The organism is Mycolicibacter sinensis, assembly GCF_001667945.1.
Taxonomy (GTDB): domain Bacteria; phylum Actinomycetota; class Actinomycetes; order Mycobacteriales; family Mycobacteriaceae; genus Mycobacterium; species Mycobacterium sinense_B.
Map to the genome: position 1 here is coordinate 1 of NZ_LZJK01000034.1, position 56,599 is coordinate 56,599.

Annotated in this window: 56 protein-coding genes and 1 riboswitch; of the genes, 29 read left to right on the top strand and 27 right to left on the bottom strand. The window is 67.7% G+C overall.

Annotated elements, in window-relative coordinates:
* The first annotated feature begins 71 nt into the window (after positions 1–71).
* The gene (locus A5694_RS03515; RefSeq protein ID WP_064920466.1) at positions 72–698 is read left to right on the top strand and encodes a cellulase family glycosylhydrolase; all 627 of its coding nucleotides are present in this window, start codon (positions 72–74) and stop codon (positions 696–698) included.
* 36 nt (positions 699–734) lie between these two features.
* Here A5694_RS03515 and A5694_RS03520 read toward each other — a convergent pair whose 3' ends face one another.
* On the bottom strand, positions 735–2,369 hold the full coding sequence (locus A5694_RS03520) for an FAD-binding protein (protein WP_064920467.1): 1,635 nt from the start codon (positions 2,367–2,369) through the stop codon (positions 735–737).
* Between the two features lie 246 nt (positions 2,370–2,615).
* Complete coding sequence (locus A5694_RS03525) at positions 2,616–3,416, bottom strand: DUF1906 domain-containing protein (RefSeq protein ID WP_064920468.1); 801 nt, start codon at positions 3,414–3,416, stop codon at positions 2,616–2,618.
* Positions 3,417–3,491: 75 nt separating this feature from the next.
* Between A5694_RS03525 and A5694_RS03530 the strand changes: the two genes are divergently transcribed.
* A complete protein-coding gene (locus tag A5694_RS03530; RefSeq protein WP_165605183.1) occupies positions 3,492–4,373 on the top strand; it encodes a carotenoid biosynthesis protein in 882 nt (293 codons plus the stop codon).
* Here the strand turns inward: A5694_RS03530 and A5694_RS23585 are convergent.
* The gene (locus A5694_RS23585; RefSeq protein WP_428844253.1) at positions 4,351–4,563 is read right to left on the bottom strand and encodes a hypothetical protein; all 213 of its coding nucleotides are present in this window, start codon (positions 4,561–4,563) and stop codon (positions 4,351–4,353) included. The two genes, A5694_RS03530 and A5694_RS23585, sit on opposite strands and share 23 nt — an antisense overlap.
* Positions 4,564–4,613: 50 nt before the next feature.
* Positions 4,614–5,267 (bottom strand): TetR/AcrR family transcriptional regulator, encoded by a 654-nt coding sequence (locus A5694_RS03535; RefSeq protein ID WP_064920469.1) that lies wholly within the window; start codon positions 5,265–5,267, stop codon positions 4,614–4,616.
* Between the two features lie 101 nt (positions 5,268–5,368).
* Between A5694_RS03535 and A5694_RS03540 the strand changes: the two genes are divergently transcribed.
* The 7 genes from A5694_RS03540 (at position 5,369) to A5694_RS03570 (ending at position 11,560) form a co-directional block, all read left to right on the top strand.
* Entirely contained in the window at positions 5,369–6,331 is a 963-nt protein-coding gene (locus A5694_RS03540) for an acyl-CoA thioesterase (protein ID WP_064920470.1), read from the top strand.
* Positions 6,328–6,936, top strand: a complete 609-nt coding sequence (locus A5694_RS03545; protein WP_064920471.1) for a VOC family protein — start codon at positions 6,328–6,330, stop codon at positions 6,934–6,936. The genes A5694_RS03540 and A5694_RS03545 overlap by 4 nt, the downstream gene beginning before the upstream one ends.
* A complete protein-coding gene (locus A5694_RS03550) occupies positions 6,933–8,342 on the top strand; it encodes an aldehyde dehydrogenase family protein (protein WP_064920472.1) in 1,410 nt (469 codons plus the stop codon). Before A5694_RS03545 ends, A5694_RS03550 begins: the two co-directional genes overlap by 4 nt.
* A 34-nt stretch (positions 8,343–8,376) precedes the next feature.
* On the top strand, positions 8,377–9,201 hold the full coding sequence (locus A5694_RS03555; RefSeq protein ID WP_064920473.1) for an SDR family NAD(P)-dependent oxidoreductase: 825 nt from the start codon (positions 8,377–8,379) through the stop codon (positions 9,199–9,201).
* Positions 9,202–9,212: 11 nt separating this feature from the next.
* Complete coding sequence (locus A5694_RS03560; protein ID WP_064920474.1) at positions 9,213–10,136, top strand: LLM class F420-dependent oxidoreductase; 924 nt, start codon at positions 9,213–9,215, stop codon at positions 10,134–10,136.
* Positions 10,137–10,166: 30 nt separating this feature from the next.
* Positions 10,167–10,757 (top strand): HD domain-containing protein, encoded by a 591-nt coding sequence (locus tag A5694_RS03565; protein WP_064920475.1) that lies wholly within the window; start codon positions 10,167–10,169, stop codon positions 10,755–10,757.
* Between the two features lie 107 nt (positions 10,758–10,864).
* Positions 10,865–11,560 carry a DUF1906 domain-containing protein gene (locus A5694_RS03570; protein ID WP_234787896.1) on the top strand — a complete coding sequence of 232 codons (696 nt, stop codon included), beginning with the start codon at positions 10,865–10,867 and terminating at the stop codon, positions 11,558–11,560.
* A 31-nt stretch (positions 11,561–11,591) separates the two neighbouring features.
* Here the strand turns inward: A5694_RS03570 and A5694_RS03575 are convergent, their stop codons facing one another.
* The 4 genes from A5694_RS03575 to A5694_RS03590 form a co-directional block, all read right to left on the bottom strand.
* Positions 11,592–12,803: a PPE family protein gene (locus A5694_RS03575; protein WP_064920477.1), complete on the bottom strand. Its 1,212-nt coding sequence runs from the start codon at positions 12,801–12,803 to the stop codon at positions 11,592–11,594.
* A gap of 14 nt (positions 12,804–12,817) precedes the next feature.
* The gene (locus A5694_RS03580) at positions 12,818–13,117 is read right to left on the bottom strand and encodes a PE family protein (protein ID WP_064920478.1); all 300 of its coding nucleotides are present in this window, start codon (positions 13,115–13,117) and stop codon (positions 12,818–12,820) included.
* A gap of 282 nt (positions 13,118–13,399) precedes the next feature.
* Positions 13,400–13,572, bottom strand: a riboswitch (M-box (ykoK) riboswitch).
* 278 nt (positions 13,573–13,850) lie between these two features.
* A complete protein-coding gene (locus A5694_RS03585; RefSeq protein ID WP_064920479.1) occupies positions 13,851–14,465 on the bottom strand; it encodes a TetR family transcriptional regulator in 615 nt (204 codons plus the stop codon).
* On the bottom strand, positions 14,446–15,288 hold the full coding sequence (locus tag A5694_RS03590; protein ID WP_064920542.1) for an SDR family NAD(P)-dependent oxidoreductase: 843 nt from the start codon (positions 15,286–15,288) through the stop codon (positions 14,446–14,448). The genes A5694_RS03585 and A5694_RS03590 overlap by 20 nt, the downstream gene beginning before the upstream one ends.
* Before the next feature lie 112 nt (positions 15,289–15,400).
* On the opposite strand from A5694_RS03590, the gene A5694_RS03595 reads away from it, so the two are divergent.
* Positions 15,401–16,267 (top strand): LLM class F420-dependent oxidoreductase, encoded by an 867-nt coding sequence (locus tag A5694_RS03595; RefSeq protein ID WP_064920480.1) that lies wholly within the window; start codon positions 15,401–15,403, stop codon positions 16,265–16,267.
* A complete protein-coding gene (locus tag A5694_RS03600) occupies positions 16,264–16,776 on the top strand; it encodes a nuclear transport factor 2 family protein (RefSeq protein ID WP_064920481.1) in 513 nt (170 codons plus the stop codon). The genes A5694_RS03595 and A5694_RS03600 overlap by 4 nt, the downstream gene beginning before the upstream one ends.
* Here the strand turns inward: A5694_RS03600 and A5694_RS03605 are convergent.
* Both A5694_RS03605 and A5694_RS03610 read right to left on the bottom strand, forming a co-directional pair.
* Positions 16,736–17,608: an alpha/beta fold hydrolase gene (locus A5694_RS03605; RefSeq protein WP_064920482.1), complete on the bottom strand. Its 873-nt coding sequence runs from the start codon at positions 17,606–17,608 to the stop codon at positions 16,736–16,738. The genes A5694_RS03600 and A5694_RS03605 overlap by 41 nt on opposite strands.
* The gene (locus A5694_RS03610; RefSeq protein ID WP_064920483.1) at positions 17,605–18,099 is read right to left on the bottom strand and encodes a hypothetical protein; all 495 of its coding nucleotides are present in this window, start codon (positions 18,097–18,099) and stop codon (positions 17,605–17,607) included. Before A5694_RS03610 ends, A5694_RS03605 begins: the two co-directional genes overlap by 4 nt.
* Before the next feature lie 56 nt (positions 18,100–18,155).
* On the opposite strand from A5694_RS03610, the gene A5694_RS03615 reads away from it, so the two are divergent.
* Positions 18,156–18,797 carry a TetR/AcrR family transcriptional regulator gene (locus A5694_RS03615; RefSeq protein WP_064920484.1) on the top strand — a complete coding sequence of 214 codons (642 nt, stop codon included), beginning with the start codon at positions 18,156–18,158 and terminating at the stop codon, positions 18,795–18,797.
* On the opposite strand, the gene A5694_RS03620 is transcribed toward A5694_RS03615, so the two are convergent.
* The 5 genes from A5694_RS03620 to A5694_RS03640 are packed head-to-tail and all read right to left on the bottom strand — an operon-like array spanning position 18,724 to position 25,665.
* Complete coding sequence (locus A5694_RS03620) at positions 18,724–19,752, bottom strand: fused (3R)-hydroxyacyl-ACP dehydratase subunits HadA/HadB (RefSeq protein ID WP_064920485.1); 1,029 nt, start codon at positions 19,750–19,752, stop codon at positions 18,724–18,726. The two genes, A5694_RS03615 and A5694_RS03620, sit on opposite strands and share 74 nt — an antisense overlap.
* A 52-nt stretch (positions 19,753–19,804) precedes the next feature.
* A complete protein-coding gene (cydC, locus tag A5694_RS03625; RefSeq protein ID WP_064920486.1) occupies positions 19,805–21,451 on the bottom strand; it encodes a thiol reductant ABC exporter subunit CydC in 1,647 nt (548 codons plus the stop codon).
* Positions 21,438–23,051 (bottom strand): thiol reductant ABC exporter subunit CydD, encoded by a 1,614-nt coding sequence (gene cydD / locus A5694_RS03630; protein WP_064920487.1) that lies wholly within the window; start codon positions 23,049–23,051, stop codon positions 21,438–21,440. Before cydD ends, cydC begins: the two co-directional genes overlap by 14 nt.
* Before the next feature lie 56 nt (positions 23,052–23,107).
* Positions 23,108–24,160 (bottom strand): cytochrome d ubiquinol oxidase subunit II, encoded by a 1,053-nt coding sequence (gene cydB / locus A5694_RS03635; protein WP_064920488.1) that lies wholly within the window; start codon positions 24,158–24,160, stop codon positions 23,108–23,110.
* A 20-nt stretch (positions 24,161–24,180) separates the two neighbouring features.
* Positions 24,181–25,665, bottom strand: coding sequence for a cytochrome ubiquinol oxidase subunit I (locus A5694_RS03640; protein WP_064920489.1), 1,485 nt, complete (start codon positions 25,663–25,665; stop codon positions 24,181–24,183).
* 138 nt (positions 25,666–25,803) lie between these two features.
* Between A5694_RS03640 and A5694_RS03645 the strand changes: the two genes are divergently transcribed.
* Positions 25,804–26,556, top strand: coding sequence for an SCO6745 family protein (locus A5694_RS03645; protein WP_064920490.1), 753 nt, complete (start codon positions 25,804–25,806; stop codon positions 26,554–26,556).
* 1 nt (position 26,557) lies between these two features.
* Here A5694_RS03645 and A5694_RS03650 read toward each other — a convergent pair whose 3' ends face one another.
* Complete coding sequence (locus A5694_RS03650; protein WP_064920491.1) at positions 26,558–27,448, bottom strand: IclR family transcriptional regulator; 891 nt, start codon at positions 27,446–27,448, stop codon at positions 26,558–26,560.
* A 75-nt stretch (positions 27,449–27,523) separates the two neighbouring features.
* Between A5694_RS03650 and A5694_RS03655 the strand changes: the two genes are divergently transcribed.
* From A5694_RS03655 to A5694_RS03675, 5 genes are read left to right on the top strand one after another with little or no spacing between them, the layout of a single operon-like run.
* Entirely contained in the window at positions 27,524–28,459 is a 936-nt protein-coding gene (locus A5694_RS03655) for an SDR family NAD(P)-dependent oxidoreductase (RefSeq protein WP_207515912.1), read from the top strand.
* Positions 28,456–29,259, top strand: a complete 804-nt coding sequence (locus A5694_RS03660) for an acetoacetate decarboxylase family protein (protein WP_064920493.1) — start codon at positions 28,456–28,458, stop codon at positions 29,257–29,259. The genes A5694_RS03655 and A5694_RS03660 overlap by 4 nt, the downstream gene beginning before the upstream one ends.
* A 4-nt stretch (positions 29,260–29,263) precedes the next feature.
* The gene (locus A5694_RS03665; RefSeq protein ID WP_064920494.1) at positions 29,264–30,478 is read left to right on the top strand and encodes an amidohydrolase family protein; all 1,215 of its coding nucleotides are present in this window, start codon (positions 29,264–29,266) and stop codon (positions 30,476–30,478) included.
* Positions 30,432–31,760 carry an amidohydrolase family protein gene (locus tag A5694_RS03670; RefSeq protein WP_428844252.1) on the top strand — a complete coding sequence of 443 codons (1,329 nt, stop codon included), beginning with the start codon at positions 30,432–30,434 and terminating at the stop codon, positions 31,758–31,760. Before A5694_RS03665 ends, A5694_RS03670 begins: the two co-directional genes overlap by 47 nt.
* A gap of 8 nt (positions 31,761–31,768) precedes the next feature.
* Complete coding sequence (locus A5694_RS03675; protein ID WP_064920496.1) at positions 31,769–33,037, top strand: amidohydrolase family protein; 1,269 nt, start codon at positions 31,769–31,771, stop codon at positions 33,035–33,037.
* Positions 33,038–33,047: 10 nt separating this feature from the next.
* Here the strand turns inward: A5694_RS03675 and A5694_RS03680 are convergent, their stop codons facing one another.
* Together A5694_RS03680 and A5694_RS03685 are read right to left on the bottom strand one after the other, a co-directional pair.
* A complete protein-coding gene (locus tag A5694_RS03680; protein WP_064920497.1) occupies positions 33,048–34,229 on the bottom strand; it encodes an acyl-CoA dehydrogenase family protein in 1,182 nt (393 codons plus the stop codon).
* Between the two features lie 96 nt (positions 34,230–34,325).
* Positions 34,326–34,895, bottom strand: coding sequence for a TetR/AcrR family transcriptional regulator (locus A5694_RS03685; RefSeq protein ID WP_082952488.1), 570 nt, complete (start codon positions 34,893–34,895; stop codon positions 34,326–34,328).
* A gap of 125 nt (positions 34,896–35,020) precedes the next feature.
* Here A5694_RS03685 and A5694_RS03690 point away from each other — a divergent pair, with 125 nt between their 5' ends.
* From A5694_RS03690 to A5694_RS03700, 3 genes are read left to right on the top strand one after another with little or no spacing between them, the layout of a single operon-like run.
* Positions 35,021–35,491, top strand: a complete 471-nt coding sequence (locus A5694_RS03690; protein WP_064920498.1) for a hypothetical protein — start codon at positions 35,021–35,023, stop codon at positions 35,489–35,491.
* Positions 35,488–35,931 carry an MmpS family transport accessory protein gene (locus A5694_RS03695; RefSeq protein ID WP_064920499.1) on the top strand — a complete coding sequence of 148 codons (444 nt, stop codon included), beginning with the start codon at positions 35,488–35,490 and terminating at the stop codon, positions 35,929–35,931. Before A5694_RS03690 ends, A5694_RS03695 begins: the two co-directional genes overlap by 4 nt.
* Before the next feature lie 26 nt (positions 35,932–35,957).
* On the top strand, positions 35,958–38,753 hold the full coding sequence (locus tag A5694_RS03700; protein WP_064920500.1) for an RND family transporter: 2,796 nt from the start codon (positions 35,958–35,960) through the stop codon (positions 38,751–38,753).
* A gap of 155 nt (positions 38,754–38,908) precedes the next feature.
* Here the strand turns inward: A5694_RS03700 and arsB are convergent, their stop codons facing one another.
* Both arsB and A5694_RS03710 read right to left on the bottom strand, forming a co-directional pair.
* The gene (gene arsB, locus A5694_RS03705) at positions 38,909–39,991 is read right to left on the bottom strand and encodes an ACR3 family arsenite efflux transporter (RefSeq protein WP_064920501.1); all 1,083 of its coding nucleotides are present in this window, start codon (positions 39,989–39,991) and stop codon (positions 38,909–38,911) included.
* A 30-nt stretch (positions 39,992–40,021) separates the two neighbouring features.
* Entirely contained in the window at positions 40,022–40,492 is a 471-nt protein-coding gene (locus tag A5694_RS03710; protein ID WP_064920502.1) for an ArsI/CadI family heavy metal resistance metalloenzyme, read from the bottom strand.
* 100 nt (positions 40,493–40,592) lie between these two features.
* Between A5694_RS03710 and A5694_RS03715 the strand changes: the two genes are divergently transcribed.
* Positions 40,593–40,952, top strand: coding sequence for an Rv2640c family ArsR-like transcriptional regulator (locus A5694_RS03715; protein ID WP_064920503.1), 360 nt, complete (start codon positions 40,593–40,595; stop codon positions 40,950–40,952).
* Between the two features lie 152 nt (positions 40,953–41,104).
* On the opposite strand, the gene A5694_RS03720 is transcribed toward A5694_RS03715, so the two are convergent.
* Positions 41,105–41,698: a TetR/AcrR family transcriptional regulator gene (locus A5694_RS03720; RefSeq protein WP_064920504.1), complete on the bottom strand. Its 594-nt coding sequence runs from the start codon at positions 41,696–41,698 to the stop codon at positions 41,105–41,107.
* Between the two features lie 84 nt (positions 41,699–41,782).
* Between A5694_RS03720 and A5694_RS03725 the strand changes: the two genes are divergently transcribed.
* Entirely contained in the window at positions 41,783–43,546 is a 1,764-nt protein-coding gene (locus tag A5694_RS03725) for an N-acyl-D-amino-acid deacylase family protein (protein WP_064920505.1), read from the top strand.
* Between the two features lie 27 nt (positions 43,547–43,573).
* Positions 43,574–44,077: an SRPBCC family protein gene (locus A5694_RS03730; protein ID WP_064920506.1), complete on the top strand. Its 504-nt coding sequence runs from the start codon at positions 43,574–43,576 to the stop codon at positions 44,075–44,077.
* A gap of 81 nt (positions 44,078–44,158) precedes the next feature.
* Here the strand turns inward: A5694_RS03730 and A5694_RS03735 are convergent, their stop codons facing one another.
* Positions 44,159–45,385, bottom strand: a complete 1,227-nt coding sequence (locus A5694_RS03735) for a cytochrome P450 (protein WP_064920507.1) — start codon at positions 45,383–45,385, stop codon at positions 44,159–44,161.
* A 50-nt stretch (positions 45,386–45,435) separates the two neighbouring features.
* On the opposite strand from A5694_RS03735, the gene A5694_RS03740 reads away from it, so the two are divergent.
* Positions 45,436–46,380, top strand: a complete 945-nt coding sequence (locus A5694_RS03740) for an oxidoreductase (RefSeq protein WP_064920508.1) — start codon at positions 45,436–45,438, stop codon at positions 46,378–46,380.
* Here A5694_RS03740 and A5694_RS03745 read toward each other — a convergent pair.
* Positions 46,340–46,969, bottom strand: a complete 630-nt coding sequence (locus A5694_RS03745) for a TetR/AcrR family transcriptional regulator (protein ID WP_064920509.1) — start codon at positions 46,967–46,969, stop codon at positions 46,340–46,342. The two genes, A5694_RS03740 and A5694_RS03745, sit on opposite strands and share 41 nt — an antisense overlap.
* 246 nt (positions 46,970–47,215) lie before the next feature.
* Between A5694_RS03745 and A5694_RS03750 the strand changes: the two genes are divergently transcribed.
* From A5694_RS03750 to A5694_RS03760, 3 genes are read left to right on the top strand one after another with little or no spacing between them, the layout of a single operon-like run.
* Positions 47,216–48,673, top strand: a complete 1,458-nt coding sequence (locus tag A5694_RS03750) for an aldehyde dehydrogenase family protein (protein WP_064920510.1) — start codon at positions 47,216–47,218, stop codon at positions 48,671–48,673.
* 18 nt (positions 48,674–48,691) lie between these two features.
* Positions 48,692–49,534, top strand: coding sequence for an LLM class flavin-dependent oxidoreductase (locus A5694_RS03755; protein ID WP_064920511.1), 843 nt, complete (start codon positions 48,692–48,694; stop codon positions 49,532–49,534).
* A gap of 28 nt (positions 49,535–49,562) precedes the next feature.
* A complete protein-coding gene (locus A5694_RS03760; RefSeq protein WP_064920512.1) occupies positions 49,563–50,183 on the top strand; it encodes a hypothetical protein in 621 nt (206 codons plus the stop codon).
* A gap of 2 nt (positions 50,184–50,185) precedes the next feature.
* Here the strand turns inward: A5694_RS03760 and A5694_RS03765 are convergent, their stop codons facing one another.
* From A5694_RS03765 to A5694_RS03780, 4 genes are all read right to left on the bottom strand, one after another.
* The gene (locus A5694_RS03765) at positions 50,186–50,857 is read right to left on the bottom strand and encodes a maleylpyruvate isomerase family mycothiol-dependent enzyme (RefSeq protein ID WP_064920513.1); all 672 of its coding nucleotides are present in this window, start codon (positions 50,855–50,857) and stop codon (positions 50,186–50,188) included.
* Complete coding sequence (locus tag A5694_RS03770; RefSeq protein ID WP_082952489.1) at positions 50,850–52,262, bottom strand: FAD-dependent oxidoreductase; 1,413 nt, start codon at positions 52,260–52,262, stop codon at positions 50,850–50,852. The genes A5694_RS03765 and A5694_RS03770 overlap by 8 nt, the downstream gene beginning before the upstream one ends.
* A gap of 84 nt (positions 52,263–52,346) precedes the next feature.
* Complete coding sequence (locus A5694_RS03775) at positions 52,347–55,292, bottom strand: RND family transporter (protein WP_082952490.1); 2,946 nt, start codon at positions 55,290–55,292, stop codon at positions 52,347–52,349.
* Positions 55,289–55,726, bottom strand: coding sequence for an MmpS family transport accessory protein (locus A5694_RS03780; protein ID WP_082952491.1), 438 nt, complete (start codon positions 55,724–55,726; stop codon positions 55,289–55,291). Before A5694_RS03780 ends, A5694_RS03775 begins: the two co-directional genes overlap by 4 nt.
* A gap of 123 nt (positions 55,727–55,849) precedes the next feature.
* Between A5694_RS03780 and A5694_RS03785 the strand changes: the two genes are divergently transcribed.
* Entirely contained in the window at positions 55,850–56,578 is a 729-nt protein-coding gene (locus A5694_RS03785; protein WP_234786531.1) for a TetR/AcrR family transcriptional regulator, read from the top strand.
* Positions 56,579–56,599 lie beyond the last annotated feature (21 nt).

Sequence of the window (56,599 nt, forward strand, 5' to 3'; positions counted from 1 at the left end):
GGAGCCGATGACATGCCCGCCCTAACTGCCTAACCCATCGGATCACGCAGCACTACACCACTTCCCGGGACTTGACCAACGGCGTCTTGTCGTTCCACGACTACTGCTACGCGAACCTCGGTCCCCTGGGTTGCCTGCCAGACGTCACCGGAGTCATGAACAATGCTATTTCGTACGCGAAAGCGCATGATATCCCGGCGTTTATGAGCGAGTTCGGCTCCACCAGCAACCAGTCAACGCTTGCGGCTGCGTTGCCTCCCGCCAACCAGAACATGATCGGCTGGACGGCATGGGTCTATGGCGGCCCACAATCGGGTGTTGGCCTCGACGGCACCTCGCCCGACTTGGTCTATGACCCCACCCAGCCGCCGATCGGTGACAATGTCAATACCGCCAACCTGGAGACACTCGCCCAGCCCTATCCTCAGGTAGTTGCCGGGACACCGAACTCCTGGTCGTTCGACAACGGCGTCTTCCAGCTCAGCTACTCCACCGAGCACGCCGACGGCACAGGCGCGTTCGCCGCCGGCTCGCAGACCACTATCTCGGTGCCAACCGTCGAATTCCCGAGCGGGTATCAGGTGACCGTGACGGGCGGGGAGGTCATTTCGGCGCCGAACGCCCCGGCACTGATCATCGCCTCGAATGCCGGCGCCACCGATGTCAGCGTCACGGTGAGCCCGGCGGCCACGGGGTAAACCAAGGGATTCGGCCAATCGCGTTGGCGGACCTGGCTAATCGGTGAGCTGGTCGTGGGCAGTCTGCTGGTGCGCCGACCGCTCGAGGGCGATACCCGCGGCATGCGCTCCGGCTCGCCTTCCGCTGAAGATGCAGTCGGCAAGGGATAGCCCGCTGACGTAGCTGCTCGAGCAGATGCCGACCGCATTGCGGCCCGCCGAGTACAGCCCGGGAATCGTTCCGCCGTCACGATGTAGCAGTTCGCCGGTGCTCTCGTTGACGACGAGTCCGCCGAGGGTCAGCCCCGGGATCGGGTAGAACATCGACGCGTCGGCGGAAATGTTGATCGAGTAGAAGGGCCCGACTGTCAAAGGGCGGCACAGTTCCGCCGCCTTATGCGCAGGATCACCGTCGCCACGGCGGAGGCTGTCGTTGTAATCGTCTACCGTGCGGCGGAGGCCGGCGGCGTCGATGCCGTTGCGACGGGCCAGGTCTTCGATGGTGTCGGCCTTCTTGTGTCCAGTGGTGAAGAGATAGATCAGCTGGAGTCGCTGGAACAGCTGGGTCTGTTCGCGGACTTGCGCTTTGATCTTCCGCCAGGTGGGTGCGTCGTAGACGGCCCAGCCGGCTCCGTTGAATCGCCGCATCAGGACGTCGCCGTGGGTGGCGCCATAGAGGTCCTCGTTGGCGATCCGGCTTCCATCGGTCCCGACGGTTAGGCCTTCGAGGAAGGCGCTGGGCGGCGCCAAAAAGCGCCAGGCCGTGACGTTTTCCATTTTGTCGAGCATTCCGCCGGCGTCGAGGCCAAGAGCGATACCCGTGCCGTCGTCGCCTGGTGTGCCGAGCGGAGAGACCTTCATGAATCCGGGCGCATACTGCTTGACCCATTCCCGGTTGTAGATGAATCCGCCGGCGGCCAGAATGACGGTGCGGCCATACGCGGTGCGTTCGACTGCGGCATCTGACCAGAGGCGTTCTGCCCGGGACACGGCGCCCTCGACGAGGCCGGGCAGCCAGTTGCCGAGCTTTCCGGTGGCTCTGGTGAGTACAGAATGGCGGAGTACATGCGGATGCGACAGATCCATTGAACGGTAACGGACGCCGACGACGCGACCGTCTTCCATGAGGAGGCGATCTACTCGGGCCAGGGGGATGAAATCCACCCCTTTTGCTTTCGCTGATGCGCCTAGGCGTTCGTAGAGCACCTTGCCCGAACTCATGCGGGGGGCGAAAACGCGGTGGCCGCGCGGGGCGGGTGTCGCGTGCTGGACATACGGGTGGGCTTTCTCGTTTCCCGAATAGTAAAGATAGTGGCGGTCGGTCGGGTACGACGTCTTGTAGGCGGAGACTTCGCCGCCCCGAAACTCCACACCCTGGTGTCTGAGCCAAGCGATCATCGCCGGGCTTTGGTCGCAGAATCGGTCGAGCGTCTCCGCGGTGACGGCATCGCCGACTTCTTGCCGTAGGTATGCGCGCAGGTTCTCGACGGTGTCCCGGTAGCCGCCGGCGCGCTGTTCGGGTGTTCCGCCGCCCGCGTAGATGATTCCGCCGGAAAGAGCGGTTGCCCCTCCGCCGTACCCGCGGTCTAATGCGAGCACGCGCGCCCCGGCATCGGCGGCCTCGATAGCGGCGGAAACCCCCGCCGCTCCGTAGCCCACGACGATGACATCGTACTGATCCGCCGATTTCATGATGGTTCCTCGTCTTCGGACTGCTGCAGCGGCAGATCGCGCAGTGTGCGAATGGTCTGCCCGCCAAACCGGCGCGGGGCCATCAGTGGTTGTGGTCCGCGGCGGCAAGGCGCTGGCGCGGCGTCGGCGTCAGGCGTCGGTTGTCGCGCCGCATGCACGTGACACTAAGGACCATTCGCGACGCTACGCGGCCAGGCTCCCGACCACCGGGACGCTTCGTCTACCAGCGCCGCCTGGTTCGCGGCGTCACGGGTGCAGGTTCCACTGCCCGCAGTCCTGGGCCAGCACGTCGTTGACGTCGACCTCGATCCCGCCGACGATCGGGCCGGGCGTCGACGCGGTGCTCACGATGCGCTGGAACAGCACCGCCCCAGGAAATCGTTGCCCGCGCGACCAAGATCGGGTCTGCCAGGCCCAGCGGTGACCGGGGGTGCGGGAATTCCCGATGACCCCGTCGGCGGCGGCCCACTGACACACGTTGACCCCCCCGTAGACACCGGTCCGCTGGACTCCGATCACGGAGTTGATTCCCCGGAACCACTGCAGCGCAACATTATTCCACGTGTCACGGTTGATGTCGTCATCGACGCTGAAGAAGATCGGCGCGCTGCGGCCGCCACCGGCGGCGGTGTGCAGATTCCAGGCGGTCTGCGCATCGGAGACGCCGCCGGCGTAGCCGCGGGTGAAGTCCGACGGTGCCGTCCCGCCCGGCTTGCCGTACTGGTAGTTGCTGACGATCACCAGTCCGGCGGCGGTCAGTGACTCGGCATAGGGGCGGGTGATCGGTTTGGCGCCGAAGTTCGAGCCGGGACGTGACGTCGATACGTAGTTGATCACCCCGGCATGGCCGGCTGCCCGGATGTCCTGCGCCGGGATCTGGCGCATGGCGTAGTCGATCAGCGTGGGTGCGGCGGCGGAAGCCGGGGGTGTGTTGGCGACCGCGGATACAGCGCCGGCCCCGGTGAGCGCCGCGGCGGATGCGTACCGCAGCACATCACGTCGGGAAACCAGACGCGACGCGCGACTGGGCAGCGGATTGTCGGGCATCGCCCGATGTTAACAATGTGGCTACTGTTACCGATGGTGCCCACGCCGGGCGAGGTCCACAGATACGATGCGCCCGTGTCGACACGTACTCGATGGCAGGTCGTGGCCGGCTGGTGTCTCGTCGCGCTTTGGTTGGCGGCGACGATGATCGCGGCTTTAAGTGGCGGATCGGCGCTACAGGCTGGGGCCGAAGCCGGTTACGGTGCCTGCCTGGCAGTGTTCGTGGTGCTGCATACCCACACGCTGTACAAGCCCGCGGGCGTCATCGGCTACCTCACGATCGCCGTGGTCGTGGCGTTCGGCTTCGAGGCATGCAGTGTGGCGACCGGCTTCCCGTTCGGCTCCTACGTTCACCACCTGGAGGGGCCCCGGTTGCTCGGGGTGCCGTTCACGGTGGTGTTCGGTTGGGTGGTGCTGGCCTGGCTGGCGTGGGTGCTGGCCCGGGTGATCGTGGGGGAGTATCGCGACCGGCGCGTGTCCGTGGTCGTGACGCCCGTCGTGGCCACGCTCATCCTCGGCGGGTATGACCTGGTGATCGATCCGATCGCCGCGTACGCGCGGGGGCTGTACTCCTATGGGTCGCCAAGTGGCGCTCTCGGTGTCCCGTTGAGTAACTATTTCGGCTGGGTGTTCACCGGATGGGTGCTGTTCCAGCTGTTTTCGTTGCTGGAACGGCGGTGGCGGCGGGAGCCCGTTGCCTCGCCCCGATCGACACTGCTGATGCCGGTCGTCATCTGGTTCGGACTCGCCCTGCAGGTCAACCTGGAGATGCTGCGCGCAGGTGATGCCACCGCGACGCTGCAAGGCGGCCGGGTCGTTCCGGTATCCGATATCTATGCGACCTGTTCTGCCGCTGCATGGTTCACGATGGGCCTGGTGGTGGCGATCAGCGTGGCGCGGCTGTATGCCGCCACCCCGGCACCGCAGACCCGCCTTACGTTGCCGGTGACGCCGTAACGGTGACATTGACGGTAGTGGCTCCCGCGTCGGAGGCGATGACCAGTTCCGGTGCATTGGCATCGGAGACGACGTGGCCGCCCACGACGCTCACCTGATACCCGTCGGGGAATTGGAGCTTCGGGAGCGCGATCTCGGTGCGAGAGCCGGCGGCATCCGGACGGACTACCAACGCAAGACTGAAAGGCAGATTCCGGTTTCGTAATCACTCCGGTCAGCCCTGCTGCGTAGAGTTACGCGTCATCGATCGGTGACCGGGGCCTGCCACAGGCCGACGAGGGCGTCGACGAGGCCGCCGGCAGCGCCGGGCCAGTCCGACCGTGGGCCTTCGCTCCCCTCGGCGAAGCCGCGCTCGATCTCCGCGCAGGTGTACATGAGCATGGTGCGCATCATGATGTTGCGTTCGGCGCGAACATGTTTGGCGAGATCGGGAACGCCCCGGCCGATGCGGTCGACGACGTGGCGCAGCGACTCTGATTCCAGGGCGTTCTGGGTGACCACCCGCCGATAGGTGGGGTCGGTCATCACCTGGGCGGCGAAACGGGCGTACCAGGTCGGCCGCGGCAGCGACGCCAGGTGATCGGTCAGTGGCTGCACCAGGCAGCCCACCCAGTCGCGCAGCTCCGCGGACTCGCCGGTGGCGGCCACCCGGGCGGTGCGCAGCGCTTCGATGTGCCCGGCATGGCTGTCGTCGATGGCGCGTACCAGGTCCTTCTTGGTGCCGAAGTGATAGGCCACGGCGGCATTGTTGCCCTGACCGGCAGCCTCGACGATCTGCCGGTGCGTCACCGCCTCCACCCCGTGCTCGGCGATCAACCGCTCGGCCGCGGCCAACAGCGCCCCCCGCGTGCCGACGGCGCGGGTGGAACGCGGGCTGCGGATGGACGTCGGCATGGCGTAAGTCAACAGCCCGCCCTTGACCTAAGTCAAACGTTTGACTTAAATGAGCGAGACCGCCGGTTCGCCGAGTCGGCAGACCGTCGAGGAGGGCCACAATGCCCGAGGCCACCATCCAGCCTGACTTCACCGGCCCGCTGCGCGCTACCGGCAGTCGGCTGGAAACCGCCACGCTCGGTGCACTCGACGAGCTGCAACAAGTCTTGACGCTGCAGCCGGCCGGCGCCGACCGGTTCCGCGCGGGCAGCGAGGTCTCCCGATTCGGCCGCATCTTCGGCGGCCAGCTCGTCGCCCAGGCGATGTCGGCGGCCTCGGCCACGGTCAGCGAGCTGTGCCCGCATTCCATCCACGTGTCGTTCGTGCGTCCGGGCGACTCGGCCGCGCCGCTGGACATCGTCGTCGACCACACCCGCGACGGCCGTTCGATGTCGGTGCGCCAGGTCGTCGTCGAACAAGACGGCAACGCGCTCGTGACGGCGACGGTGTCCTTCGACACGCATTCCGAGCGTGCCGATGCCGTCACCGCAGCGGAGGGCGCGACGGCGCCGGAATCGCTGCCGCTGCTGCAGCACTGGGCGCAGCTCGCCCCGGCTGGCCTGGCCGCCCCGGGAAGTACCTGGATTGACACCCCACCTCCGCTGGAGATGCGCATCGGCGAACCACCCATCTTCCTCGGTGGCAAACAAGCCCCCGGACCGCGAGTCCACTGGATGCGGCTGCCGCGCAGGATCGACGGTGGCCCGCCGACACATGCGGCGTTGCTTGCCTACGCCAGCGACTATCTGCTGGTGGATATGGCTTTGCGCTCCCACCCGCGACCTGTCAGTTATGCCAGCCACCGGGGACTGACCCTCGACCACACCGTCTGGTTGCACCGCCCGGTGCGCTTCGACCGCTGGCATAGCTACACCCAGCAGACCGTTGCTGTCGGCGGCCACCGCGCCCTGGTGCAGGGAACCATCGTCGACATCGACGGTCGGCACGTGGCCAGCACCGCTCAGGAGGTGCTCGTTCGGCCGATGAGCGGACCGCGTGGCACGGGTCCGGAGCAACCCGCATGAAGGCTCCGTTGTTTGAACACCATTGGCCCAAAGGGGAGTTCCAGCTATTCCAACTCGGCTTTGTGGTGCCAGAGCTCCTCAGCGCTGCCGGCCGCTGGGCGCAGGTCTTCGGCGTCGGCCCGTTTCACATCATGCCGCGGGTGCAGAGCACCTGCCGCTACCGCGGCACCGACGCCGCTATCGACGTCCAGATCGGTGTGGCACAGGCCGGACCCGTACAGGTCGAGCTGATCCAGGACCACACTTACGGCGGCTCGGTGTTCGCCGAGATGGCGACCCGGCACGGCAGTCGCCCGTTCGGCTTCCACCAGGTCTCCACGCTCACCCGCGACTACGACGCCAAAGTCGCCGGCTACCTCGCCCAGAACTACGAACTGGCCTGCGAGCTGACCAACGTCGGGCAACGCGTGGCATTCATCGACACCTTCGCCGAATTCGGATTCTTCACCGAGATCGTCGAAGACAATCCCAGTTTCCGCAACCACGTCACCACGATCGCGCACACCTGCCAAACCTGGGACGGCACCGACCCGATCCGGATCCTGAGCCGCAACGGTTACCACCTACCCGACGAACCGATCCTACGAAAGGACGAAAACCAATGACCAGCACTATGATCCCGGTCTTCAACCCCTCAACCGAGGAGCAGATCGCCGAGGTCCCCGACTCCGATCAGGCAGCCGTCGACGCGGCGGTCGCCCGGGCTCGGGAGAGCTTCGAATCCGGCGTGTGGCGCAAGCTGCCCGCTGCGCGTCGCGCCGAGATCATGTTCCGCGCCGCGGAGATCATCAAAGAACGCACCGCCGAACTCGCCGAAATCGAGTCCCGCGACAACGGAATGACCGCGATGGGGGCGAGCCAGATCATCAAGGTCTCCCAGGAGATGCTGACCTACTACGCCGGCTGGGTCGGCAAGATCCACGGCGAGTCCAGCAACCTGGTCTCCGACGGCCTGCTCGGCAATTTCGAGACCTACCACGCCTTCACCCAGCTCGAGCCGGTCGGCGTCGTCGGGTTGATCATCCCGTGGAACGGGCCGTTCTTCGTCGCAATGCTCAAGGTGGCCCCGGCGCTAGCGGCCGGCTGCAGCTGCGTGCTCAAGCCCGCCGAGGAAACCCCGTTGACCGCACTCAAACTCGAGGAGATCTTCCGCGAGGCGGGTCTTCCCGACGGTGTGCTCAATGTGGTGACCGGTTACGGCGAAACCACCGGTGCCGCACTGACCGCCCACCCGGACGTCGACAAGATCTCGTTCACCGGGTCCACTGAGGTGGGACGGCTGATCGTCAAGGCGGCCGCCGGTAACCTCAAGCGCCTCACCCTGGAACTCGGCGGCAAGTCGCCGCTGATCATGTTCGACGACGCCAATCTCGACAAGGCCATCATGATGGCCGGGATGGGGCTGCTGGCCGGCTCGGGCCAGAACTGTTCCTGCACTTCGCGGATCTACGTTCAGCGCGGCATCTATGACCAGGTCGTCGAAGGCCTGGCGAACTTCGCCAAGATGCTGCCGATGGGCGGCAGCGACGACCCCAATTCGGTGCTCGGGCCGCTGATCAGCGAGAAACAGCGTCAACGCGTAGCAGGCATCGTCACCGACGGGGTGGCCGCCGGAGCGCAGGTGATCACCGGCGGCAAGCCGATGGATCGGCGCGGCTACTTCTACGAGGCCACGATCATCACCAACACCACGCCCGATATGCGGCTGATCCGCGAGGAGATCTTCGGGCCGGTCGGATCGGTGATTCCCTTCGACGAGGAAGAGGAGGCGATCGCCGCCGCCAACGACACCGAATACGGGCTGGCCGGCGCCATCTGGACCGAGAACCTCAGCCGCGCCCACCGCGTCGCGAACGAGCTTCGCGGCGGCCAGATCTGGGTGAACTGCGCACTGGCCGCCGACCCGTCCATGCCGATCTGCGGGCACAAGCAATCCGGTTGGGGCGGTGAGCGGGGCCGCAAGGGCCTGGAGGCCTACTTCAACACCAAGTCGGTCTACATCAGCCTGTGACCCCCTTGATGGCGAACCCGCCCGGAGGTGGCTTGTGGTCCTGCAGAAAGACGCCGCGACCCTCGATGGCCGAGTAGCCGTCGTCACCGGCGGCGGCTCCGGCATCGGCCGGGGCATCGCCGAGACGTTCGCCGAATTCGGTGCCCAAGTGGTGATCTGGGAAAAGGATCCCGCGACCGCGCACAGCGCGGCCGCCGCCGTCGGCGGTCTGGCCTGCGTGGTCGATGTCCGCGATCCCGATCAGGTGGATGCGGCCTTGACCGGGACCGTCGCGCAGGTGGGCCTGCCGACGGTTCTGGTCAACAACGCCGGCGGGGTGTTCGCGTCCGCGTTGCTGGAGACCGCGCCGAAGGGCTGGGACACCTTGATCCGCTCCAACCTCACCCACGTCCTGCTTTGCACGCAGCGCGTCGCGCAGGCACTGGTGCAGCGGGGTGTGCCGGGCAGCATCATCAACATCGCCAGCATCGAGGGCACCCGCGCCGCTCCTGGCTACGCGGCCTACGCAGCGGCGAAGGCAGGTGTCATCAACCTCACCAAGACGGCGGCGCTGGAGTTAGCCCCGCACGGTATCCGGGTCAACTGTCTGGCCCCCGACCTCACGCTCACCGAAGGTATCGAGCGCGTCGGCTCGCCCGAGATGCTGGCCAACGCGCGCTACATGATGCCGATGGGCCGTCCCGGCCACGTTGACGAGATGGCCGGAGCCGCGCTGTTTCTGGCCGGCGATCTGAGCTCCTACGTGACCGGCCAGACGCTGCACGTCGACGGCGGTACGCACGCGGCCGGTGGGTGGTATCACCATCCGGGCAGCGGTGACTACATTCTCGGGCCGCCCCGGCCGAACCTGGAGAGCTGAAAGGGACACGCATGCGCTTCGCGTTCACCTATCCGATCATCACGCATCCCTGCGACCCGCAACTGGTATCCCCGCAAGGAGTCACCGCCGTGGCGCAGGCCGCCGAAGGCGCTGGATTCGACGCGATGGGCTTTACCGACCACCCGGCGCCGACACAACGATGGCTCGACGCCGGCGGCCACGACAGCCTTGACCCCTTCGTGGCCATGGGATTCGCCGCAGCGCACACCCGGACGCTGCGGTTCGTCCCCAACGTCGTCGTCCTTCCGTACCGCAACCCGTTCGTGGTGGCGAAGTCCGGGGCGACGCTGGACCTGCTCTCCGGTGGACGGTTCACGCTGGCTGTCGGTGTCGGCTACCTCAAGGGTGAATTCGCCGCTCTCGGAGTTGATTTCGATGAGCGCGCCGAGCTGGTCGAGGAGAGCCTGGACGTCATTCGAGCCATCTGGACCGGAGATGACGTGTCGTTCGAGGGCAGGCACTTCCGGGCCAGGGGAATCACCGCGCATCCGCGCCCGATCAGCAGGCCGCATCCGCCGATCTGGATCGGCGGAAACACCGGCAACGCCCGGCAACGCGTCGCCACCCGGGGGGACGGCTGGGTCCCGTTCGCCGCGCCGCCGGGCCTGGCCAGCACGGCCCGCACCGCCGCCATGGATTCCCTCGACGCATTGACCGCAGGTATCGAGGATTTGCGGCGGCGCTGTGATGAGGCGGGCCGGGACTGGTCGGCCATCGACATCTGCTTCTCCAACCTGGCCGGCGGCCGCCTCGGCTACCACGACTTCGACGCGAGCGCCTACCTGGACGGTCTGGGTCATCTCGCTGAGGTGGGCGTCACCTGGGTACAGGTCGCCGTCCCCGGCGACAGCTTCACGCACGCGATCGAGGCGATAGAGCACTTCGGTGACGCGGTGATCACGAAGGCCCCGTAAGGGGCGCCCTGGCGGCGCTAATGTGACGGGGTGACCGTGCCGGAGATCGTCCGCAGTGTGCCGCTGGCCGAGGAGATCCTCGAGTCGCACCGCCACCGCGCCGGCGGCGACGACATCGGCTGGGACGCATACAAAGCGCACGTGTACCGGATCTTCAATTTCGCCCGCGCGCTGGCGCCGGAGCACCCCGACCGGGACGACAAGCTGGCAATCGCCGCAGCATTTCACGATCTGGCCGCGTTCGACACGATCGACTATCTGGTGCCGTCGATCGAGGCGCAGGACGTGTGGCTGCAGCAGACCGGCCGCGAGGCGTGGTCGGACGAATTGGCGCTCATCGTCGCCCAGCATCACCGGCTCGCCGGTTACGGTCCATCCCGTCCGTACGCACCGCTGGTCGAGGCGGTGCGCCGCGCCGACCTCGTCGACGTGAGCCAGGGCCTCATCAGATTCGGCCTTCCGCGGTCTTACGTCGCCGAGGTGCGCGGCGCCTTCGACGCCAGCGTCTTCTTCACCCGGGTGATCCCATCGGGGATCGTGCGTGCAGTCCGCCGGTTCCAGCAGCCCGGGTTCTTGCGCCCGGGCAACGCCCTGATCCGCTCGGGCCACGCCGGACGTTGACGGCGGCTACCCTTCCCCTTGTGACGCGATCGGTCTCCCGGCGCGAAGCCCTGCGCTATGCCACGCTGCTCGTACCGGCGCTGGCCGTCCCCGGTGTCCTCGGGGCGATGGCCGGCGCCCCCACGGCCGCCGCCGACGGACTGCAGCTCATCGACTTCGCCGACCGGTTGGTGCAGCCCGAACAGATCAGAGCGGCGGGCTTTGCCGGGGCACTGGTCTACGTCTCGGAGTTGCGGCCGGGCGCCACATTCGATTTCAAGCCCGTCACCCGTGACTATGCAGATCGCCTGCGCGCCGCCGGTTTACAGGTTGTCAGCTGTTACCAGTTCGGTAAGCCAGGATGGGCGAACTCCCCGTCGGACTTCACCCGCGGCTACGACGGGGGAGTGGCCGACGCCCGCACAGCGCTGCGGCTGCACAGTGCGGCCGGTGGCCCGGACTCGGCCCCGATCTTCTTCAGCGTCGACGAAGACATCGACGCCAAGACCTGGAAAGGCCTCGCGCTCCACTGGTTCCGTGGCATCAACTCGGTGCTCGGTGACGAGCGCACCGGAATCTATGGCGGTGCCCGCCAGCTGGGCTGGGCGATCGCCGACGGCGTCGTCGGGCACTCGACCAGCCCCGGTTACCGCTGGGCGTGGCAGACCAAGGCGTGGTCCGGCGGCGAACGCGAACCGGCGGCTGTGCTGTTCCAGCGGGAAGTGGTCACCGCAACCGACCCGGGTTTCATGATCGACGACATCCACGTCGACGTCGACGACGTCTTGGCGGCCGATTTCGGGCAGTGGGATCTAACCCGGTGACGGACGGCTCCCTGGCGGGGCACGGAGATGCCTAGCCCACCACGACCGGGCGCGGCATGACGGTGAGCTTGACGCCGTAGCGCGGCAGCCCGAAACCGGAGCCGCCGTTGCGCCCGCCGCCGCCCGGCGGTATCGGCGGAGGCATGGCGGTCATGGACCTGCTCTCCGGGGCGACGCTCCAGCCGCTGGCCGATCCGGTGCTGGCAGCCGCCGCCGGGACCGCCGTTGCCCAGCTCGGGGGCGTGGACAGCGATCCGACCAGGGTGGCACGGCCCACTCCGGCCGACACATTTGCGCTTGCGCCGCCGGCAGCACGCCCGGCGACGTCGAGGCCGCTGGTGGCTGACGACGCCAGCGACATGGCTGGCGCGGCGCCGAGGCCGCCGCGGGACAGGGCGGCCGTGCCGCCGTCCATACCTCGGGCGAGAAAACCGAGTGTCGCCAAACCGGAAAACCCTTCGATGTTGCCACCGGGGTCGAAGATCCCGGTCGCGGCGATCGTGTTCCACAGCTGAGCATTGATATTCAGCCCGGATCCGTCGTCGCTGCCCCAGGTATCTCCGAACAGGCCATCGAAAAACTTCGTCCAGTCCCAATCGGGTGACGAGGGCGACGTGCCCTCTGCCGGCGACGCCATGCTCCGCAATGCGCTCGGCACGTGGGAGTGCGCATTGGCGGCGTCGGCAGGGACGCCGCCGGAACTGCCCTGCTCTTCCGGCCTGGTGGTCTCCGGTGCGACAGTGAACGGGACCAGTTTCGCGGCGGCCGCGGAAGCGGCGGCATAGCCGTACATCGCAACGGCGTCCTGGGCCCACATCTGGCCGTAGCGCGCTTCGGTCGCTGCAATAGCAGGCGTGTTCTGTCCGAGGGCATTGGTCTTGACCAATGCCGCCAACATCACTCGATTGGTCGCGATCTCCGCCGGTGGCACCGTCATGGCGTAGGCCGACAAATAGGCGTCGGCCGCTGAATTCGCCTGTGCCGCGGTTTGCTCAGCCTGGTCGGCAGTGAGACTCATCCACGTCATGTAAGGCTCGGCTGCCGCCAGCATCGCCGACGCAGACGGACCCCACCACCCCTGGCTCACCAGACTTGCCACCGACCACTCGAAAGATATTGCCGCCGACCGAAGTTCAGCGGCAAGCTGGTTCCAGGCTGCCGCTGCGGTCAGCATCGGCCCGGCTCCCGGCCCGGCGTACATCCGCGCCGAATTGATCTCCGGTGGAAACGATCCGTAATCCATCGCTAAACAACCTTTCAGTAGACCGAAATGACGTTGGCGGCGTCAGTCGCCGCATACGAGTGCGCGCTCATCTGCAGCGTGTCCACGAACCTCTCGTACACCTCCGCGGCACGCTTGCTGATCGCTTGATACATCTGCGCGTGGATGGCGAATTGAGCGGCGGTCAGCGCCGAGACTTCATCTGCTGCCGCTGGAACCAGACCGGTAGTCGGCGCCGCGACTGCGGCGCTCTGTGCGGCCACAGCGGCGCCGATGCCACGCAGATCGGCCGCTGTCGCGGTCAGTTCTTCGGGCAGGGCGGATACAAAAGACATCGAAACTCCTTTGGACATGGCGAATTACGCCGATTCGGCAGGCAAACTCGCGCGCTGAAACCGCGCTGGACGGTGCGGTCGGACAGCGCGGGTACGGTACGGCGTAAACCGATTCAGAGGGTGAAGGCGGCGCCGGGAACGGATTCGAACGAAGTGGTCGTCGAACTCGGATAAGGACTATCGCTCGGACTCAATGTCGCTCTCACCTCCTCACGGCCAGGGCACACGGGGATGCCGTTGCGGCGTGCACAGCGGGGCGAGTCGTGCCGGCAGAAGAGCCGGCCGGCACCCCTCTCGTCAGAGCTTCGGCACTGCACGGCGTATCCGGTCAGAAGCCGGAAGCCACTTGGGCTCAACCCTTAAGCCGGGAAGAGCTGTCCTGACCCTGGGCGTCTCTCGACGTTGGAGGTCAGTGGCCTGTATCCGCACAGACGCCTCACCTAGCGAGGTGCGTTCGCGGCCATGGTGGCAGCAACGGTGCACAGAGTCAACTCGAGCGGCACGCCTCAGGCGTGTCGTTCGTCGCGCCCGATACCGATAGCAGGCCGAGAGGTACTGGCGCGCTACAGCTTTCGTAGCGACCCGGCATGAAACGACCGATGCCAAACCCAGACCTGTGCAATGGCTGCCGAAATATGCTGCGCATCAACCCGGTTCGCCGGAGAGGGAGGCCCGCCGAGCTGCGGCGTCGTGGAAAGTGCGTAGAACTTGCTGTGCGCACTGTGCCAACACGCTATGCGCTCCTAACGCCGCCTTCGGGCGTCTCACCCCAGGGCGCCAACAGCAGCTCACACGCGCGGCGCATGTCGCACTCGGCCTGGGCGGGCGTGGTCGCGCCCATCACGGCCCACGACAGGATGCCGTAGGCACATTGTTCGACCAGCAGAGCGATCTGCGCGTCCTGCGGCGACGGCTCAGTGATCGCAGCGACCGACAAAATGTTCTCCCGCAGGTTGAAGTCGCCGGTCGTGCTGGATTCAGCCCGCCGGGCGTTGACCGAGGCGATCATCGCTCGTGCCAGAAGGGGCCGGGCCAGCATGCTGCGGCAGATCCCGACCATAAGTTCGGCGACATCGGCTGCGGCACGTCCGGTGACCGCATGCGGGGCCCGCACCGCTCGGGTGTAGTGCTCCAGCAGTGCGGCGAACAGATGGTGTTTGGTCGGGTAGTAGCGGTAGACGGTGGTGATCGAGACCGCGGATTGATCCGCGACGTCCTGCATCCGGACGGCTTCCAGCCCATCGCGGGCGCCGAGTCGGGCCGCGGTGGCCAGGATCCGGTCGCAGCGTTGGCGTTGCGCGGGCGTCCTGGGGGTCGCGGGCTCGCGATCACTCGGGGGGCGGGGCATCGGAGGTCTGGCCAGGCTTGCGCTGCAGCAGTTTCTGCATCCACCGGTGGGAGCCCAGCACGGCTTCGGCCCGATCCGGGCCGGCGTGCAGTGCCGGGTTGTCGGCGTGGTCGGAGACGACGTGCACCGGCCCACGGGCCAGCTGGGTGAGGCCTTCGCGAGCCACATCGGCCGGATCGGACACGCGCAGTCCCGGCACGTCGAAATTGAGCCCGACCCGTTGCATGGCCGGTGTCTTGGTGACGCCGAGCACGAGTTCGAGAACGTGCACGTTGTAGTCTCGCAGTTCCAGCCATAGGCCCTCGGCAAAGATCCGGGTGAATGCCTTCACCCCGCCGTACACGGTGTGCCGCGCCGAACCCAGATAGCCGGTGAGGGAGCCGATCAACATCACGCCGCCACGGCGGCGAGCACGCATTGGGCCGGCGAAGTGATGGATCAGCGCCAGTGGCGTCGTCACGTTCAGATCGATCACCTGCTGGAAGGCCGCCAGGTCACCATCGAGGAACTCCGCGCTGTGGGTATTGGCCCCGGCGTTGTAGACCAACAGCCCAACCTCGAGACCCGTTGTGGCCGCGACGATCTTCTCGAGACTGTCCGGCCGCGACAGATCCAGGGCCAGTTCGCGGACCTGCACGCCGAGTTCGCGACAGCGATCAGCGGTGTCGCGCAGCGGCTTCGGCTTGCGGGCGATCAGAACCAGGTGGATCCCCGCCCGGGCCAGCAGGAACGCGAACTCCGCACCGACGCCTTCGGAGCCCCCGGCGATCACCGCCCACGGCCCGTACTGCCGCGCCCACGCCTGATCGGAACCGCTGGACAACACCTACCTCCATAACTAAAATTCATTCCAGTTTCGGACGAGGCTACCTCAGCCACACGGCGCAAGGAAAGTGCATGACGCCATTGCGGTACGACGTTTACCGGGCTCGCTGATGCGCGTCGGCCTATTCACGCCGGTGGTGATCCAGGTGCCCGGCACAGCATCCGACTGGGAAGCCGGCGGCGGGATCGACGACATCGCCGAGATCGCCGCGACCGCGGACGACCTCGGCTTTGCCTACCTCACGTGTTCCGAACATGTCGCGGTGCCGGTCGAGGTGGCGGCCGTCCGCGGCGGGACATACTGGGATCCGTTGGCCACCCTGGCGTTTCTCGCCGCGCGCACCACGCGGATCAGGCTGGTGACCTCGGTGGTGGTGCTGGGCTATCACCATCCGCTGGAGATCGCCAAGCGCTACGGGACCCTCGACCGGATCAGCGGCGGCCGGCTCACGCTCGGCGTGGGTGTGGGTTCGCTGCGCGAGGAGTTCGATCTGCTTGGCTGCGCGTGGGACGATCGCGGCGCGCGCGCCGACGACGCGATGAAGGCCCTGCGTGGGTGCTTGTCGATCAGTCGGCCAGCCTATGACGGACCCTATTACCGCTATGACGGGCTGATCGTGGAGCCCTGCGCGGTGCAACCGCGGGTGCCGATCTGGGTGGGTGGGCGTACGAGGCGCTCGCTTCGGCGCGCCGTGGAATTAGGTGACGGCTGGACACCGTTCGGCCTGACCACGGCCGAGGTGGCGAAACTGCTGGACTCCGTCGACCTTCCGGACGGCTTCACCGTCGTGCTGGCGACACCGCCGCTCGACCCGATCGGTGCCCCGCAGCACGCGAGCGAACAGATCGACCGGCTGGCCGAAGCCGGCGCCACCGACGTCAGCTGTGTGATCTCGGCAGGGTCTTCGGCGCATTTCTGCGAGCAGCTGGCGGCTCTGGCGCAGCTCACCAAGCTCGCGGGAACGGAGCGCCGATGAATGAGCAACGGCTCGCCGAACTGGAACGCCGGCTGCAACGGATCGAGGACGAACGCGCGATCGAACGGTTGATCGCCAGCTACGGCCCATTGGTGGATGCCGGCGACTCCGAAGCTGCCGCCGCACTCTGGTGTGACGACGGGGTGTATGACGTCGAGGACTGGCTCATGCAGGGCCGCAACGACATCGAGGCGATGGTGCGCTCGTCGGGGCATCAGGATCTGATCAACCGCGGCTGCGTACACTTCCTCGGCCCCGCCGTGGTCACCGTCCACGGCGACGACGCGGTCGCGGTCTGCGCGTCGACCCTGCTGGTGAAGCGGGAAACCGGATACCAGGTGGCGCGCGGGGGCGCCAACTACTTCCACCTGCGGCGGGAAACCGAAACCGGGCAGTGGCAGATCGTCAAGCGGGTCACCCGACGCCTCGACGGCACCGCGGATGGCCGTGCCCTCTTGGTGGACGGAGTTATGGGACGGATTCGAGAAACTCCCGCACCAGGCGAGTGAACTCGTCGGGCCGGTCGTAGGTGACGATGTGCCCGGCGCCGGCGATGGTGACGAGGCGCGAATTCGGTGCAGCGGCATGGGCCGTCGCCAGTTCCGCTATCCCGACCAGTGGATCCTCGGCGCCGCGGACCCACAGGGTCGGCACCGACAGCCGCGGCAGCTCGGGCAGCAGGTTCAGCCGCATCGCGGTCGGGCCGTAGGCCGCGATCTGCCAGTCATCCAGTGCCTTCTCGCCGTACCGGTGCTTGGCACGGGCCTCGCGCACCGCGGCGGCGATGATCGCGTCGAAATCCGGAGTATGCTCTCCGGCAACCAGATTGGCGATCATGGACCGGCGGATGGCGGAGGGGGAGCGGGCCAGGTACCAGGTGGCGGCGCGCAGCAGCCCGGGTGTGCGCATGGCCAGCCAGGTCAGGAACTGCGCCGGGCGCTTGGCGCCGAGCCCGCCGGGGCCGACCGCCACCACAGCGCTCACCCGCTCCGGGTGCTCCAGGGCGAAGCCGGTGGCGATACCGGCCCCCAGCGACAGCCCGACGAGCGCCGCCTGCGGCAGCTCGAGCGTATCGAGCAGGTCGGCGAGAAAGCGGCGGAAGAAGGCGTCATCGAGCACACCGTGCCATGGCCGGCTGGCCCCATGGCGGGGCAGATCGATCAGGTGAACCCGGTAATCGGCTGCCAGCGCCGGCGCGACGCGGCGCCACACCCCCTGCGCGGTGTCGAGCATCGCCCCATGCAGCAGAAGCACCGGCAGTCCGGATTCACCGCCGCGGTAGCACCGCACCGGCCCACCGCAGACGGTGAGGTCGGCATGGTTGTCGAACGGGTCGCTCACGGCCGGCCCCGTAGACTCACGGCCCGGCGCAGCATCCGGACATACACCGGCCATGAGCTGCGGGGCCCGCGACAGCCCAGGTTTACAGCGGCCTTGTCCAAGGCGTCCTCGACGAGCGCGTCGTGCAGCCAGCGCCAGATCACCGGCCAGCTCACCCGGGTCGAGCCCACGGTGTCCGCGACGAGGCGGTGGCGCAGTTCGTAGCCGCCGGACACCGGTCGAACCTCCCACTCGTGATAGCCGTCAAGCCCGGCGGGTTTGGTGAAGGCGAACCGGATCCGCCGAGCGGGCTCGTATTCGGTGACGCCGTAACGGATCGGTCCGTGCCCGCCCGTCGCACCGACACCCAACGGCCGGTCCAACCGCAGCGCCGGCCAGTTCTCCCGTGGCCATAGGCGGTCGTCGTCACCGGCGAGGCTGTCTATCAACGTGCCCACCTGCTCGAGGCTATCGGCGGCGAACACCCGGCTGTGCACATTGTCGATTCGCATCCCACCCTCCAATCTAGAGACTCGTCGCTAATTGATTAGAGAGTACTCTCTACTTCATGCCGATGCCAGGGAAGTTCACCGCCGACGATTTCGTCGACGCGGCCATCCGGCTGATCCTGGAGGGCGGGCCGGGCGCCGCCACCGCCAGTGCGGTCGCCCAGGTGGTCGGAGCGCCCAGCGGCTCGGTGTACCACCGGTTTCCGACGCGCCGCGATCTGCTCGCCGCGGCCTGGCTGACACCCGTGCGCCGCTTCCAAGAGGACTTCCTGCCGTTGCTCGCGGCCGACGGCGACCCGGTCGCGATCGGCATTGCGGCCGCGAGCCACGTGCTGCGCTGGAGCGCCGACCACCACGAAGCAGCCGCCCTGCTGGCCCGCTACAGCCGCTCCGATTTCGTCAGCGCCGACTGCTCGGCCGCCGTGCTGACCGAGGCCGATGCCTTGGACCGGCGCGCCGCCGAAGCGCTGGACCGCTTCCTGGCCCGGTTCCCGGCCGCCGACCGCGACCGGGTGCTTTTGGCCGTCATCGACGCGCCCCTGGCCCTGGTGCGCCGCAGCTTCGCGGCCGGCGGCCCCGATGACGACGCTGTGGAATTGGCTGCCGACGTGGCCCGCAGATTGTTGGCTAGCGGAAGCGCACGTGCAACGTCGCCAGGCCGAAGATCTTCTTCTCAGCGGACTTCGCGCCGACCAGGATGACACCGCTGCGGGTCTCCGGATCCAGCGACTTGATCTTGCCGCTGAACTCGATGTCGGCGCCCTCTTTGGCCGACACGACGGCCGGCGCCGACAGCCGCACCGCATAGCGGGTGACTGCCCCCGGGTCACCGGTCCAGGCGGAGGCGAAGCCGGCGCCCAAGCCCATGGTGAGCATGCCGTGGGCGATTACGTCGGGCAGCCCGGCCAGCTTGGCGATCTCCTCATCCCAGTGGATCGGGTTGGCGTCACCGGCCACGCCGGCGTAGTTCACCAGATCCCCGCGGGACAGCCGGGTGTGGCGTACCGGAAGCACGTCGCCCACCTTCACCTCGTCGAAGGACGGGGTCGCAGGGGTCCGGGTCAGACCGCCCTGGGAGACCCGGATCTCGCCCTCGGGACGCACCGTCTTCACATAGGCGGCGTCGGATTCGCCGATGTTCATGATGTTGACGTCGTGCATCATCGCGTTGTGCACGGCCGTCTTGATGGCCGGATCGATGTCCTCGGCGGTCACCCCGACAACGGTGGTGTGCAGGGTGTGCACCCGCTCGCCGGCGGCGTCGGTGAAGGTGTTGGTCACGGTGATCAGGTCGCGGCCGGCGATCCGGCGCACCGACGTCAGCTCGACATCGATCTTGAGTTCGTCGCCGGCGACGATCGGCCGATGCTGCTCGAAGACCTCCTCGGTCTGCATGTAGGTGTCGTAGCCAACGACCACCGACTCGAACATCTCGCGGTTGCAGCTCATGCCCGGGGTCGAGGTGAACGTCAACGGCGTCACCACGTCGGAATAGCCCAACTCAGCAGCGGCGGCGACGTCCCAGTGCGAGGGGTGGTAGTCCTGTACCGCGCGGGCGTACTCGCGTACCTTCTCCCGGCCGACCAGGTAGGTGCCGTCCATCTGGTAGTAGTGGCCGACCCGTGCTTCCATCGCCGATGTCTCTGCTGCAGTCATGAATGGACTCAACCGTTCTGTCGGCTTGTTTGCTGAGGCTGACCAGAGCACCCTAGCGCGCCACCGCAGCACCAGCGATGTCGAGGCGCCGACACCGAGCCCCGCCGGGCAGGTGATGAGTCGCCACCACCACGGTGCGCTCCGCGCCGAACAGGCCCGGGGACTGCAGCACGGCGCGCAGCAGGTCGTCCGCGTCGGCGGCGTCGAGATGCTCGGTCGGTTCGTCGAGCAACACGATCCGGGCGGGGGACAGCATGGCCCGGGCCAGCAACAACCGCCGGCGCTGACCCGCCGACAGGTCGTGGGCCCCGCCGGGCAAGACGGTGGCCAAACCGTCCGGCAGCCCCGCCAGCCACCTGCCGAGGCCGACCCGGTCGAGCGCGGCGACCAGTTCGTCGTCGTGGCAGTCGCCACGCACCACCAGAAGATTGTCCCGGACGGTGGTGGCGAACAGATGCGCGTCCTCGGCGAAGAAGCCGACAGCCGCCCGTAACCGGTCCTCGGGGAGTTCCTGCAGCGCGGTACCGTCCAGGTCCACTTGCCCGCCCCGCGGTGCCAGCAGGCCGGCCACGGTCATCAGCAGGGTGGTCTTGCCGGCCCCGCTCGGCCCGGTGATCGCCAATCGGTCACCGGGGGCCAGATCCAGCCGCACCCGCACCGCGTGGTCCTCGCGGTGCCCGCAGCGCACATCGGCGCGCAGCCGGCGGCCGGCGACCGGGTGGGGGTGCGCCGCAACGGGCGCCTGCTCCGGCGGTGCCACCTCGATCAGTCGCCGCGCCGCGATCCGCGAACGAGTCAGCTGGATCGCGGCGGCCGGTAAGGCGGTGGTGGCCTCAAACGCCGACAGCGGCAACAACATCAGGATCGCCACCGTGGTGGGTGCCACGGTGCCCGCGAGCCCGATCCCGGCCACCAGGGCCCCCAGCACGCTGACCCCGATGGCGGCGGTGGGCATCGCGGCCGCGACCGCGGCCGGACGGGCGGCGGCGTCCACGGCCGCAGCCCAGGAGCGCTGCCGGCGCTGCGATTCGGCGATGACGGCGGGCAGGCGCCCGGCGATGCGCAGCTCGGGCGCGTGGCCAAGCGCCAACATCGACGCGACGTCACGCTCGGCAAGGTGCTGGCGGGCCACGTCTTCTTGTGCGGCGGCGGCCCGCGCCGACAACCACGGCGCCACCACCCCGGCGATCAGCAGGCACCCGGCCAGCACGGCGGCGGCTGCCGGCGAGATCACCGCGATCGCCACGGTGGCGACCACGCTCAACACGGCCGCGACGCCGATCGGCAGCAGGGCGCGCACCAGAACATCGGCCACCGCATCGACGTCGGCGCCCACCCGCGCGACCAGCTCGCCGCTGTGCCACCGGGCCGCGGCCTCCACCGGCCCGCGGGCCAGGCGCCGATAGATCTGTGCGCGGGCCGTTCCTGCCGCACGCAGGGCAGCGTCGTGGCCGGCCAGCCGCTCGCAGTAGTGCAGGACCCCCCGGGAGATCGCCAGCGCCCGCACCGCCACCACGGCGACCGTCAGATCCAGCACCGGCGGCATCTGCCACGCGCGGGTGATCAGCCAGGCCGACACCCCGGCCAACGCCAGGGCGCTGCACAGCGACAGCACGCCGAGCGCACCGGCCAGCACCAGCCGGGGCAGCCGCGGCCGCAGCAGCCCGAAGGCGGTGCAGAGCGGATCAGAGCGGCGCATCGCCGACCCCTGCCTGACGGCGCACCGTGATGATCCGGTCGCCGATCGCCAGAACCGGTGCGCGGTGCCCGACGACCACGACCGTCGACCCGGTGCGGGCGCGCTGCACCAGGGCCGTCAGCACCCGCTGTTCGGTGGCGGCGTCCAGGTGGGCGGTCGGTTCGTCGAGCAACAGCACGGGCGCCGCCGACCCCAATGCTCGCGCCAGACCCAACCGCTGCCGCTGCCCCAACGACAACCCGACGCCGCCGCGGCCCAAGCCGGTGTGCAGGCCGTCGGGCAGTTGCGCCAGGACCGCATCGAATCCGGCTGCGGCGCAGGCGTCCTCGGCATCGACGAGTTCGCCGAACAACGCCAGGTTATCGGCGACGCTGCCCGGGATCAGGGCGGGACGCTGCGGCAGCCAGGACAACTGGCGCCACCACGCCGGGGGGTCGAGGTCGGCGATGTCGACACCGGCCACCGTGATACGTCCCGCGGTGGGCGTGGCCAGTCCGGCGATCGCCGCCACTGTGGTGCTCTTGCCCGCGCCGTTGGCTCCGGTTAGCACCGTGACACGGCCGGGCTGGATCTCCGCGGTCAGGTCGGCGGGCGCAACGCCGTCGCGGCCCGCCACGCTGAGCTGCTCAAGGCGGATCTGCGCGCCGCGTGCCGTCACGACCCGGCGCCCGGGCGTGCGCCGGTCCGGTTCGGTGATCAACGCGAATGCCTGCTCCGCGGCGGCCCGCCCGTCCTGGGCGGCGTGAAACTCCACCCCGATGCGGCGCAGCGGCCAGTACACGTCGGGCACCAACAGCAATACCGTCAATCCGGCGGTCAGGCTCATCTCCCCGAACACCAGCCGCAGCCCGATGCTCACGGCCACCACCGCCACGCCGAGGGTGGCCAGCAGTTCCAGTACCAGCGCCGACAGGAAGGCGATGCGCAAGGTGGCCATCGCCGATCGGCGGTGAGCGGCGGACAGTTCGGCGATGCGGTGCTCCGGGCCGGCGGCGCGGCCGAGCGCCCGCAGGGTGGGGATGCCGGCGATCAGATCCAGCAGCCGGGCCTGCAGCGTCGTCATGGCCGCCAGGGCCGCCGCCGACCGGTCCGCGGTGGCCAGGCCGATCAGCACCATGAACGCCGGGATCAGCGGCAAGGTGATCGCCACCAGCAGGGTGGCTTTGCGGTCGTAGCAGGCGATCACCACCACGGTGGCCGGGGTAAGGACCGCAGCCAGCACCAGCGCGGGCAGGTAGGCGGTGAAGTAGGGACGCAGACCGTCCAGGCCTCGGGTGACCACCGCTGCCGCCGCGTCGCGGTCGGCGGCGAGCCGGTTGGGGGAGCGCGCGGTGACCGCGGCGAGCACCTGCCCGCTCAGGTCGGCGATCACCGCGCTGGCCCCACGCTGGCCCAGCCGCGCCTGGGCCCACTGCGCCACGGTGCGCACCGTCCACACCCCCAGCAGCACCGCCAGCAACGGCGCCCAGCGCCCGACGCTGCGGGTGGACGGATCCGTGATCACATGAGACACAATGTGCGCCAACAGGATCGCCGATCCGATCGCACAGACCGAAATCAGTGCACCCCAGCTCACCGTGGCGGCCAGGAAGCGGCGCACCTGCGTTGAGGCCCGCCACAGACGCGGGTCCAGCGGGGCCCGCGAACCCCGGGTAGTCAGGACGGCTGCCTCGCCAACCCGATGGACGGCGGGATCTGTTCGGCCGAGATCCGTTGGCGGAACACCCAATACGTCCAGCCTTGATACACCATGGCCAGCGGGGCGAAGATCACCGCCGCCCAGGTCATGATCTTCAGCGTGTAGGGAGTCGACGACGCGTTGTAGATCGTCAGGCTCCACTGCGGATCCAGGGTGGAGGGCACCAGCGCCGGGTACAGCGAGCCGAACAGCAGGATCACCACTGCAGCCACTACCAGCGCGGTGCAGGTGAACGCCCAGCCGTCCGACACCCGGCGCCACACCAGCAGCACCGCCGCCAGCTGGGCGATGAGGGCGAACGCCAGCACCAGCGAGGTCCATCGGGTGCCGTGCGCCAGCTGGGTCCACACCCCGAAGGCGGCGACCAGTGCGGTCACCGGCAGCGCCAACCAGACCGCGAAGCGGTGCGCATCGTCGCGGATGGCGCCGGCAGTCTTCAGCGCGGTGAACACCGCGCCGTAGAACAGGAACAACCCACCGGTGGCCAGCCCGCCCAGCAGCGTGTAGGCGTTGATCACGTCGCCGACCGTCAACCGGACGTGATGGTCGGCATCGACCGGCAGGCCCTGGACCAGGGCCGCGAACGCCACTCCCCACAGAATCGCGGGAAGCCAGGATCCGGCGGCGATCCCGCGATCCGCCCACGCCCGCCAACTCGGGTCGTCGATCTTGCCGCGCCACTCGATCGCCACGACGCGCACGATCATGCCGAGCAGGATCGCCAGCAGGGGCAGGTACAGCGTCGAGAACACGGTGGCATACCAGCCCGGGAAGGCGGCGAACATCGCTCCGCCGGCGGTGATCAACCAGACCTCGTTGCCATCCCAGACCGGGCCGATGGTGTTCAGTGCCGCACGGCGGTGCGCCTCGGGGTCACCGGATCTATGCGGTGGTCCGACCCGGCCGAATGGTGCCATCAGCATCCCCACCCCGAAGTCGAAGCCCTCCAGGATGAAGAAACCGAGGAACAGGAAAGCGACCAGCACAAACCACACCTGTTGCAGTCCCACTCCGGTGACCTCCTTGCAAGTCAGTAGGCGAACGACAGCGGCGCCACCTCGTCGTCGGCGGGCGGCGCCGGCGGCGCGGGTTCGGCGTCGTGCTCCTGCGGTCCCTCGACGACGTAGCGCTTGATCAACCAGAACCAGATCACCGCAAGCACCGCATAGACCAGCGTGAACAACACCAGGGAGGTGACGACTACGCCGACGGAGTTGCCCGAGACCCCCTCGGCCACCGTGAGACGCACATTCTGATCGCCGGTCGGATTGGGGACCACGACCCAGGGCTGGCGGCCCATCTCGGTGAACACCCAGCCGGCGCTGTTGGCCAGGAACGGGGTGGGGATGCTCAAGAGCGCAAACCAGGCGAGCCAGCGTTGATTCGGGATCTGGCCGCGGCGAGTCAACCACAACGCGACCATCGCGAAGGCCACCGGTACCAGCAGCAGGCCGATCATCGCGCGGAACGACCAATAGGTGACGAACAGGTTCGGCCGGTAGTCGCCCGCGCCGAACTGCTGTTCGTAGCGCTGCTGGATATCGCGGACACCCTCGAGCCGAACGTCGCTGAACCGGCCCTCGGCCAGGAACGGCAGCACGTAGGGCACCTCGACCACTCGCGTGAGGTGGTCGCAGTTGTTCTGCCGGCCGACGGTCAGGATCGAGAAATGCGGATCGGTGGCGGTGTCGCACAACGATTCCGCCGAGGCCATCTTCATCGGCTGCTGGACGAACATCAGCTTGCCCTGGATGTCGCCGGTGAAGAACAGCCCGACTGCCGCGACTAGCGCGACCCAACACCCCAGGATGGTTGCTGGGCGATACATACTGGCCGCGTCGACGCCGGCGGCGTGCGGGCCGCCGCCGCCCGCGGCGACACCCGCTCGCGACCGCACCATCCACCAGGCGCAGACCGCGGCGACGAACGTCCCCGCGGTCAGGAACGCGCCCGCGACCGCGTGCGACAACGCGGCCTGGGCGGTGTTGTTGGTGAACAGCGCCATGATGCTGTCCAACTCGGCACGCTTGGTCTCCGGATTGAAATGCGCCCCGACCGGGTGCTGCATGAACGAATTGGCGGCGATGATGAAGAACGCCGAAGCGTTGGTGGCGATGGCGACGACCCAGATGCACAACAGGTGCACCACTCGCGGCAACCGGTCCCAGCCGAAGATCCACAGGCCGATGAAGGTGGATTCGAAGAAGAAGGCGGCCAGGCCCTCCATGGCCAGCGGTGCGCCGAATACGTCGCCGACGAACCGCGAGTATTCGCTCCAGTTCATCCCGAACTGGAATTCCTGGACGATCCCGGTGGCGACGCCGAGCGCGAAGTTGATCAAGAACAGCTTGCCGAAGAACTTGGTGAGCCGGTACCAGGCGACGTTGTCGGTGAGCGTCCACACCGTCTGCATCACCGCCACCAGCGGCGCCAAACCGATGGTCAGCGGCACGAAGATGAAGTGGTAGACGGTGGTGATCCCGAATTGCCACCGCGATACGTCGACGACGTCCATGGGCGATCTCCCGGAGCTGCAGAGCAGGTGCTACGACAGAGTGTAGTAGTAATGCCGAGCCGGCACTAGTTTGTTATGGAGCCAGTAGGATCCGGGCCGGTGATGCGCGATGAGACACCCGAAGAAGGAGTCGAACCCATGAGCGATATCGAAACCTCGGCCGCGGCCGCCGGAGCGGCGATGGAGCAGGCCGTCGCGGTGTTCATGCTCCACCCGGAGACCTTCGCCGACAGCATCGCCGCCGGGTACCAGAATCCGCTGGCCGGCTACGTTGCCGGACGCGCCGGAGTACTGGGCGAGACCACCGGGGCCACCGTCGGCGCGGTGTTCGCGGTGTTCGAACCGACCGCGCTGAGCGCGATGTGGGACGACGGCGTCGCGGTGCGCGGCGCGGCTGGTGCGGCGCAACAGTATTGGGCCCAAACGGCTGAATTCGGCCGCAAGTACCTCGCCGATGCCCAGGGGCTGGACCGGATCACCGCACTGGGGGAGAAGGTCGTCGCCGCGACGCCGATCGCCGGGCTGCCGCTGTTCGCCGGCTGGCGCGCCATGCCGCTGGCCGACGACGCTGCCGCGCGGGCGCTGCAGGTGATGTTCATCCTGCGTGAACTGCGGGCCGGCGTGCACTTCAACGCGCTTGCGATCTCCGGCATCACCCCGATCGAGGCGCACATGCTCAACAAGGGACCGCAGTACGCCGCGATGTTCGGCTGGCCCGAACCGTTCCCGGACGGCGCGGACAAGAAGGACCGCTACGACCAGATCGAACAGGCGACCAACCGGCGTATGGCGGAGCTGTTCGCAGCCGCCCTGACCGCGACCGAAGCCGAGGAGCTGGCCCGGTTGAGCACCGACGCGCTGGCGTCGTTGCAGGCCGCCGTTCCGGGCTGAGCTAGCCCGCAGTCTCGTCGGCGAGAGCGGCGCTGAGCCGGCGGGTCGCGGCGTGCAGCTGCGTTCCCAGCCGGGTGACTGCCGCGCCGCTCAGCGGGTCGGCGCTGGGAACCAGGCTCAACATCAGCGCGATACGGGATCCCGGCCCCAGGATGGGCGAGTCGATGTGGCTGACCTTGTAGCTGCGGTCGGGAGCGAGGCTGGCCGGGAACCAATCCTCGGTGTGGATCAGTTCGTCGGTCAACGCCTGCGCCAGCTGGCTCAGGCGGGTGGAACGCACCTCGGCGCTGCGCACGATCAGCGCCAATTCCTGCAGGCGTAGGTCGGGCAGGATGTGCAGCCCGACCGCGTAGCCACGTTGTTCGGCGGCGGCCAGCGCCTGGCGGTAGCGGTGGCGTACGTCCGCGGGCAGCGCGGCCAGCCACCGCTCCCGCGCACCCGGGCCCGACCAGGCCACGATCGACGCCCCGTAGGGCGGGCGGTGCGGAAACTGGGTGCCGATGGGCATCGGGTGACCGCCGCCCTGGGGGCTGCGGACCTGATCGACGACGGTGGAGTAGTCGTCGCTCACCGAGAAGGCGACGCAGTGCGCACCGGTGGTCGCCGACAGCTCGGACATCGCCGAGCGGGCCAGCACCAGGGCCGGGTAGCGGCCGGACGCCTCGCGGCCGAGCCGGACCAGAGCGGGGCCGAGGTGGTAGGTCTTGCGAACCGGGTCGCGTAGCAGCCACCCGGCCCGCAGTAGTTCGGCCAGCATCGAGTGGCAGCTGGCCTTGTGGACGCTCAAATGGCGCGATATCTCGGCCAGCGTCATGCCCTCGTTCCTCAGATCCGCCAGGTGGTCGAACAGGTTCACGACCCGCTCGGTCTGCGGGGAGGGACGCGGCGCCATGGGACAACCGTAGCCCGGCAGTCGCATAGTGCGACTCCTTGCGGTGGTATACGCGACCATGTGACGATGGCCACAATGATGGACCTTCGGGGCAAGGTAGCGGTCGTAACCGGTGGAGCCGGCGGCATCGGCCGGGCGATGGGCAGGCGCTTCGGCCAGGAAGGCATGAGCGTGGTGCTCGCCGATGTCCTCGCCCAACCGCTGGAAGAGGCGACCCGGGTCCTGACCGACGAGGGCATTGCGGCCGTCGGGGTGGTCACCGACGTCACCGACTACTCCTCGGTCGAGTCGCTGGCCAAGGAGGCGTTGGCACGCTTTGGTGCCGTCCATGTGGTGTGCAACAACGCCGGCACCGGAGCGGTCTCCGAGGGCTACCTGTGGGAGCACGACCTGGCCGATTGGCGCTGGGGAATCGACGTCAACGTGCTGGGCGTCATCCACGGCATCAAGGCTTTCGTGCCGATCCTGCTCGAGCAGGGCGAGGGGCACGTCGTCAACACCTGCTCGGGCAACGGTGGGTTCGCGCCGATCGCCCGCGGGGCCATGGGCGGGCCGGCCACCGCCGTCTACCCGATGACCAAGGCGGCGGTGCTCTGCCTGACCGAAAGCCTCTACAGCCACCTGGAGATGACCGGGACACGGGTACGGGCGCATGTCCTGTTCCCGGGCGGGTTTTTGAACACCGGCATCTGGGAGTCGTGGCGGCACCGCCCGCAGCGCTACGCCGCCACCCAGCAACGGCGCACCCCCGAGGCGACCCTGGCAGCGGTGGTGGCCCGCTTCGAGGCCGCCGGCGCACATGTCGAGTTCACCCCGCTCGAGACCGTCGCCGATCAGGTCGTGGACGGAATACAAGCGGACCGCTTCTGGATGATGGGCCCGCCCACCGCCTCGGATCAGGTCGTGGCCAGCAAGGCGGCGTCGATTCTCGCGCGCGGCGAGCCCGACTACTTGGTTGACGTCCTGGGCCGGCACGCCCAGAACGCGACGGAGGAAGGAGAAAAGCGTTGAGCGCCACTGCAGTACGCTACGGCCCTCGTCCACCCGAGGAGCGGGTCGACCACGAGATCGACGCCACCACCGCGCCGATTGCCACCGAGGCGGTGACCATCACCTATCTCACCGATCCGGAGATCGTCGCGGCCGTGCTGCCCAAACCGCTGGCACCGGCCGCCGAACCGCTGGTGCGCATCCAGGTCCAGCGGGTGCGGCTGACGGGCAGAGCGCCGTTCGGGTCGGCGGTGTTCTCGGTGACCGCCCGGCACGGCGACACCGAGGGCGACTATCCGCTGTTCATGCCCCAGTCCACCGAACAATCGGTCACCGGCGGACGCGAAACCTTCGGCGAGCCCAAGAAACTGGCCCACATCGAGGTCGAGCGCGACGGCGACCGCGTCACCGCGGGTGTGGACCGGCTGGGCCACCAGCTGATCCGGGTGAGCGGCCGGGTGACCGGTCCGGGACAGTTGCCTCCCGACCAGGTGAACACCGAGTTCTACTTCAAGTTCCTGCGTGCCCCCGACGGCGGCGGCATCACCGACCCGCACCTGGTCTACGGCGAATACCACCGGCACTACGAGTTAATGGAGACGATCGAGGGTACGTGCGAGTTAGGAGACTCCCCGCTGGATCCGGTGGCCGACATCGTGATCCGCGAGCTCCGGTCGATCACCTGGTGTCGCCGCCGCACTATCCAGGTGGGGCGGATCGTGGAGCGGGTTCCGGCCGAATGGCTGCTGCCCTACGTGCATCAGCGCTACGACGATGTGGCCCTGCTGGCCGCCCCCAGCCCCGAGTCGGCGCGGGCATAAGCGCATGGACCGCTACACCGTCATCTCGGCCGACTGTCACGCCGGTGCCGACCTGCTCGACTATCGCCAGTACCTGGATCCGGGCTACCGCGACGAATTCGACGGCTGGGCCAAGGAATACGTCAACCCGTTCGGCGACCTCACCGAGCCGGAGGCTGAGCGCAACTGGAACAGTGAGCGACGCAACGCCGACCTGGACACCGAAGGCATTGCCGGCGAAGTCATCTACCCCAACACCGTCCCGCCGTTTTTTCCCCAGGGGAGCCTGGCCGCTCCACCGCCAGAGACCGCCCGCGAACTCGAACTGCGCTGGGCCGGCTTGCGTGCGCACAATCGCTGGCTGGCAGACTTCTGCGCCCTATCGCCTGAGCGGCGCGCCGGGGTCGGCCAGATCCTGCTCGGCGACCTTGACCAAGCCGTCGCCGAAATAGCGCAGATCGCCAAACTCGGATTGCGCGGCGGTGTGCTGCTGCCTGGGGTCGCCCCGGGCACCGGCATCCCCCCGCTCTACGCCGAGCACTGGGCACCGTTGTGGGCTGCCTGCGACGAAGCGGGGGTGGTGGTCAACCACCACGGTGGCAACGCCGGACCATCCCCGATCGACGGGTGGGGCAGCTCGTTCGCCGTCTGGGTGTATGAGACCCATTGGTGGGCGCATCGGGCGTTGTGGCACCTGGTCTTCAGCGGTGTCCTGGATCGTCATCCAGACCTCACCGTGGTCTTCACCGAGCAGGGCGCCGGGTGGATACCGGCGACACTCGACTCGCTCGACGTCGCGGCTGCCCGCTATGCGCGACCGAGCTCGGCGATCGCCCGCTTCGCCGGGCCCACCGCCGGCTCCCTGAGCCGCCAACCCAGCGAGTACTGGTTCCGGCAGTGCTACGTCGGCGCCAGCTTCATGCGCCCCATCGAGTGCGCGCAGCGGCACGCCATCGGCGTCGAGAAGATCATGTGGGGTAGCGACTACCCGCACTACGAGGGAACCGCGCCCTATACCCGGGAAGCGTTGCGCTACACCTTCGCCGGCGTCCCGCCGGCCGAAGTGGCGGCCATGGTGGGCGGCAATGCAGCGGCTGTCTACCGCTTCGACCTGGCGGCTCTGGCGCCGTTGACGGCCCGCATCGGCCCGACCGTGGCCGAGGTCGCCGAGCCGCTGGCCGAGGTGCCCGCCGATGCGAGCAGCACCGTGTTCGAGCCCGACCCCATCCGCACCTGGTAGCGAAAGGCTAACTGTGAAACCGTATCTGATCATCTCCGCCGACACTCACGCCGAACTCCCGACCGAGCGATACCGCGAGTACGTCGACCTCGAATACGCCGAGGACTTCGAGGCGTACCTGGCCGAGAAGACCGCCGCGGCCAAGGCCGGTGGATTCATCGACGAGGAATTCGCCCACGAGTGGTTCTCCGAGCACGGTGACGGAATCGCCGGCGGATGGGATGTCGCCCTGCGGGACCGGGAACTCGACGGTGACGGAGTGGTCGGCGAGGTCATCTTCCCCGACGCCGATGCGGTGACCGGAGTTGCCGGGGCTCCGTTCGGGGCGGGCCTGGGCCAGTCGGGAGACCTCGACCCGGGGCGCGCTATGGCCGGAGCGCGGGCCCACAACCGCTGGCTGGCCGAGCTGTGCAGCCACAGCCCCGAGCGCCGCGCCGGGGTTGCGGTGGTTCCGATCCTGGCGGATGTCGACGCGGCGGTGGCCGAGATCACCCGCGCGGCAGAATCCGGCCTGCGGGGCGGGATCCTGATCCCGGCACGCTGGGTCGGCTACCCGCCGTACCACGACCGGCGCTACGACAAGGTGTGGGCGGCCTGCCAGGACCTGCAGATGCCGGTGCACACCCACTCCGGGCCCGCCCCGCAAGAGGAGTACGGCGGGCACCTGGGCATCTATGTCACCGAAGTGCGCTGGTGGGGTGCGCGGCCGTTGTGGTTCGCGTTGTGGTCGGGGGTGTTCGAGCGCTTTCCCGGGCTGCGCTGGGGGGTCACCGAATGCGGTGCTTTCTGGGCCAATGATCTGCTCTGGCTGATGGACACCCGGTTTCTGCGTGAGCACTCGGCCAAGAAGATGAGCCGCCAGATGGAGGGCGATCTGACGATGCCGCCGTCGGCCTACTTCGACCGGAACTGTTTCATCGGGGCCACCACCACCGAGCGTAGGGAACTGGCCCGACGCTACGAGATCGGCGTCTCCAACTTGCTGTGGGGCAACGATTTTCCGCACCCGGAGGGGACGTGGCCGCACACCCGCGACTGGCTGCGGCGTTCCTTCTGGGACATCCCGGTCGAGGAGACCCGGCAGATGCTGGGCCTGGCGGCGGCCGAGCTGTACAACTTCGATCTGGACGCGCTGGCGCCGCTGGCTGAGCGCATCGGCCCCACCCCGCAGGACCTCGGGCAAGACGATGCGGTGAGCATCCCCAAGTGGGAGGCAGCCCGACAGGCCGGCCGACACTGGCTGACCGACGCCGAGCCGATCCCCGACCTGGTGCAGAACTGAGGACACCCATGGCTGCAACTTCTGATGACCGCTACGTCGTGATCTCCACGGACACCCACGCCGGAGCCGACCTCTACGGCTACAAGCCATATCTGCCCGCCTCACTGCACGACGAGTTCGACGCCTGGGCCAAGGCCTATGCCAGCCCGTTCGACGACCTGATCGTCGCCACCGCCAACCGCAACTGGGACCACGACCTGCGGATTACCGAAATGGACGACGACGGGGTCGCCGCAGAGGTACTGCTGCCCAACACCGTTCCACCGTTCTTCCCGACCACTCCCAACATCACCATCAACCTGCCGCGCACGCGTGCGGAGTTCGAGAAGCGCTGGGCCGGCGTGCAGGCCCACAACCGTTGGCAGGTCGACTTCTGCGGGCTGGCGCCGACCCGGCGTCGCGGCCTGATACAGGTCTTTCCCAACGACATCGAGCTGGCGCTCACCGAGATTCGTTGGGGCGCCGCGCAGGCCTGCTTCGGCGGTGTGCTGATCCCGCCGGTATCGCCGGGGGACCCGCAGGTGGCCCCGCTGTTTCACACACGCTACGAGCCGATCTGGGAACTATGCGCGGACCTGGATCTGACGGTGGTGCAGCACGCCGGCGCGGGCAGTCCCGAGATGCCGATGGACCAGCCGGCCTCCAACGCGGTACTGATCACCGAGATGGCACTGTGGGCGCAGCGCACGCTGAGCCACCTCATCCTCGCCGGGGTCTTCGAGCGGCATCCGACGCTACGGTTCGTACCGACCGAGCAGGGCACCCTGTGGGTGCAACAGCAACTGATGATGCTCGACGCCATGGTGCCCACGATGAAGTCCGAGGCGAACAATCGCACCTACGGGATGTTCGGCGGATCATCCGTCGACGAAATGACCCTGGCTCCCAGCGAATACGCCCGCCGGAACTGCTATTTGGCCAGCGAGCTGACACCCTACGACGTGGCGACGATCGATTACCTGGGCGCTGACCACATCATGTGGGGCAGTGATTATCCCCATGAGGAGGGTTTCACCCCGCATTCCAAACTGGCCATCCGCTGGGCTTTGCATGACCGGACGCAAGACGAGTGCCGCAGGATCCTCGGCGGCACCGCAGCTCGGCTGTACCGGTTCGACCTCGATGCACTGGCGCCCGTTGCCGCCAAGATCGGACCCACTGTCACCGAAGTGGCAACACCGTTGGGTGACACCGGTTACGTGGCCCCCGGCGGGTTCGGCTACCGGCCATTCGAGGGTGGGCTGGCACTGAAGCGGCTGGCCCCGGCACGCCGCTAGGGCCAACGTTTTAGATCATGGCCCGCAACGGGCCCTCCGGTTCGATGCCCAAGGAGCTCAGCGCGGAGGCGTGGAATGTGGTGCCGGGCACGTGGATCGCGTGATTGAGCCCGGCGTGTGCGTCGCGCCAATACCGTTGCAGCGGTTTGTCCATCCGCAACGCGTTGCCACCGGAGCGGGCGAAGATCTGGTCGACGGCCCCCACCGCACGCCACACCGCACGCACCTGGGTGCGGCGTCCGGCGGCGCGGTCGGCGAGGCCGACCTCCTTGCCGGCGGCGACCATGTCGTAGATCCGGTCGACGTTGGCCAGCAACTCCTGGCGGGCGGCGTTGATATCCGCGGCCGCCTCGCCGATCGCGTACATCACGTAAGGATCGTCTTTGATCGCGGTCCCGGTGGCGCTCACCCGCGCCCGCTGATAGTCCAGATGGGCGGCCAGTGCCCCTTCGGCGATACCGATCACCGCCGAGGAGATCCCGAGCGGAAACATCGTCGACCACGGCATCAGATACAGCGGGTCGGTCATCCCGGCGTCGCGCTGAGCGCTGCCGTCCATCACCTTGAGGCCGTCCATCGTGCGGTAGTCGGGGACGAACGCGTCTTTGACGATGACGTCTTTGGAGCCGGTTCCCCGCAGCCCCACCACATCCCAGGAGTCGTCGACGATCTCGTAGTCGGTGCGCGGCAGGATCATGTGCAAAATGGCCGGCGGCATGACCGGGATACCGTCGGCGCCGCCGACCATGGCGCCCAGAATGATCCAGTCACAGTGGTCGGTGCCGGAACTGAACTGCCACCGGCCGTTGAACAGGTACCCCCCATCGACCGGCTTGGCTACGCCCTGCGGCGCATACGGCGAGGCCATCCAGGTGTCGATGTCGTCGGCCCATACCTCGTCACCGACCCGCGGGTCGGCATAGGCCAATTGGTAGGGGTGCACGCCGACCACACCGGTGACCCAGCCCGCTGAGGGGTCCAGCGCCGCGGTGGCCATCACCGTTTCCGCCCATTCACGGGGGTGCACCTGGTACCCGCCGTGCTTGGCTGACTGCAACAGCCGGATCGAGCCGGCGTCCTTCATCGCCTTGACCGTCTGATCGGTCAGCCGACCGATCTTCTCGGCTTCGCCGGCCTGCTCGCGCAACTGGTCGGCGATCTCCATCAGCCGGTCGATCACCCGCTCACCCATATCGTCGTCCTTAGGTTGTGGACTGGAAAAACGATGGTCTGCTGCAGGTGATGATGACACCGTCGACGGCCGGTGTCTGGCGAAAAGAAACGGAGATCAGCCGGCCGCCACGCCGCGCTCGAAGATGCGGATGAGCGACGGCACGATGCTGTGGCGCGGCACGGTGCCGTGTGCGGCTTCGCTGCATGCCTTGACCAGCATGCCGAACAGGGCGATCCGGATCCACTCGGGTGTCAGCCCGGGGTCGAAGGCCCCCTCTTGCTGACCGCGGATGATCAGTTCGAGGACCGGCGCGGAGTTCGGCAGATGCTCGGCCGGGATGTCGCGCAGGACGGCGGGATCGGCGAACAGGAACACGATGCGATCGCCCTCGGGGGCGAGCGTGGTGATCACCCGGCGCATCGCGTCGATCGCTGGGCCTTCTGCGGTGGCCGCGGCGGCGAGGATGCTGCTGATGACACGGATGGAATCCAGGGTGGTTTCGTAGATCAGCCGGTCCCTGTCGGCGAAATAGCGATGCAGGGTGGAGCGGGCGACCTGGGCGGCCGCGGCGATCTCGGGCAGCGTGGCGGTGCGGTCTCGGGCGAGCACGGATGCCGTGGCCTCGAGGATCGCCGCCCGGGTGCGCGATTGCGCACCGGTCAGCTCCCGGCCATCGACGTCCATTCCACGATGATAGCCGCAAGCACGCCCAGTTATGAGACGTTGACGTCCGATTATTAGACGTGTAGTTTCCATCGCCGGATGTTGCGTTCGCTAAGGGGTGCGCCGCGGAGAGGGCTGAGGGCGGAATGAACTGGAATATGTTCGGCACGAACTGGCGCTTGTTCGGGGACCTGGCCGTCGGCGCCTTCGTGGCGCTGCTGCTGTTTGTGACCGGGGTCTTCCTCTACATCCGGCGCTTGCAGAGTCGCCCGCCGCTGCCGATCAGCGAAGGGATCGGGGCCCGAAAGGCAGTGCTGGCCAAGGTGCGCAAGCGCGAACCGTTATCGGCACAAGAGCTGCAGTTCGCCACCCGCGTCATCACTGATCAGCGCACCCCGCTGGCCTTCTGCATTCCCGCCGCCATCTTCTCGCTGGGCTGTTTCTACGTGCTCGGCAGTCTGGAGCAGCTGCACGGCGCCACCCCCTCAGAGCGCACGTTCCTCGGGGTGATCCCCATGCTCGGGTCAGTCAACGTAACCGCTCAGCTTGTGCGGGCGGCCAAGCTGAAGAAGCGTCTGCCCGCGGCTGGGCACGCAGCCGAAGGGGAAGCCGAGTGAGTCCCCGCTCGCCGCGCCGGTCCCTGCTGGCGCGCATCTGGATGCCGCTGGTCGCGGTGATCGCGGTGGGCATCGGGGCACTGGGGATGTGGAAGGTGCACCAGATGTCTGCTCCCGGACCGGTTCTGACGGTCAACCTGCCCCAAGCGCCTGAGCAGTTCAACCCCAAGAGGCTCACCTACGAGGTGTTCGGATCGGTCGGGCAGGGCGCCTTGGTCTCCTACCTCGATATCGACGGGCACCCGCACACCGTCGAATTGGACGCCCTGCCCTGGACGCATCATGAGACGACGATGCTCACGGTGGTCTCGGGGAGCATCTCGGTGCAGGTGGGCGGGGAGTACGTCGGCTGCCGGATCCTCGTCGACGACGTGGTCCGCGACGAGCACACCAACACCCGGGCGAACGCCGACATCACCTGCCGGGTGAAGTCCGCATGAGCCGGCGTCGTCCGCTGGCGGCCCGGATGGTGCGGCTGCTGGCGATTCCGATCATCGTCTTCTGGGCGCTGCTGGCCGTGGTCACCAATACCTTTGTGCCGCAGGTGGAACGGGTGGCCGAGGAACTCGCCGGCCCGATGGTCCCGACGTATGCGCCCTCGCAGGCCGCGATGCTGGCGATCGGCGAGAAGTTCCAGGAATCCGACTCGACCAGCATGACGATGCTGGTGCTGGAGGCCGATCACCCGCTCGGGGACGCCGAGCACCGTTACTACGACGCGTTGGTGCGCACCCTGCAGGCCGACACCGACCATGTCCAGTACGTCATGGACACCTGGGGCAAACCGATCACCGCGGCCGGCGCCCAGAGCCTCGACGGCAGGGCTGCCTATGTGCTGCTGCGGCTGGCCGGCGACATCGGCCAGATGGAGGCCAACGACTCCGTCGCCGCGGTGCGGCACACCGTCGACACCTCCGACCCGCCGCCGGGCCTGAGCGTCTATGTCAGCGGCGCGGCGCCGCTGGCCGCCGACACCGTGGCGACCGCCAACCGGAGCCTGAACAACATCACCATCGCGACGATCTTCCTGATCATCTTCATGCTGCTGATGGTCTACCGCTCCTACGTCACCATGCTGGTCCCGCTGTTCGGCGTACTGATCCTGATGCTGGCCGCCAAGGGCGTGATCGCCGCCCTCGGCCATTTCGGCTTCATCGAGCTGTCGTCGTTCGCGGTGAACTTGGTCGTCGCGCTGACCCTGGGTGCCGGAACCGACTACGGCATCTTCTTGATGGGTCGCTATCACGAGGCACGGCTGAACGGCGAAAGCCGTGAGGAGGCGTATTACACCGCCTATCGCGGTGTGTCGCACGTGATCCTGGGCTCCGGACTGACGATCGCCGGTGCGGCCTTCTGCTTGAGCTTCGCCCGGCTGAACTACTTCAACACGATGGGGCCGGCGGTAGCCATCAGCATGGTGCTGACCGTCCTGGGGGCGTTGACGCTCGGGCCGGCCGTGCTCAGCGTCGGTAGCCTGATCGGACTCTTCGATCCCCGTCAGCAGGTCAAGGCGCGGCTGTACCGGCGGATCGCGACCAGCGTGGTGCGCTGGCCCAAGCCGATACTGACAGCCAGCGCCGCGCTGGTGGCAGCCGGCGCCGTCTTTATGCCGACCTATCAGGTCAGCTTCGACGACCGCACTTACCAGCCGCGCGATTCCGCCGCCAATCAGGGGTTCGCCGCCGCAGATCGGCACTTCCCCAAGAGCAAACTGTTTTCCGAGATGCTGATGATCGAGTCGGACCACGACATGCGCAACTCGGCGGACTTCATCTCGCTGGACCGTGCCGCCAAGGCCCTCATCCGGCTCCCCGGTGTCGCGATGGTGCAGAGCATCACCCGGCCGATGGGCCGCGCGCTGGAGCACGCGTCCCTGCCATACCTGTTCACCATGCAGGGCAGCGCCAACGGTCAGCAGCTGCCGTTCACCCGCGAGCAGAATGCCAACACCGATAAGCAGGCGCAGATCATGGGCCACACCGTCGAGGTGCTGCAGACCACGATCGCACTGACGCAGAAGCTGGCCGACGAGATGCATTCCACGGTGCTGACGATGGAGGAGATGCAGGCCCTCACCGAGCAGATGGATGAGGAGATCTCCAATCTGGACGACTTCATGCGACCGATCCGGAGCTATTTCTATTGGGAGCCGCACTGTTACGACATCCCGGTGTGCTGGGCGTTCCGGTCACTGTGGGACATGATGGACAGCGTCGACAAACTGGCCGAGAACATCAAGAACGCGGTGTCGCATCTGGAGGTCGTCGACACGCTGCTGCCCCAGTTGGTCAGCCAGCTCAACATCATGGCCGAGGACCAGATCACACTGCGGTCGCTGATCGTCAACACCTACGGCCCCTCGGACATCCAGGCCAGCAACACCGATCAGACGTTCGACGACATGATCAACGTCGGCAACGACTTCGACGCCTCCCGCAGCGACGACTTCTTCTACATACCGCGCCCGGCCTTCGACAACGAAGACATCAAGACCGGGATGCAGCTGATGATGTCGCCGGACGGCAAAGCCGCTCGATTCATCGTCACCCACGAGGGCAACGCCATGGGGCCTGAGGGCATCGAGCATGTCGAGAAGTTCCCCGACGCGATCAAGATCGCGCTCAAGGAGACCTCTCTGGCCGGCGCGAAGATCTACATCGGCGGATCCGGCTCGAACAACAAAGACATTCAGCAGTATTCGCGCTCGGATCTGCTGATCGCCGCCATCGCGGCCTTCGTGCTGATCTTCCTGATCATGCTGGTCATCACCCGGAGCCTGGTGGCCGCGTTGGTGATTCCCGGCACCGTCGCGTTCTCCTACGCCGGGGCGTTCGGGTTGTCGGTGTTGATCTGGCAGCACTTGATCGGGCTGCACCTACACTGGCTGATCCTGCCGCTGACGTTCATCATCCTGGTGGCGGTCGGCTCGGACTACAACCTGCTGCTGATCGCCCGGCTCAAAGAGGAACTCGGCGCCGGGCTCAATACCGGCCTGATCCGGGCACTGGGCAGCACCGGCGGTGTGGTGACGTCGGCGGGCCTGGTGTTCGCGTTCACCATGCTGGCAATGCTGGCCAGCGACCTGCGGACCATCGGCCAGCTCGGTTCCACGGTGTGCATCGGACTGCTGCTGGACACCTTGATCGTGCGGTCGTTCATCGTGCCGTCGCTGGTGCGCATCTACGGGCCGTGGTTCTGGTGGCCGACGATCGTGCCTTGGCGTCCGCGACGGCAGCGGGCTCAACCGCCGGCGCCGGTGTGAGGCCGGGCGCCACCCAGCGCCGCAGAGACGCGCCTGGCTCCGCACCGCGCCGAGGCGAGCTTGTCGCCGGGTTCAGTGTTGTCGGGACGATTGCCACCGACGCACAGCCCACCGGGTTCCGCGTTCGCCGGCGGCGTCGACCGGGGGACGGTGCATCAGATCGTCACGGTGGTGCCGGGTCGTGCGAAGCGGGAGCGCAACGCTAACGAGGCATAGACCAGGGCCACCAGGACGGGGACTTCGATCAAGGGCCCGACGACGCCGGCAAGGGCTTGCCCGCTGGTGGCGCCCCACGTGGCGATTGCCACCGCGATGGCCAGTTCGAAGTTGTTGCCGGCGGCGGTGAACGCCAGCGTGGTTGTGCGTCCGTACCCGAGGCCCAGCGTGGCGCCCAGCAGGTAGCCGCCGCCCCACATGATCGCGAAGTAGGTCAACAGGGGGATGGCGATCCGCACTACGTCAAGGGGCTGGCGCGTGATCTGGTCGCCTTGCAGCGCAAAGAGAATCACGATCGTGAACAGCAGCCCGTAAAGCGCCCACGGGCCGATACGCGGCAAAAACCGCACCTCATACCAGTCCCGGCCCTTGCTGCGTTCCGCCACGCGGCGAGACAGGTAGCCGGCGGCCAGCGGGATGCCGAGGAAGATCACCACCGATTTCGCGATCTGCCACGGGGAGACGTCGATGCTGGCTTGTGGCAACCCCAGCCAGCCGGGCAACACCGCCAAATAGAACCAGCCCAGCACCGCAAACATGACGACTTGAAAGATCGCGTTCAGCGCTACGAGCACGGCGGCGGCTTCGCGGTCCCCATGGGCCAGGTCGTTCCAGATGACGACCATGGCGATGCAACGGGCCAACCCGACGACGATGAGACCGGTGCGGTACTCGGGCAGATCCGCCAGCAACAGCCAAGCCAGCGCGAACATCAGCGCCGGGCCCAGGACCCAGTTGAGCACCAGCGAGCTGGTCAGCAGTCGCCGGTCCGCGGCGACGGTGCCGAGGCGGTCATAGCGAACCTTGGCCAGCACCGGATACATCATGATCAGCAGCCCGGCAGCGATCGGAAGCGAGATCCCGTCGATTTGAACCGCACTCACCGCGCCGCCCAGCCCGGGGATGCTGCGTCCCAGAACCAGCCCGGCGGCCATCGCCAGCCCGATCCAGATCGGCAGCAGCCGGTCCAGGGTGGAAAGCCGTGTCGCCACCGGGTGTATCGCCGTTGCGTTGTCAGTCATCGCTCACCGCCTGTGGGCTCGGCACTGCGATCAGCAGCAACGGGCCGGCGCGGCCGCGGACTCATCGGATCCCGCGGAGCTGTGCGAGCATGCGTGCTGATCGCCGTCGAGCTGTTGTGGGCCGGCGCCGAAGCTGTCGCTGTCGGCAAGTTTGGTGTAGACCTCCCAGCGTTCCCCGCCGGGGCCGGTCACCCAGACTTTGTCCTGGGTGGCGAAGCAACAGGTGGTGCCGCTCTCCTGTTCGGTGCACATACCCGCTTCCGACAGCCGAGCGATCTCGGCTCGCACGACATCGCTCGAGGCCACTTCGACGCCGAGATGGTTCAGGGTGCCGCCCTGGCCCGGGTTCTCCAGCAGTACCAGCTTCAGCGGCGGGTCGGCAATCGCGAAGTTGGCATAACCGGGCTTGACCTTGGCCGGCTCGGCGTGGAACAGCCTGGAGTAGAACGCGATCGCGGCGTCGAGGTCATCGACATTGAGGGCGAGCTGAATGCGGGACATGGCAACCACCTCCGGCTGTAAGACGCATATCGGACTTGGAGACGTGGCCCAGCGTGCCACCTTTTCGACATATGTCAACAAAGTGTGGCAGAATGGCCGCATGCCCAAAGCATTGCCGGTGATCGACATGACCGCGCCGGTGTGTTGCGCACCGGTTGCCTCGGGACCGTTGAGTGACGCAGATGCGCTGCAGATTGCGTTGCGGCTCAAGGCATTAGCTGATCCGGTGCGCGTCAAAGTCATATCGCATCTGTTCAGTTCAGCCGCCGGTGAGGAGTCCTCCGGTGACTTGGCCGCGGTGCTGGGTCTGGGCGAGTCCACCGTCAGCCACCATCTGACGCAGCTGCGCAAAGCCGGACTGGTGATCTCGGAGCGGCGCGGGATGAACGTATTCCACCGCGTCCACCGGGAGGCATTGCAGGCGTTGTGCACTGCGATTGATCCCAACTGCTGCACTTAGCAGGTCCAGCGGCGTCGCACCTGCCCAGTTACGCACGCCCCGACCTCGCCCCCAGTGCTAGACGATACGCCGCCAGGCCGGCGGCGAAGATCGCCGGTTGTTTCGACCGGGCGAAGTGCCGCCGCGGCCGATGGGCCCCGGCTCGGGCCCGTTCACGGCCGGGCTCCGCTCAGCCCGGCGACGATGTGGTCGCAGACGAAGCGGCGCACGGCTCGGGGGCTGCCCAGATTCACCCGCATCGGCGGCAGCAGTTCGAAGCTGAACAGCATCCGCACGATCCATTCGCCGGCGCGGCCCGCATCGAGGGTGTCGTCGACTTCACCGCGGCGTTGCGCGGCGCGCACCAGTGGCATCCACAGCGCCACCGAGCGCTGCATCAGGTCGTCGCCGCCGTGTTCGAGTAGCAGGACCAGCACGCTCTGATTGATCGCCCGCGGTTCGGCAGCCGATCTCCGGCGATGCGCCGAAATCAGCACCGCGGCCGCCGCGACCTGCTCGGCCAGGGTGTCCAGCTCGTTGACCTCGGCGGCCATGGTTTCGATGAATGCCGCGGACAGATGGTCGAGTGCGGCGGCGATGGCGGTATCGCGGGTACCAAAGGCGTTGTGCACGGTGCCGCGCGACACGCCCGCCGTTTCGGCGACCGCGGTGAGGCTGAAGCGCCGGGGGCCGAGCTGGCGCAGGGTCTCGGTGGCAGCCTTCAGCAACGGCGCGGAAAGCGGTTTCGACGATTTCTCACCGGGCACTTGCACACATTATCGAGATGTGTACAAATTGATCAATGCCAGGCTCGGGCGCGCCCCGAGCACCACGACTTCAAGGAGACGGCTGTGTATGACCTCGCGATCACCGGTGGCACCGTCGTCGACGGAACGGGAGCCGACCGCTACCTGGCCGATGTGGGGGTCCGGGGCGGGCGCATCGTGGCGGTGCAGCGCCGCACCGGACCCGACGATCCGGGACTGGCGGGGCCGGCGGCCGAAACGATCGATGCCACTGGGAAAGTCGTCGCGCCGGGGTTCGTCGATATCCACACTCACTACGACGGGCAGGTCAGCTGGGACAGCCTCCTGGAGCCGTCCAGCGGCCACGGCGTGACCACGATCGTCAGCGGGAATTGCGGGGTCGGGTTCGCCCCGGTCCGGCCCGGCAGCGAGGAATGGCTGATCAAGCTGATGGAGGGCGTCGAGGACATTCCGGGCACCGCGCTGACCGAGGGCATCACCTGGGGCTGGGAGAGCTATCCCGAGTACCTTGATGTGCTCGACCGGCAGCACTTCGCTGTCGACGTCGGCAGCCAAGTCGCGCACGGGGCGGTCCGCGCCTACGCGATGGGCGAGCGGGGTGCCCGCAACGAGCCGGCGACGCCCGACGACATCGCGGCGATGAGCCGCCTGGTGCAGGAAGCCGTCGAGGCTGGGGCGCTGGGATTTTCGACGTCGCGCACCCTGGCACATCGGGCCATGGACGGCGAGCCGGTGCCGGGGACGTTCGCCGCCGAAGACGAACTGTTCGGCCTGGGCCGGGCCATGGCGGCCGGCGGGCAGGCGGTCTTCGAACTGGCCCCGCAGGGGGCGGCCGGGGAGGATATCGTCGCGCCGAAGAAGGAGCTGGAATGGATGCAGCGCCTCGGTGCCGAGATCGACCGGCCGGTGTCGTTCGCGCTGATCCAGGTCGACGCCGACCCCAATCTGTGGCGTGAGCAGTTGGATATCTCCGCGGCTGCCCACCAGGCGGGCAGCGCGCTGTACCCGCAGATCGCCGCCCGGCCGTTCGGCATGCTGCTCGGCTTCCCCGGGCATCACGCGTTCACCCACCGGCCGACCTACCGGCGGCTGAAGGCCGAATGCAGCCGCGCCGAACTCGCGCAACGGCTTGCCGAACCGGCGGTGAAGGCGGCGATCCTGTCCGAAGAGGACCTGCCGGTGGACCCCTCCGTGCAGTTCGACGCCATGTTCGCGTTGGTGCAACACTCGCTGCATCGCATCTACGACCTGGGTGACCCGCCGGACTACGAGCCCACCCCGGAGCGCTCGGTGGCGGCGATCGCCGCGGCGCGCGGCGAGGACCCGCTGGCGACGTTGTACGACGTGATGCTGCAGGCCGATGCCGGCGCCATGCTGATGCTGCCGTTCTTCAACTACGCCGACGGCAACCACGACGCGATCCGCGAGATGCTCACCCACCCCGCCTGCGTGCTGGGGCTCTCCGACGGCGGAGCGCACTGCGGAATGATCTGCGACGCCTCCTATCCCACCTACCTGCTCACCCACTGGGCCCGGGACCGGCATCGCGGCGACAAGCTGCCGCTGGAGTACCTGGTGCGCAAACAGTGCCGCGACACCGCGCAGCTGTTCGGCCTCACCGATCGCGGCGTCATCGAGGTCGGCAAGAAGGCCGACATCAACGTGATCGACATGGACGCGCTGACCCTGCTCCCGGCTCGGATGGCTTATGACCTGCCGGCCGGCGGGCGCCGCCTGCTGCAGGGGGCGAGCGGGTATGTTGCGACGATCGTCAGCGGTACCGTCACCCGGCGCAACGGCGTCGACACCGGTGCACGGCCGGGGCGTCTGGTGCGCGGAGCGCGCTAGCGGGAAAGGAATCAACAGTTGTCTCGGATGTATCCGTGTGAGCAGGTCGGCCTGGAATTTCTCCAGCGCGCGCCGCAGCGGTTCAGCAACAGCGTCGATCTGGCTGTGACGCCCGACGAGGTCTGGGAGGTCCTCACCGATGCCGAAGCCTGGCCGCACTGGGCGTCCGTCATCACCAACGTGACCTGGACCAGCCCCGAGCCGCACGGTGTCGGCACGACCCGAGTCGTCGACATGCGGGGCGGCATTGTCGGTGACGAGGAGTTCCTGGCCTGGGATCCGGGACGGCACATGGCCTTTCGCTTCAACGCGAGCTCGACCTCGGCGTTGGCGGTCTTCGTCGAGGACTACCGCATCGAAGCTACCGCGCAGGGCTGTCGGCTCACGTGGACCCTGGCCAACCGGCTGACCGGACCGGCGAAGCTGTTCTCCCCGGTGAGTGCACCGCTGATGAATCTGGCGTTTCGCCGCTTCCTGTCCAACCTGCGCCGCTACACCGACACGCGGTTCGTCACGGCCGGGCGCGGGTAATGCACTGGGCGCGAGTGTGCGCCGTTGTACGCCGGACCTCGGCGTGTCGCGTACAGGCACGCACGCTCGGCGTCTAACGCGTTAGCGCGGGTCGACGACGACCGGCATGTGCCGGACTCCGGTGTGCTTGTTGCTGCGGACGTATTCGATCGGCCCGGTCAAGCTCACCGCCCCAACCCGGTCCAACAGCACGTCGAAGATGACCCGCATCTCCATGCGGGCCAGCGTGGAACCGAGGCAGAAGTGCGCGCCGCGGCCGAACGTCAAATGCGGATTCGGGTTTCGGCCGATATCAAAGGTGTAGGGATCGGCGAACACGGTTTCGTCGCGGTTGGCCGAGGCCCACCACAGGCTCACCTTGTCACCGGCGCGGATCTGCCGGCCGTGCAGTTCGACGTCTCGGGTGGCGGTCCGCCGGTTGTACGGCGTCGACGACGCCCAGCGCAACAGTTCCTCGATGGCGACCGGTAGCAGCGCACGGTCCCGGCGCAACCGCTCCCACGCCTCGGGATGCTCGCTGAGCGCCGCCATCCCGATCGCGATCGAATTGCGCGTCGTCTCACTGCCCGCAGCCATGATCAAGCTCAGAAACATCTGCTGCTCGTTGTCGGTGAGCGGCTCGCCATCGATCACCGCGTGCGTCACCACCGACAGCAGGTCATCGGCGGGCTGGGCGCGTTTGCGCTCCAAGAGGTTCGCGCCGTAGGCGAACATCCGGGCCTGGGCCTGCACCATCCGGTCATTCACCTCGCCGATCTCACGATCCTGGTAGTCCAGCGTGACGTTGGCCCAGTTCATCAGCTCGTGTCGGTCTTCCTGCGGGACGCCCACCAGCTCCGCGACCGCCTGCAGCGGCAGCTCCGCGGCGACATCGACCAGGAAGTCGCATTCCCGCTTGGCCAGGGCGGCCTCGACGATCGCGACCGCACGCCGGCGCAGATCCTGCTCGATCCGGCGCAGGGCGCGCGGAGACATGCTGGGCATCAGGAGCTTTCGGAATTTCGCGTGCCGCGGATCGTCCATCATGTTCAACAGTGCACCGACCGCGAAACCCAGCGGCATGTCCTCTAAGGTGGTGCCGCCGCCGTCGCGCCCGCCACCGGTCTCCGAGGAGAAGGTCTGCTGATCGGTGGACGCGGCCACAATGTCCGCGTAGCGGCTGAGCACCCAGAATCCTTCACCGCCGGGGGAGTGCGCCGTCGCCGGATGGAACCAGACCGGGGATTCGCGGCGCAGCACGTCGAACACGTGGTGCGGGAATCCGGATGTGAAGCGGTCCAGGTCGGTGAGGTCGATGTCGTGGTGCATCAACGAGGACCATACACACAGGTGTTGGTGTCCCGTCTATAGTTCGGCGTGTGAGTGCGACGGACTGGACCTTGGAGCAGGGTTCGCCTCAGTATGGCCGGACCGCCGTTGTGACCGGCGCGAACACCGGCGTCGGTCTCGAAGTCGCCCGGGGACTGGCGACACTGGGGGCCACCGTGGTGCTGGCCTGCCGCAACGGCGATGCTGCGGCGGCGGCCCGCGACGACATTCTGCGGACCGTTCCGGGCGCGCGAATCGACGTCGTTGGCCTGGATGTCGCTGACCTGGCCTCGGTGCGCGCCTGCGCGGAGGAGTTGCGGGCCGGCTACCCCGTCATCGACGTCCTGGTCAACAACGCCGGTGTCATGCACCAGAGCCGGCAGCTGACCGCCGATGGCTTCGAAGGCGACTTCGGGACGAATTTCCTTGGGCCGTTTGCCCTCACGGGGTTGCTGCTCGACCGCGTCCTGGCTTCACCGGCCGGGCGGATCGTCGCGGTGAACAGCAAGACCAGCCGGGGCGGCCGGATCGCATTCGACGATCTGCAGTTGGAGAAGTCGTTCACCCCGGCGGTGGCCTACACCCAGTCCAAGCTCGCCCAGCTGATGGCCGTGTTCGAACTGCAGCGTCGGCTAGAAGCGCTTGGCAGCACGGCGATTTCGTTGGCCGCACACCCCGGCGGAACCCGCACGGGAATCCTGCGCGAGCAACCCCGTTCGGTGCGTTGGGTGTTCAACCGCCGGTTCCGCCATCTGACGGGATGGTTCACCCAAGACCCCACCGGCGGTGCGCTGCCGATGCTGCGGGCAGCGACCGACCCCACCGCGACGGGCGGCCAGTTCTACGGCCCCGGAGGGCGTTTCGAGCAGATCGGGCCGCCGGTGCTGGTCCGCGCCGCCGGCCGGGCCCAGGACATCGAAGCCCAGCAGCGACTCTGGAAGATCGCCGAAGACCTCACCGGCGTGACCTACCCGATGACCCGCGAACCTTCGTAGCGCCGCGGGCGGCCGTCACCGCCGGCGCGATCCACCGGCGCAGCAGGCGCCGCAACTCGTCACCCGGGGCCGGCAGCGGCGCCAGGATGAACGACTGTAAGGTGCGCAGCACCATCTCGATGATGTCGTCGATGGCTTGGTCATCGAACCCGGTCCAGTCGACATCGAGCCGCTCGAGCAGCGAATGCCCGAAGGTGCGGCCGGTATCGGTGGTTACCGTGACGGCAAAGGCACTGGGCTGCTGGGCGCGCAGCAGCAGGCCGACGTAGGGATCGTCGGGGAGCCGTTCCAAAGTCAGCGCGACACCTTCGGCGACCGCATCGCCGGGGTCGGTCATGCCGGCCAGTGCCGCGGCGAGTTGATCCAGGAAATCCCCGACGCCGTCGATCGCGGTGGCCGACAGCAGCTCCTCGGTACTGGGGAAGTACCGGTAGACGGTCTGGCGGGTTACGCCGAGGGTGCGGGCCACGTCGGCGATGCTGGTCTGCTCGCCGCGTTCGTCGATGGTGCGCCGGGTGGCGTCGAGAATCCGCGCCACCGCCTCCTCATCGCTGGCGGGCACATCGCCGCCCCAACCTCGGGTACGCATCAGAGCCTCCGTGCCCGGGGCCGACGTCGCTTCATAGCCGGAACGGTACCCACCGCGATCAGCCGGAAGCTGCACGGCAAAGGCGCACCGTTTCGGTGTCCTTACCCGGGAGTTGTCCTGACCAGCGCCAGCACATACCGCAGCGTTACAAACTGTGGATAAACTGTCTCACTGTTGACCCGGCCGCCCGCCGGATGCTAAGCAGATGCACAGCACCTCCGCTGTCGTCGTTAGAAGGGTCCCGCCATGGCACTGCAGTCGGTAATCGATGATCTGGCGAAGCGCCCCGGCACCGGCGAGGTGATCCCGGTGATCGACCCGGCCACCGAGGAGCAGATCACCGAGTTCCGCGACGCCGGCCCCGAAGCCGTCGACGCCGCCGTCGCCCGCGCCAAGGCCGCCTACCAGTCCGGTGTGTGGACCGACATCCCGGCCCGCCAGCGCGCCAAGGTGCTGTGGCGCCTCGGCGACCTGATCGACGAGCATGCCAAGGAATTCGCCGAGCTGGAATCCCTGGACGCCGGGATGCCGCCGGCTCAGGCCGAGATGATCGTCTCCACCTGCGCGGAGTTCTTCCGCTACTACGCCGGCTGGTGCACCAAGCTCAATGGCACCAGCTACCAGGTGCAGATGGAGGGCGGGGTCAACAGCACCCACGCCAACTTCCACGCCTACACCCACAAGGAGCCCTACGGGGTCGTCGGCCTGATCTACCCGTGGAACGGTCCGCTGTTCAACGCCTGCGCCAAGGTCGCCCCGGCGCTGGCGGCGGGCTGCTCGAGCGTCGTCAAACCGGCCGAGGAGACGCCGCTGTCAGCGGTGCTGCTGGAGAATCTGATCACGCAAGCCGGTGTGCCCGAGGGCGTTACCAACTTCGTGATCGGCTACGGCGCCACCGCTGGCGCGGCGATCACCGCCCACCCCGACGTGGAGAAGGTCGCCTTCACCGGCTCGACCGAGGTCGGCAAGCAGATCATGCGCAACGCCGCGGACCACCTGAACAAGGTCACCCTCGAGCTGGGCGGCAAGTCTCCGGTGCTGATCTACTCCGACGCCGACTTGGACATGGCGATCATGATGGCCTCGATGGGCATCTTCGTGCACTCCGGGCAGGGCTGCGTGTGCGGCTCGCGGGTCTTCGTGCAGCGCAGCGTCTACGAGCGCGTGGTGGCCGGCATCGCGATGATCGGCGACAACCTGGTGCTCGGTGGGCCCCAGGACGAGGGTGCCATGATCAGCCCGCTGGTCAGCCAGAAGCAGCTCGACCGCGTCATGGGCTACATCGAGCAGGGCCGCCAAGACGGCGTCGAGATCGTCAGCGGCGGTTACCGGTTGGACCGCAAGGGTTACTTCATCAAACCCACTGTGGTCACCGGCGTTGACCCGGCCACCAGCCGCCTGTACAAGGAGGAGATCTTCGGCCCCGTCGTCACGATCCTGCCGTTCGACGACGACGACGAGGCCGTCGCGATGGCCAACGACACCAGCTACGGGCTGGCCGCCACCGCCTGGACCACCAACCTGGCCCGCGCGCACAACCTGGGCAAGCGGCTCAACGCCGGCATGGTGGGACTGAACTGTCAGCTGACGTTCGACCACAACGTGCCCTTCGGCGGCTACAAACAGTCCGGCATCGGCAAGGAGTTCGGCTACGAGGGCATCGAGGCCTACCTGAAGACCAAGTCGATCTGGGCGGCGCTGTAGAGCCGGCGGGGGCTCGTAATGATCGAGTGGTTCCTGTTCCTGCCACAGAGCAGGCTGGGCATCGACGACATCGTGACGCGGGCACGCACCGCCGAAGCCAGTGGCTTTCACGGGGTGGCGTTCATCGACCACCTGGAAACGCCGATGGCCCCCGACGCCCCGATCTGGGAGGCGATGACGATTGCCACCTGGGTCGCCGCGCACACGCAGCGGCTGCGGATCGGCCATCTGGTGCTCTGCGACGCCTTTCGGCATCCGGCGGTGCTGGCCAAGCAGGCGGTGACGCTGGCCGAAGCCTCCGGAGGACGTTTCGAGCTGGGGCTGGGGTCCGGGTCGATGCCCGACGAGCTGGCCCGGTTCGGGCTCGGTGCGCCCACCGCCGGCCAGCGGGTCAGCGCCCTGGAACAGACCGTGACCGCCCTGCGGCGCTACTGGGCCGGCGGCGCCGACACCCAGCTGCCGGCACCGAGCAATCCGATCCCGCTGCTGCTGGCCGGCCGGGGACCGCGGATGCTGGAACTGGTTGCCCGTCATGCTGATTGGTGGAATCTTCCGGCGACCCACGTCGATCAACTGCCGGACCTGTCGCCCAGGGTCGGCTCGGCGCGGGTGTCGGTGCAGCAGATGGTCGGCTTCATCGGGGACGGTGCCGATGCCGATGCGGTGACCGCTAAGGCGCGACGCCGCTTCAGTCAGCTCGGCCCGGGGCTGGTGTGTGGCCGCGCCGACGAACTGATCGACTACTTCACCGGCCTGCGCAGTCAAGGCGCGCAGCGGTTTTACGTGTGGTTCGCCGATTTCGCTGCGCCGGAGACGATTGCCGAATTCGGAAAGCGGGTAATTTCGGCACTGGGGGAATGACCGCGTCGCTCAGAAGAAGGGGTCACCCGTGACCGACTTTGCGAACAACGCCCTCTCCCGACGCTCCTTCGTGCGCGGCGCCGCCTGGTCGGTGCCCGCGGTGGCGATTGCGCTGGCTGCGCCGCGCGCCCGGGCGGCGCCGCCCGGCTCGCAGGACTGCGGTGATCCGACCGAGCTGATCGAGAACTGCGTGGTGCAGCTACCCGAAGAGTTCACCTCGACCAGCTTCAGCACCACCGCCGTCGCCGGCGGCACGAACTACTCCATTCTGTTCAGCACCAACATCCGGCCCGGGCCGTCGGTGCCCGCGGCCGCCACCGGCTACCGGATCAACAGCGACGGTCTGACCGGCACTAAACGTGACGGCGTGCCGTTCTCGATCACGCCACACATCGGTGAGCGGGGACCCCGGGTGCTCGGCGCACCGTCGGGGTCGTCGTTGGGTTTCGTCGTCGACGTACCGTGGACGGCCGGACAGTTGGTGCGCAACTTCGCCTACACCTTCGACGTCGTCTATCTCAACGGGCTGACCGAGATTCAGACCTGCTCGTATGTGACCGCGATGGCGCTGGCCGAGAACGGGATGATCGTCGGTGGCGTCGGCTCGGTGACGTTCTCCCCACCGCGGCTCACCTCCTGCGCCGGGTGAACTCAGCCGGTCGGCACCGGCTGGTCGTCGTCGCGTGGCCCGAACGCACCGAAACCGTCGACCACTGCACTGGGCGGTTCCGGTGACCAATCCCAGCCGGCGATCTGGCGACGCGAGCGCCGGCTGAACACGCCCCGCATCAGCTCGTAGCCGTCGGCGCGCAGCTGGGTCACGGATTCTCCTGAGCCGCTACGCCATTGCTGGCCCAGCTCGTCGATGATCACCAGTGTCGCGGTGTCACCCAACCGCCTGCCGGGAAAACGGGCCATCACCTCCAGTAACGGCTGCCAGTGCGCACGGTCGGTGCGCGGCAGGCCCAGCGCCTCGTGCAGGTCGGCTTCGTGGCAGATCGCATCGGCGGCCAGGTTCGGGCCGGTGTGCTGCTTGGGCAGGCTCGCTTCGACCGCCGGGGCCGCGCGTTCCCACTCGGCGAGCAACTCCTCGACCGGGTGATCGCGCCGTTCGGCGACGTGCCGCGCGGTCCAGGAATCGCCCGGTGCGCCGTCAAGCCGGCCGGCTAAGACATCGGCGGCACCACCGACCAGATGGGCCAGCACGTCGTGCACCGTCCAGCCGGGCGTGGCCGGAACCGGGGTACGTAGCTGGTGGTCGCCGAGGCCGGCAGCCAAATTCCCGATCCGGTCGCGAGCGGCGCGGTAGATCGCGTCAAGCATGGGAGCCTCCCGCAGTCGGTATCGGAGTCAGTGTGCCCAAACGCGTTCCAGTGGGTGCCGGGCGGGTGGTGTGCTGGGCGCCCGGCAGGTTCGCGCGCAGGATCCGCCACAGCAGCACCGGGTCGCGTAGCCGCGCGGGCGGGTCGACGAGGTTGCGGACCCGAAGGAAGCGTTCGGTGACCGCGATGTCGCGGGTGGCGGCGGTGGCCACCGCGGCGGCGAACCACCCGCGCAGTCGGTGGCGGATCGGGTGCGGGCGACCCGGCGATGAACCGTTAGCGGCGTTCGCGGCCCAGATCGGTGCGACCTGGCGGGCCGCCGCCCGAAAGAATCGCTGCGGCAGGTCTGAACCGCGTTCGCGCAGGCAGTCGCGCAGCGCGAGCGCCTCGAGCGCGGCCACCGTCATGCCCTGCCCGTAGATCGGATTGAGCCGGCACAGTGCATCGCCGATCACCACCACTCCGGCGGGGAAGCGCGGCATCCGGTCGTAGCGGTGCCACAGTGCCCCGGTGTCGCGCGAGACCGCGATGTCGCCCACCGGGGTGGCGTCGCGCAGTCCGGCCATGATGACCGGCGGAAGAAGTTGCTTGGCTGCAGCCAGCATGGCGGTGAAATCGGCTGGGGGAGCGCCGTAGTCGCCGTGGCGGGCGATGGCCAGCATCCAGGTGTCCTGCTCATAGGCCATCAGCAGCAGCATCGGGGCGGCCCGGCCTTGGTTGATGAAGACCATCTTGTCGGTGATCCGTCCGGGCGCAACCTGCAGCAACTGGCTGGAATAGCCCCAGGCCGGCCGGAGTCGCTGCTCGGGCACGCTGCCGAACCCGTGCTCGGTCACGAATTCGGCGGTGTGGGCAGCCCGCCCCGTCGCATCGATAAGGAGATCGGCGTGCAGAATCTGCGTCAGTCGGTTGCGCCGATTCCTGATCCGCACCCCGGTGACGACTCCACGCTCATGCACCGGCCCGAGCGCGTCGTGGTCGTCGAGAAACGCGACGTTGCCGAGTTTGTCGACGCGCTCTCGCACGTGAAACTCCACGAACGGCCTGCTGGCGCTGTAGACGGCCAGGGCCCGGGGGTCGGCGAGCCTGCCGGTCCGGTTCAGCTCGTGACGGCCGATGCGGGCATAGCGCCCGGACAGGTCGGCGTGGTCGATGACCACCGCGCCGGCGGCGGCGAGGTCATCGAGGATGCCCGGGAACAGCTCGCCGAGGACACCGGTCCCGCGGGACAGGAAGCTGTGCAAGTGCCGTCCGTGCGGTACTCCCTTGCGGTGGGACGGGTGATCGGGCAGCCGATCACGGTCTACCACCGTGACGGAGTCGTAGAACTCCGATGCCACCCGTGCCGCCAGTAGCCCGGCCATCCCGGCTCCCAGCACGACTGCCGACGCCCTCGATTCGCTCAACGTAAGCCCCTCTCCGCGACCAAGGGACCCACGATACACACAAATTAAGAAAAATAAGAGTATCTTGGCGTAACAGTAAGATTCTTAGCTCGCCGGGAGCGGGGCTGCGGGGCCGAACGTGAAGCTGCCTTCACCTTCGGCGCCGGGAGTGAAGGCAGCTTCACGTTCGGCGGGGGTGTCGGTCTCGGCGGGGGCGGTGGACGGCCGCCGGTGCACGTTGATCGGCCACCAGAACCACCGGCCGAGCAGTGCCGCGACCGACGGGGTGATCAGGCTGCGGACGATGAAGGTGTCGAACAGCAGGCCCAGCCCGATGGTGGTGCCGATCTGGCCGACCGAACGCAGGTCACTGGCGATCATCGCGATCATGGTGAACGCGAACACCATGCCCGCCGCCGTGACCACCTTGCCGGTAGCGCCCATCGCGCGGATCAGCCCGGTCTTCAAGCCCGCCTTGGACCCCGAGCCGATCTCCTCCTTCATCCGCGAGACCACCAGCAGGTTGTAGTCCGAGCCCACCGCCAGCAGCACGATCACGCTCATCGCGATCACCAGCCACTGCAGCTCGATGCCGAACACGTACTGCCACAACAGCACCGACAGTCCGAATGAGGAGGCCAGTGACAACACCACGGTGCCCACGATCACGATGGACGCGACCAGCGCCCGGGTGATCAGCAGCATCACCACGAAGATCAAGATGATCGCGGCGATGGCGGCGATGAGCAGGTCATAGTGTGCGCCGGTCTGGATGTCGGAGTAGGTGGCGGCGGTGCCGCCCAGGTAGAACTTCGCCTTGGCCAGCGGGGTGCCCTTGACGGCCTCCTTGGCGGCTGACAGTTCGGCGTCGACGTGCGCGATGCCGTCGACCGTCGCCGGATCGGTGTCGTGGGTGATCAGGATGCGGGCGGCCTGGCCGTCCGGTGACATCATCAGCTCCATCCCGCGCTGAAAGTCGGGGCTGTCGAAGGCTTCCGGTGGCAGGTAGAACATGTCGTCGTTTTTGGCGTCGTCGAAGACCTGTCCCATCACCGCGGCGGTGTCGGTCATCTGCTCGAGCTGGGTCACCACCTGGCCGAAGCTGCTGTGCATGGTCAGCATCAGGTCGCGCATGTTGGTCGCGATGGCGATCATCGGCGGGATCTGGTCGGCGATCGCCGGGGTGATCCCGTCGACCCGGTCCAGTTGATCGGCCAGCGCTTGGGTGTTCTCCGCCAGCTTGTCGAAGCCGTCGGTGGCGTCGAACATCGACCGGAACGCGTTACACACGCCGATGTTGAAACAGTGCGGCTCCCAATAGAAATAGTTGCGGAGCGGTCGGACCTCGTCGTCGAAGTCGGCGATATGGTCGCGGACTTCGGCCATAGTGCTCTGCATGTCGTGGGTGGCCTGGTCGGTGCCGTGGGTGGCGTCGGACAGCTGCACGGTCAGGCCGTGTAGCCGATCCAGCACCGCGACCATTGCGGAGAGTTGATCGGCCATGGTTTCGGTGTCGTCGAGGCGGGCGTGCAAGAACTGCAGATTCTCGCGCATCGTGACGCCCTGCGCGCTGATTTGGAACGGCACCGACCCGTGTTCCATCGGCGGGCCGAGCGGCCGGGTGATGGACTGCACCCGCTCGATGCCGGGAACCCGGAAGATGTTGCGGGCGATACGATCCAGCACCAGCATGTCGCGCGGGTTGCGCATGTCGTGATCGGACTCGACCATCAGCATGTCCGGGTTCATCCGCGCCGAGCTGAAGTGTTTCTCCGCTGCGGCGTAGCCGATATTCGACGGCACGTCAGCAGGGATGTAGTGCCGGTTGTCGTAGCTGGTCTTGTAACCCGGCAGCACCAGGACGCCCACGGCGGCAACGGCGCTGGCGGCGGCCAAGATCGGCAGTGGCCAGCGCACCACGGCCGTCCCCACCTTGCGCCAGCCGCCGGTCCGGGTGGCCCGCTTCGGGTCCAGCAGCCCGAATCGGCTGCTGACCGCGAGCACCGCCGGTGCGAAGGTCAGCCCCATCGCCAGGATGGTGAACATCCCCAGCGCGCACGGCACCGCCAAGGTGTTGAAGTAGTTGAGCCGGGTGAAGTGCAGGCACAGCATCGCACCGGCGATGGTCAACCCGGAACCCAGGATGACGTGGCTGACGCTGGATAGCGTTGTGCGTTGGGCGGTTTCGGGATCCTCGCCGGCGCTGCGGGCCTCGTGGTAGCGCCCGATCAGGAAGATCCAGTAGTCGGTTCCGGCCGCGATGGCCAGCGCGGTCAGGATGCTGACCACGAAGGTCGAGATCGCGAAGACGTGGGCGTTGCTCAGCACCGCGATCAGCCCACGGGCCACGCTCATCTCGGTGACGACCACCAGCAGCCCGATCAGCGTGGTCGCGATCGAGCGGTAGACCACCAGCAGCATCACCGCGATGACAGCCAGGGTTATCCCGGTCATCTTCACCATGGAAGCGTCGCCCGCCTCGTTGGTGTCGGCGACCAGGGCGGCCTGACCGGTGACGTAGGCGCGCAGGCCGACCGGGGGCGCGGAGTGCTCCACGATGTCGCGCACCGCGTCGACCGACTCGACGCCCTGGGCGGAGCCCTGGTTGCCCGCGAGGTGCACCTGCACGTAGGCGGCCCGGCCGTCCTCACTCTGCGACCCCGCCGAGGTGACCCGGTCGCCCCAGAAATCCTGCACGTGCTCGACGTGTGCGGTGTCGGCCTGCAGGCTCGCCACCAGCCGTTCGTAGTAGCGGTGGGCGTCGTCACGCAGTTCGGTGTCGCCTTCCAGCACGATCATCAGCACCGAATCGGAACTGAACTCGCCGAACTTCTCCCCGCTGTGTTTCATGGCGATCACCGACGGCGCATCCTGCGGCGAGAGTGAGACGGCGTTTTCGGCGCCGACGATCTCCAGCTGCGGTACCAGCAGGTTGGTCGCGGCGGCCGCGGCGAGCCAGAACAGGATGATCGGGACGGCCAGGACACGGATCAGCCGCGGAAACAGCGGCGGCTTGACCGCGGAGGACCCGGTGCTGTGCTGGCCGCTCATGCGGCCTTGACCACACAGAACGTCGCCGCGCTGTGGCCATCGGCCTGCTGCTCATCGCGGAGTTCGCCGTTGACGGTGATCCGGCAACCCAGCTCGTGGCTGTCGCCCTGGGCCATCACGTTGGCGAACACGCTCGGCTGCGTGGTGGTCAACGTCACCGACCACGGCAGGGAGTCAAACCTCGCCTCCTGGGCCTGTGCGCGTTGGTCGACGTAGCTGACCATCCCCGCGGTGCCCGCGGGGCCGTAGATCTCGTAGGTGACGTACTTCGGGACGGTGGACACGATCTCACCGCCCGCGCCGGCGGCGGTCGCCGACTGGCCGGCGCCGAAGACGCCGTGGAACCGGTAGATGACCAGCGCGCCCACGGCCGCGACCGGGACGATCACCAGCACGATCCACAGCCGCTGAAGGAGCTTAAGCAGTGCGCTCATGACCGCTAACCTTACGACCATAAGGAAACACATGTAAAGTTAGTTGTGGCGGCTCACACCAGCACTCTCGGGTGTTGTTCAGCACGCCGGCGCGGCATAGCTAACGGTCGTTAGGATGAAGGCGTGCCCAGTCCCACTCGGCGGCGTAATTTGCGAGGTCACGGCGGGTTGCTGCGCGAGGAGATCCTGGCAGCGGCCACCCGGGTGATCGACAGCGCCGACAGCGAAGGCGAGGTCTCGCTGCGGCGCATCGCCCGGGAGGCCGGCATCGCGGCGCCGTCGGTCTACGCCCACTTCGAAGACCGCGACCGGGTCCTCGAGGCCGTCGCCGAAGCGAGCTGGGTCCAGGTCTCCGAGGAGATCGCAGACCACGTGCAGGCGGCCACCGATCCCCGGGAGCGCCTGCTGATCGGCTGCCGAGTCTATGTGTCCTTCGCCCAACGCCATCCGTTGCGCTATGCCCTGATGACCCAGGACGGTCATGCGCCGCCGGCCGCGCGCCAGGCGCTCGCAGTGGTCACCCGCGGGCTGCTGGCCTGCCGGGGACAAGTGCCGGGTTCCCCGTGCGGCGGTTCCGGCGTCGGCTCTCCTTCGTCGGGCCTCGCTGAACCGCGGGGTTCGTCGTACGGCGGTTCCAGCGTCGGCTCTCCTTCGTCGAGCCTCGCTGAACCGCCGGAAGCCGGTTCGGATCCGGACTCCGACCGGATCGCCGCCGCGCTGTCGGTGGCATTGCACGGCGTGGCGATGCTGCACCGCAGTGACGCGCCGAATCTGTGGCTCAGTGACTTCAGCACCGACGAGGTGATCCGGACCCTGGTCGACGCCGCGACCTTGTTGCTGGCCCGCGCCTGAGCCCGTCACCGGCGCCGACGT

Coding starts and splice junctions, on each gene's coding strand:
- A5694_RS03765 (WP_064920513.1), bottom strand. CDS start 50,857: ATGCTTGACGCGATCTACCGCGCCGCTCGCGACCGGATCGGGAATTTG.
- A5694_RS03560 (WP_064920474.1), top strand. CDS start 9,213: ATGCGCTTCGCGTTCACCTATCCGATCATCACGCATCCCTGCGACCCG.
- A5694_RS03715 (WP_064920503.1), top strand. CDS start 40,593: ATGCCCAAAGCATTGCCGGTGATCGACATGACCGCGCCGGTGTGTTGC.
- A5694_RS03710 (WP_064920502.1), bottom strand. CDS start 40,492: ATGTCCCGCATTCAGCTCGCCCTCAATGTCGATGACCTCGACGCCGCG.
- A5694_RS03540 (WP_064920470.1), top strand. CDS start 5,369: ATGCCCGAGGCCACCATCCAGCCTGACTTCACCGGCCCGCTGCGCGCT.
- A5694_RS03775 (WP_082952490.1), bottom strand. CDS start 55,292: ATGAGCGGCCAGCACAGCACCGGGTCCTCCGCGGTCAAGCCGCCGCTG.
- A5694_RS03585 (WP_064920479.1), bottom strand. CDS start 14,465: ATGCCCCGCCCCCCGAGTGATCGCGAGCCCGCGACCCCCAGGACGCCC.
- A5694_RS03570 (WP_234787896.1), top strand. CDS start 10,865: ATGGCCGGCGCCCCCACGGCCGCCGCCGACGGACTGCAGCTCATCGAC.
- A5694_RS03755 (WP_064920511.1), top strand. CDS start 48,692: ATGATCGAGTGGTTCCTGTTCCTGCCACAGAGCAGGCTGGGCATCGAC.
- A5694_RS03670 (WP_428844252.1), top strand. CDS start 30,432: ATGCGAGCAGCACCGTGTTCGAGCCCGACCCCATCCGCACCTGGTAGC.
- A5694_RS03615 (WP_064920484.1), top strand. CDS start 18,156: ATGCCGATGCCAGGGAAGTTCACCGCCGACGATTTCGTCGACGCGGCC.
- A5694_RS03620 (WP_064920485.1), bottom strand. CDS start 19,752: ATGACTGCAGCAGAGACATCGGCGATGGAAGCACGGGTCGGCCACTAC.
- A5694_RS03665 (WP_064920494.1), top strand. CDS start 29,264: ATGGACCGCTACACCGTCATCTCGGCCGACTGTCACGCCGGTGCCGAC.
- A5694_RS03750 (WP_064920510.1), top strand. CDS start 47,216: ATGGCACTGCAGTCGGTAATCGATGATCTGGCGAAGCGCCCCGGCACC.
- cydC (WP_064920486.1), bottom strand. CDS start 21,451: ATGCGCCGCTCTGATCCGCTCTGCACCGCCTTCGGGCTGCTGCGGCCG.
- A5694_RS03655 (WP_207515912.1), top strand. CDS start 27,524: ATGATGGACCTTCGGGGCAAGGTAGCGGTCGTAACCGGTGGAGCCGGC.
- A5694_RS03700 (WP_064920500.1), top strand. CDS start 35,958: ATGGTGCGGCTGCTGGCGATTCCGATCATCGTCTTCTGGGCGCTGCTG.
- A5694_RS03780 (WP_082952491.1), bottom strand. CDS start 55,726: ATGAGCGCACTGCTTAAGCTCCTTCAGCGGCTGTGGATCGTGCTGGTG.
- A5694_RS03675 (WP_064920496.1), top strand. CDS start 31,769: ATGGCTGCAACTTCTGATGACCGCTACGTCGTGATCTCCACGGACACC.
- A5694_RS03545 (WP_064920471.1), top strand. CDS start 6,328: ATGAAGGCTCCGTTGTTTGAACACCATTGGCCCAAAGGGGAGTTCCAG.
- A5694_RS03580 (WP_064920478.1), bottom strand. CDS start 13,117: ATGTCTTTTGTATCCGCCCTGCCCGAAGAACTGACCGCGACAGCGGCC.
- A5694_RS03745 (WP_064920509.1), bottom strand. CDS start 46,969: ATGCGTACCCGAGGTTGGGGCGGCGATGTGCCCGCCAGCGATGAGGAG.
- A5694_RS03610 (WP_064920483.1), bottom strand. CDS start 18,099: ATGCGAATCGACAATGTGCACAGCCGGGTGTTCGCCGCCGATAGCCTC.
- A5694_RS03550 (WP_064920472.1), top strand. CDS start 6,933: ATGACCAGCACTATGATCCCGGTCTTCAACCCCTCAACCGAGGAGCAG.
- A5694_RS03600 (WP_064920481.1), top strand. CDS start 16,264: ATGAATGAGCAACGGCTCGCCGAACTGGAACGCCGGCTGCAACGGATC.
- A5694_RS03640 (WP_064920489.1), bottom strand. CDS start 25,665: ATGGACGTCGTCGACGTATCGCGGTGGCAATTCGGGATCACCACCGTC.
- arsB (WP_064920501.1), bottom strand. CDS start 39,991: ATGACTGACAACGCAACGGCGATACACCCGGTGGCGACACGGCTTTCC.
- A5694_RS03680 (WP_064920497.1), bottom strand. CDS start 34,229: ATGGGTGAGCGGGTGATCGACCGGCTGATGGAGATCGCCGACCAGTTG.
- A5694_RS03735 (WP_064920507.1), bottom strand. CDS start 45,385: ATGCACCACGACATCGACCTCACCGACCTGGACCGCTTCACATCCGGA.
- A5694_RS03685 (WP_082952488.1), bottom strand. CDS start 34,895: ATGGACGTCGATGGCCGGGAGCTGACCGGTGCGCAATCGCGCACCCGG.
- A5694_RS03575 (WP_064920477.1), bottom strand. CDS start 12,803: ATGGATTACGGATCGTTTCCACCGGAGATCAATTCGGCGCGGATGTAC.
- A5694_RS03645 (WP_064920490.1), top strand. CDS start 25,804: ATGAGCGATATCGAAACCTCGGCCGCGGCCGCCGGAGCGGCGATGGAG.
- A5694_RS03595 (WP_064920480.1), top strand. CDS start 15,401: ATGCGCGTCGGCCTATTCACGCCGGTGGTGATCCAGGTGCCCGGCACA.
- A5694_RS03525 (WP_064920468.1), bottom strand. CDS start 3,416: ATGCCCGACAATCCGCTGCCCAGTCGCGCGTCGCGTCTGGTTTCCCGA.
- A5694_RS03730 (WP_064920506.1), top strand. CDS start 43,574: ATGTATCCGTGTGAGCAGGTCGGCCTGGAATTTCTCCAGCGCGCGCCG.
- A5694_RS03535 (WP_064920469.1), bottom strand. CDS start 5,267: ATGCCGACGTCCATCCGCAGCCCGCGTTCCACCCGCGCCGTCGGCACG.
- A5694_RS03690 (WP_064920498.1), top strand. CDS start 35,021: ATGAACTGGAATATGTTCGGCACGAACTGGCGCTTGTTCGGGGACCTG.
- A5694_RS03520 (WP_064920467.1), bottom strand. CDS start 2,369: ATGAAATCGGCGGATCAGTACGATGTCATCGTCGTGGGCTACGGAGCG.
- A5694_RS03650 (WP_064920491.1), bottom strand. CDS start 27,448: ATGGCGCCGCGTCCCTCCCCGCAGACCGAGCGGGTCGTGAACCTGTTC.